The sequence below is a fragment of the Pseudomonas sp. LBUM1646 genome, from assembly GCF_059716165.1.
Genome location: NZ_CP166810.1, coordinates 6,925,004 through 6,971,998 on the forward strand (window position 1 = coordinate 6,925,004; position 46,995 = coordinate 6,971,998).

Below are 46,995 nucleotides of genomic sequence, written 5' to 3' on the forward strand. Positions count from 1 at the left end.
AATTGATTCAGGACCCTGCGCGTCTTCGCCGCGCAGATCAGCGTCGCGTTTGTGGCAGCCATGCCAAGCTTGCCCAGACCACAGGATGGACGCCTGAAATCACAACACAACAATCCCTGCGGGCGATCCTGTCCGACTGGGAGAAACGAGTAAAAGAACAATGACTAAAAGTGCACTGATCACAGGCATCACCGGCCAGGACGGCGCTTATCTGGCCAAACTGCTGCTCGACAAAGGCTACAAAGTCCACGGCCTGGTGGCCCGGCGCAGCAGTGATTCACGCTGGCGTCTGCGTGAGATGGGGGTCGAGGGCGACATCGTTTACCTGGACGGCGACATGGCCGATGCCTGCTCGGTGCAGCGCGCGGTGATCAAATCGGCGCCGGACGAGGTCTATAACCTGGCGGCACAAAGTTTCGTCGCGGCTTCCTGGGATCAACCGGTGACCACTGGCATCGTCGACGGCCTGGGGGTGACTCACCTGCTGGAAGCGATCCGCCAGTTCAGTCCGCACACGCGTTTCTATCAAGCGTCCACCAGCGAAATGTTCGGCCTGATCCAGGCCGAGCAGCAGGACGAGAACACGCCGTTCTACCCGCGCAGCCCTTACGGCGTGGCCAAGCTCTACGGCCACTGGATCACCGTGAACTACCGCGAAAGCTTCAACCTGCACGCCAGCAGCGGGATCCTGTTCAACCACGAGTCACCGCTGCGTGGTATCGAGTTCGTGACCCGCAAGGTCACCGACGCCGCCGCTCGCATCAAGCAAGGCAAACAGCACGAGCTGCGCCTGGGCAACATCGACACCAAGCGCGACTGGGGCTTTGCCGGCGACTACGTCGAAGCCATGTGGCTGATGCTGCAACAGGACAAGGCCGACGACTACGTGGTCGCCACCGGTGTGACCACCACCGTGCGCGAAATGTGCCGCATCGCCTTCGATCACATTGGCCTGAACTACCGCGACTACGTGAAGATCGACCCGGCGTTTTTCCGCCCGGCCGAAGTCGACGTGCTGCTCGGTAATCCAGCCAAGGCCCAGCGTGTACTGGGCTGGAAGCCAAAAACCGATCTGGATACCTTGATCCGCGCGATGATGGATGCGGACATGAAACGCGTCGCCAAGGAGTAGGCCATGCTGATTCCTGTGATCCTCTCCGGCGGTGCCGGGACCCGTTTGTGGCCGGTATCGCGCGAAGGGCATCCAAAGCCGTTCATGACCCTGCCCGACGGCCAGTCGCTGTTGGGCAAGACTTATCGGCGCGCGGCGGGCCTGCTCGATGGTTGGGGCGACATCGTCACGGTGACCAATCGCGAGTACTACTTCCAGAGCAAGGATCACTACCAGGACGCGCAGATGGCCCGCCATCGCGGGCACTTCCTGCTGGAGCCGACGGGCCGCAACACTGCCCCGGCTATCGCGGCGGCGGCGCTGTCGCTGCAAGCGCTGCACGGTGACGAAGCAATCATGGTGGTGATGCCGGCCGATCACCTGATCGTCAATGTGGAGGCTTTGCAGAGTGCGGTCGAACACGCCGTGACGCTGGCCAAGAGCGGCTACCTGGTGACGTTCGGCGTGGTGCCGACGGCGCCGGAAACCGGCTTCGGCTACATCGAGACCGGCGCACCGCTGGACGACAAAGGCGCGGCCAAGGTGCAGCGTTTTGTCGAAAAACCCGACCTGCAAACCGCGACGCATTACCTGGAAAGCGGCAACTTCCTGTGGAACTCAGGGATGTTCTGCTTCTCGGTGGCGACGTTGCTGGCCGAGTTGCAGGCTCACGCCCCCGAATTACTCGAACAGACCCGCGCCTGCATGGCCGTCAGTGCGCCGGTGGAAACCGGTGGCTGCCTGCAGCAAGAGTTGTCGCCCGCGCTGTTTGCCGAGATCACCGACATCTCCATCGACTACGCCTTGATGGAACACTCAGACAAAGTGGTCGTGGTGCCCGCCGGTTTCGACTGGAGCGACATCGGCTCCTGGAGTGCGCTGGCCGCGCTGATACCGCCTGATGCGCAAAACAACCGCGCGAGCGGTGATGCCGTGTTTGTCGACAGCCACAACAATTTTGTCCAGAGCGAAGGCCGGCTGGTGGCTGCCGTGGGTGTGGATAACCTGATCATCGTCGACACCGCCGACGCCGTGCTGGTGGCCCACGCCGACCGCGCCCAGGATGTTCGCCGGGTGGCCAAGCAGCTCAAGGACAAACAGCACGAAGCCTACCGCCTGCACCGCACCGTCAGCCGGCCATGGGGCACCTACACCGTGCTCGAGGAAGGCACGCGCTTCAAGATCAAGCGCATCGTGGTCAAGCCCGGCGGCAAGCTGTCACTGCAAATGCACCACCACCGCAATGAACATTGGGTCGTGGTCGAAGGCATGGCCAAAGTCACCAACAACGGCACCGGCACCCACCTGGTGGCCAAGAACGAATCGACCTTTATTGCTGCCGGGCACAAGCATCGCCTGGAAAACCCGGGGGTAATCGACCTGGTGATCATTGAAGTGCAAAGCGGCGAATACCTGGGAGAGGACGATATCGTCCGCTTCGAAGACCAATACGGCAGGACGGTTTAAATGCTGCTTTCCCTGTACCGCTCGCTGTGGGGTTATCGAGGGTTCATCCTCGGTAGCGTCCAGCGAGAGTTCCAAGCGCGTTATCGCAATTCGCTGTTCGGGGCCCTGTGGCCCGTGCTCAATCCGCTGTCGATGATCATCGTCTACACCGTGGTTTTTTCCCAGATCATGCGCGCGCGCCTGCCGGGGGTGGATGACGGCATGGCCTATAGCGTTTACCTGTGTGCCGGCCTGCTTGCCTGGGGACTGTTTACCGAAATCACCCTGCGCAGCCAGAACATGTTTCTGGAAAACGCTAACCTGCTGAAGAAAATCAGCTTCCCGCGGATCTGCCTGCCGGTGATTGTGTTGTTCAACGCCGGCATCAACTTCGCGATCATCATGGGCCTGTTCCTCGGCTTTCTGCTGATCACCGGACGCTGGCCGGGGACGGCGATGCTGGCGCTGATTCCGCTGATGGCGTTGCAAATGATGTTCTGCGCCGGGCTGGGGATGGTACTCGGCGTGCTGAATGTGTTCTTCCGTGATGTCGGGCAACTCTTCGGTATCTGCCTGCAATTCTGGTTCTGGCTCACGCCCATCGTGTACCCGATCAGCATCCTGCCGGACTGGGTTCAGCGCCTGCTGCAACTCAACCCCCTGACCAACCTGATCGCCAGTTATCAAAACATGTTCCTGTACGGGCAATGGCCGGTCTGGAGTTCGCTGCTGCCGATTTTCATCACCGGCGTGGTGTTCTGTCTGATCGGGCTGCGGCTGTTTCGCCAGCGGGTTGGCGAAATGGTGGATGAACTCTGATGGGGCATATACGCGTCACCGGCCTGGGCAAGGCCTACAAGCAGTACCCGACCCGCTGGAGCCGACTGGCCGAGTGGCTGATTCCGTTTTCCCCTTTGCGCCACCATCAGCACTGGGTGCTGCAAGACGTCGAGTTCGAGATTGCCCCCGGTGAAGCGGTGGGCATCGTCGGGGTCAACGGCGCCGGCAAAAGCACTTTGTTGAAGATGATCACCGGCACCACCCAGCCCACATGCGGCAAGATTGAAACCGAAGGCCGCGTGGCCGCGCTGCTGGAACTGGGCATGGGCTTTCACCCGGACTTTACCGGCCGGCAGAATGCATTCATGGCCGGGCAACTGCTGGGCATGCAGGTCGCCGAGATTGAAGCGCTGATGCCCGAGATCGAGCATTTCGCCGAAATTGGCGAAGCCATCGACCATCCGGTCCGCACCTATTCCAGCGGCATGCAGATGCGCCTGGCCTTCAGCGTCGCCACGGCGCGGCGCCCGGACATCCTGATCGTCGACGAAGCGCTGTCGGTGGGCGATGCCTACTTCCAGCACAAGAGCTTCGAGCGCATCCGCAGCTTCCGCAAGGCTGGCACTACGTTGCTGATCGTGTCCCACGACCGCTCGGCGATTCAATCGATCTGCGATTCGGCGATCCTGCTCAAGGACGGCCGCATGGCCATGCATGGCAAACCCGAAGCGGTCCTGGACTATTACAACGCCCTGATGGCCGAGCGCGAAGGCCAGGTCGTACGCCAGGAAATGCTCGCCGGCGGAGAAGTACAAACCGTTTCAGGCACCGGCGAAGCCGGCATCCTCAGCGTGCGTCTGCTGGACGAAAACGACCGTTCCATCGACGCCGCCGAGGTTGGGCAAGCCGTGGTGCTGGAAGTGCAAGTCGAAGTCCGCCAGGACATCGAGCGCCTCGTACTCGGTTTCATCCTCAAGGACCGCCTGGGCCAGATGATGTATGGCATCAACACCCATCGCCAGGACAAGGCACTGACCGATCTGCACGCCGGCGAACGCTTCACCTATCGCTTTGCCTTCATCATGGGCCTGGGCAAGGGTAACTACTCAGTGTCCCTGAGCTTGTCGCGGCTGGATTCACACCTGGACCGCAACTACGAATGGCGCGATTACGGGCTGGTGTTCCACGTGATCAACAACCGGCATGAAGACTTCGTCGGCTGCTCGTGGCTGGCGGCGAAAACCACCATTGCCCGCACCGGCTCGATTGTCCCGGAACGTTCGCCATGACCCGTCTGCTGGTGGAGTGTACCCACGTGTTCCAGCACCCCAAGGTCAACTCGGGTATTCAACGGGTGGTGCGTAACGTCATCAATCAGCTGCCGCCAAGCGTCGACGGTGTGGAGTGCATCCCGGTCGTGATGCTCAAGGGCAAACTCTATCGCGTGCTCAAGCTCGGGGCCTTGAACATACCGTTTTTCGATCATTTGATGATCTTTGGCGGGCGGCTGGGGCGGCTGGCTCATCGTTTCTGGCAGTTGCACCAACGCCTGCACAACCGCAGCCATTCACGCGTGATCAAGCGTTTGCTGCACGTGGCGTACCGCGTCACGGCGATCACCTGTTTCAGCATCCCGTTGCGCCTGATCGACGGCCTCAACCGGTACCAACTGCCCAAGCGTTGCGCGCCGCTGCAACATCAACCGGGGGATCAACTGGTGTTGCTGGATTCCTCCTGGCATACCGACTTCTTCCCGTTTGCCGAACAGCTCAAACGCGACGGCGTGGGCATCGTGTCAGTGATCTACGACTTGATCCCCCTGACGCACCCGCAGTTCTACGACACGCGGCTGGTGCAGGTTTTCAACGAGTGGTTCGACTGGATCAGCAAGACCGCCGATGGCTATGTGGCGATTTCCGCCACCGTGCGCGATCAGGTGCGCGAGGAATTGCAGCGCCGGGTCGGGCCAGCCAAAGCCAATACGCTGTGGTTCGACTATTTCCACCTCGGCTCCGAGCTGGACCTGCACGAAGCCAATGCCGCCGTCGAGCCGCGCCTGAGGCGAATGTTCGACACCCCGGAACCGGTGTTCCTGATGGTCAGCACCATCGAACCGCGCAAGAACCACGACTACTTGCTGGACGCCTTTGAACTCGCCTGGGCGGCGGGTTCCAAAGCCCGGTTGTGCATTGCCGGGCGCATCGGCTGGAAGTGCGACGCCCTGCTCGCCCGGGTGCGCAATCATCCGCAGCTGAACAAACGGCTGTTCATGTTCAACGACCTGAGCGACACCAGCCTCGAACACGCCTACGCCCACGCCCGTTCTTTGGTGTTTCCGTCCTGGGTCGAAGGCTTTGGCCTGCCCCTGGTGGAAGCCATGCAGCGCGGGTTGCCGGCGATGGGCAGTGATATTGCGGTGTTCCGCGAAATCGGCGGCGAGTTCATGGCCTACTTTGACCTGGCCGAGCCGCAAAGCCTGGCCGATCTGGTGACCCGTTTCGAAAGCAGCGGCCAGTTTCCGGCTGCCCGCAACGTAGCGGACTGGCGCTGGATCGGCTGGCGTGAAGCCAGTGCGCAACTGGCCGAACGGACCCTGCGTAACCTTGAAGAAATATCGGCCGAGCCAGAGAGGCAACATGCAAATTGCCCTTAACGCCCGGATTCTCCAGGCCCCGCGCACCGGCATCGGCCACTATGTCGCCGAGCTGGTGAGTGCACTTGCCTGCGAGCCCGACGTCGAGTTGGCGCTGTTCCATGGTTGGGGCTGGAGCTCGACGCTACCCGATGCGGCCATGCCCGGCTATTCACGACTGACGCCGTTGCTGCGGCAAATTCCCGGGGCTTACCAGGCGCGACGCTGGCTGGCGCAAAAACGCTTCGATCAAGGTCGGCCGCCGTCGATCGACCTTTATCACGAACCCAGTTTGTGGCCGCTGTCGTTCGACGGCCCGACGGTTATGACCCTGCATGACCTGACGCACCTGCATTACCCCGAAACGCAACCGCCGGCACGCCTGCGCGAAATCGAGCGGCGACTGGCTGAAGGCGTGCAGCAGGCGCAGCTGATTCTGACCGACTCGCAGTTCATTGCCGACGAAGCCCAAGACTATTTCGCCCTGCCGGCCGAGCGTTTCATCGTCGCACCGCTGGGCGTTGCTGCGCGTTTCCATCCACGTGACGCTGCAGACATCGACACGATCCTCAAGGCTCATGGCGTCGAGGCGCGGGAATACTTCCTCTGCGTCGGCACCCTGGAACCGCGTAAAAACCTGACGTTGGCACTGCGTGCCCATGCTTTGCTCCCGGAGGCCCAGCGCCAGCAATTTCCGCTGTTGATCGTCGGCATGGCCGGCTGGCAGCGCGAGCAATTCAGCGAAGAGCTGCGTCAGGCGCTGGCTGCCGGTCATGTGTGTTTGCTGGGATATCTGCCGGACGAGCACGTGGCGCAACTGCTGGCCGGGGCACGGGCGCTGATTTTTCCGTCGATCTATGAAGGATTCGGCCTCCCCGTACTGGAAGCCATGGCCAGCGGCACGCCGGTGATTCTGGTTCGACATTCGGCAATGCCGGAGGTCGCCGGCGCTGCGGGCAACTATATTGAACCTGACGATCCGCAAGGCTTGCGCGATGCCATGAGCCGACTGATCGACGATAAAACGCATTGGCAGGTATGCCGAGAAGCGGGACTGCAACAAGCGAAGCTTTTTTCCTGGGAGCGTTGCGCGAAGATCACAGCCCGCGCCTACCGCCAGGCTTTGGGAGGTTGAATGCGAGTTCTTCATTTTTTCAAGACGTACCTGCCTGACTCCGTAGGTGGCATCGAACAAGTCATCTTCCAGCTCTGCGAAAGCGGCGCCCAGCACGGCATCGAGGGCCAGGTGCTGACGCTGAGCACCGACCCGACGCCGCCCGTAGTGAAACTCGGCCAGCATGAAGTGCATCGGGCCAAACTCGACATTCAATTCGCCTCCACCGGGTTTTCCTGGAGCGTGTTCAAACAGTTTCGCGAACTGGCGGCCGAAGCGGATGTGGTCAATTACCACTTCCCCTGGCCGTTCATGGACCTGGTGCATTTCGCCAGCGGCATGAACAAGCCCTGCGTGGTGACTTACCACTCGGACATCATTCGCCAGAAGCATCTGCTCAAACTCTATCGGCCCCTGATGAACCGCTTCCTCGCCAGCGCCGACCGCATTGTCGCCGCCTCGCCCAACTACTTGCACACCAGCGATGTGTTGCAGCAGTTCCAGGACAAGACCCGCGTCATTCCCTACGGCTTGAACAAGGCCGGTTATCCACAGCCGGATAGTGCGCGCATGGACCATTGGCGGCAGAAGCTTGGGGATAAGTTTTTCCTGTTCGTGGGCGTGATGCGTTATTACAAGGGCCTGCACATTCTGCTCGACGCCTTGAAAGACGTGGACTACCCGGTGGTGATCGTCGGCGCCGGACCACTGGAAGCAGAACTGCACGCCCAGGCTGCGGCCTTGGGTCTGCGCAATATTCACTTCCTCGGTCGGTTGGGAGATGAAGACAAAGTGGCGCTGCTGCAACTGAGCTACGCCATCGTGTTCCCGTCGCACCTACGCTCCGAGGCGTTCGGTATTTCACTGCTGGAAGGCGCGATGTATGGCAAACCGATGATCTCCAGCGAAATCGGTACCGGCACCAGCTACATCAACATCCACAACGAAACCGGGTTGGTGGTGCCACCGAGCAATCCACTGGCGTTCCGCGAGGCGATGCGAACCTTATGGGAAAACCCGGTTCGCGCGGCGCAGATGGGGGTGAAGGCGGAGGCGCGGTATCGGCAGTTGTTCACCGCCGATGAAATGGGCCGCAAGTGGACGGCGCTGTATCAGGAACTGCTGGAAGAGAAATCGCTGTCTTATGCGTAATTGCTTTTTTGTGGGAGCGCTGGTTAGAGGTCGAGCACCAACGGCTCCGACCCCTTGGCCGGAATCGCACAACAAATCAGCACCTGCCCCTCATCCGGCACCTCGGCCGGCGGCTGTGGATAATTCACCTGGCCGCTGATCAACCGGGTCTTGCAGGTCCCGCAGGAGCCACCACGGCAACTGAATTCCGGGCGCAAGCCACGGCTCTCCGCCAACTCCAGCAAACTGCCGCCGTCCGGTTGCCAGCGGGCCTCCTTGGCTGAGCGCTGGAACACCACCGGCACCGATGTGGTGGCCGCAGGCGGTTGTTCGATGACGATGGCATCCGGGTCTGGCCGCCGACGCAATGTCGAGGGGCCAAACGTTTCGGCATGAATCCTCGAATCGCGAATATCCAGTTCCCGCAGGCCGTCGTACAACCCTTGGGTAAAACTGCCCGGACCACACAGGACAAAATCCAGTTGGTCGTAGTCTTCTACTTCCAGGATCGTGTGCAGCAACGCGGTGTCGATGCGTCCGGTCAGGTCGAAGTCCTCGCCCTCCCGCGCTTCAGGTTCCGGTTGGCTGAGCAGGCGCAGCACGCGCACTGCATCGCCAGCGCCTTCCAGCAAACGGTCCAGCTCTGAACGAAACGGTTGGTCAGCCAAGGTCCGCGAACTCTGGAAGAACCAGGTCGGCCGAATGTGCCGCGTGCGCCAGCCCTGATAAACCACCTCGCGCACCATCGACAGCAACGGCGTAATGCCCACCCCGGCAGCTAACAACACCAACGGCCGACGCTCGTGCGGCGCCACGGTGAAATGCCCCTGAGGTGCCCGGGCTTCCAGCACATCGCCAACGCGGATCTGTTCATGCAGGTGCGAAGACACCAAGCCGTCGCGCTTCACGCTGATGCGGAAAAAGTCGTCGGACGGTGCACTAGACAAACTGTACGTGCGGATATGCACGTCGTCGCCAATCTTGAAGCGCAGCGGCAAATGCTGCCCGGCCTGGAACACCGGCAACCCGGCGCCATCGACGGGCTCCAGATAGATCGAGCGAATGTTCTGGCTTTCCGCTTCAATCCGCGCCACCCGCAGCGGCCGCCAGGCGTCACCCAAGGCTTGGGCTTGCAGCCGAGCGGCGGCCTGCTCCCAGGTGCCGGTCATCAAACTGTTGGGCGACATTCCATCGAAACGCCAGCGCAGGGCCAACGCCGCCGGCCGCCGCACGACGCGTTCAACTTCCAACGTCCACAACCGCTCGGCGCCTTGAAAGGCCTCGATCTGCGGGCCGTCGAGGATGACTTCGGTACGGCCGCTGAGTTGCAGCACGTCGCCCGTATTGAAGTCGATGAACAGCAAACCGGCCTGCGGGTTCACCAGCAGATTGCCCAAAGTATTGAAAAACAGATTGCCGGCAAAGTCCGGGATGGTCAGGCGATTGCCTTCGACACGGACGAAACCGGGCTGGCCACCGCGATGGGAAACATCCACCGAGCGTCGGCCATCGACGTCCACATAACTGGCGACAAACAAGGTATCGGCCTGGGTGATCATGGCTCTGGCCGCATCGTCCAGCGCGTTGAGGTGCTGGGCGACGCGGGTCGACGGATCTGCCAGCGGCACTGAGCGAAACTGCCGCAGTTGAATGTATTGCGGGCAGTTACCGAAGGACTGTTCCACCGTGACACCGAAGCCGCTCGCGGTCATGGCGCCGACTCGACCATTGAGACGGTTGCGCCGTCGGGTGTGCAGTTCGATGCCCAGCAGGCCAATGGCGGCCCCGGCCTGCAATTGCGCCGGATCATCGGCCGCCGGCAAGCGATCGAACTGCAACCCTGTAGGCGCAGGAGAATGCGCAAAGCCAGGTTTACCTTCGAGGATGCTCGCCCAAGGATGACCGTCCGCATCCACCGCCCCATACAACATGAACGGCAGTTGCTGATAGAACTGCCGATGCTGGTCCGGCATCTCGCTGCGAATCACCCTACGGCCCAAGGTGTCCATTCGCTCGGCAACACCGACGTGCTCCTGCAACTGTTTCTCGCCGGCGTGCCACGGTGAATGTTCCATAACAGCATCTCCCCAGCGCCCTAGGCGCAGCGTGAACAGCTCAAGAGGGTCAGGCGGTTTGTTGCAAACCGGCGACGGTGCGCGGCATGCCGACAAACCCGGGCAAGGCTTCGATCCGCGCCAGCCAGGCACGGACATTGGCGTAGTCCGCCAGGGACACGTTGCCTTCCGGTGCATGGGCGATGTAGCTGTAGGCCGCGACGTCGGCGATGGTCGGCTCGTTGCCCACCAGATACTCGCTATGGGCCAATTCCTCATCCATCACCTTGAGCAGGTCATGGGAACGGGCGATCACTTCTTCGGCGTTATAAGACGCACCAAACACGGTGATGAGCCGAGCCCTGGCTGGGCCAAAGGCAATCTGCCCGGCCGCCACCGACAACCAACGCTGGACCTTTGCAGCACCCACCGGATCCGTCGGCAGCCAGCGGCCATTGCCATACTTCTGCGCCAGGTACACCAGGATTGCGTTGGAGTCGGCCAGTATCACGCCTTGATCATCCAGCACCGGCACTTGGCCAAACGAGTTGAGCGCCAGGAACTCAGGTTGTTTATGCGCGCCTTTGGCCAGATCGACGAGGATCAGCTCGGTCGGCAGTTGCAGCAGTGACAGCATCAACTCGGCACGGTGAGCGTGGCCGGAACGGGGGAAGTTGTAGAGTTTGATGGCGTGCATGATCGGCTCCGCTGGGTGATTGCGCCGTTCAGACCTTGAACAGCAACGATGGCAGCCATCATCTACCCATCGCCAAAACAACAGAATCACCAGCAAATGCAATCCATTGTTTCAACCAGAGCAATAAACCATCAGCCCTGCAAGGCCGGATGTTCGCGCAGGGCCTTCACCGCAAAATCCACAAAACTGCGAATACGCGCTGGGGCCTTGCGCCCACCCTGGTACACGATGTGGATCGGTAAAGGCGGGAGTTCAAAGTCCGCCAAGACGATTTCCAGCGCCCCTACCGCGACTTTGCTCGCCACTTGATAGGACAGGACACGGGTAAACCCCAGACCGAGGCACGCCGCGGTGATTGCTGCTTGATTAGCCGTGACCACCAGCCGCGGTTCCGGGCGCACGCTGATCGGCAGCCCTTTATCGAGGAAGGGCCAGGTCCTGAGCTGCCCGATGGCCGACGTGGCGACGACCGGCACGCCGTTTAAATCCTGGGGATGACGAGGCCGGCCATGGGCATCCAGGTATGCCGGTGACGCACAGATCACCCGCCGTACCTCACCAACGCGAATCGCGTGCTGGTTGCTGTCGGGCAATTCACCAATGCGCACGGCGACATCGATGCCCTCCTCGACCATGCTGACGATGCGATCCACCAGCAACCCGTTGATCATGACTTCAGGGAACTGATCGAGATAATCCACCATCACCGGCGTGACAAACAACTCGCCGAACAACACCGGCGCCGTCACCGTCAATTGCCCACGAGGTTGTGCGTGGCTGCCCGCCGCCGAATCTTCGGCTTCCTGCACCTCGGCGAGAATTCTCCGACAATCCTCCAGGTAACGCTGACCCGCCTCGCTCAAATGCACGCTGCGGGTGGTGCGCGTCAGCAGCACCGTGCCGATGCGTTGTTCCAGCGCCGCCACCGCCCGGGTGACACTGGCCGCCGACATGCCCAAACGCCGTGCCGCCGCCGAGAAGCCTTGGTCCTGGGCGACGGCGGCGAAGACCTGCATTTCCTGGAAGCGGTCCATCGATGAACTCCTGAGCACTGAAAAACCCGAGGCCGAGTGTTCTCAATTGGCCCTGGATTCGCGGGAAGACGGGTTTTGCTGGCATTCTGATTATTGTGACGTATAACCCTGAACGTTCGCGCTTTCAATTATTGAGACCGTCTCCCGATGCCTTCCATTTACCAGCTCAAACCCGCCTTCCAGAATCTGTTGCGCCCGCTGGTGCAACGATTGTTCGATAACGGCACCACCGCCAATCAAATCACCGTGCTGGCTGCGGTCATTTCGGTGGTGGTGGGCGTGGCGATTGCCTGTTTCGCCCAGCACCTGTGGGTGTTTATGCTGATTCCCGTGTGGATGATCCTGCGCATGGCGCTGAACGCCATCGACGGTATGCTTGCCCGTGAGTTCGGCCAGCAGTCGCGCCTCGGTGCCTACCTCAATGAACTGTGCGATGTCGTCGCCGACTGCGCGCTGATCCTGCCGTTTGCGCTGATTCCCGACGTGAACCTGCTGGTTGTGCTGTTGGTCACGCTGCTGGCATTGTTCAGCGAGTACAGTGGCGTGCTCGGGCCGATGGTCGGCGCATCGCGGCGCTATGACGGGCCGATGGGTAAAAGCGATCGGGCATTTGTCCTGGGCGTATTGGCCACCGGCATCGCCATTGGCTGGATCAATGCGTTGTGGATTAACGTTGTGTTTGGGGTGGTCGCCGTCCTGCTGGCTTACACCTTGGTCAACCGGGTCCGTCAGGGCCTGAAAGAAGTGCAGGAAAACGTCCCCTCGGCGTAAGCCCTCTCAGCATAAGGAAGATGCAATGCGTGAACCCCAGCAGCAGACCTTCACCACCCACGACGGCGTCGAGCTGTTCTACCGCCACTGGCCGGCCACGGCGGCCAATCCCGGCGAGCCGCGCAAGGCCGTGCTGCTGTTTCATCGCGGCCATGAACACTCCGGGCGTATCGCCCACCTGGTGGATGAACTGGACCTGCCGGGTTTCGACTTCTTCGCCTGGGACGCCCGTGGCCATGGTCAGTCCCCCGGTGCGCGCGGCGACAGCCCGAGTTTCGCCACCAGCGTGCGCGACGTGCAGACCTTCTGCGATCACCTGAACACCGCCCACCAGATCGACGAACAGAACATGGCCGTGATCGCCCAGAGCGTCGGCGCCGTGATCGTCTCGACCTGGGTTCACGACTACGCGCCGCGCATCCGCTCGTTGGTGCTCGCCTCGCCCGCATTCAAAGTCAAACTCTACGTGCCCTTCGCCCGTTCAGGCCTGGGGCTGATGCGCAAGTTTCGCGGCAACTTTTTCGTCAACAGCTACGTCAAGGCCAAGTTCCTCAGCCACGACCCGGAGCGCGTGGCGTCCTACGACAGCGACCCCCTGATCACCAAGGCGATTTCGGTGAACGTGTTGCTCGGCTTGTACGAAGCCGCCGACCGCGTGGTGGCCGATGCCCAGGCGATTCAGGTGCCGACCCAGCTGCTGATTTCCGGCTCGGACTTTGTGGTCCACCGCAAACCCCAGGAGCAGTTCTTCGAACGCCTGGGCAGCCTGAAAAAAGAAAAACACATTCTTCCGGGCTTCTTCCACGACACCCTCGGGGAGCGTGATCGCGCCGTGGCCGTGGCCAGTGCCAAGCGTTTTATCCTGCAAAACTTCGACTATCCACTGGACCGAGCTTCGCTGCTCGATGCCGACAAGATCGGCCTGACCTGCGCCGAATCCGAATCCCTCGCCGCCCCGCTGCCGCCTAACTCGTTGCGTGACCTGTACTGGCGCATGACCCGCGCCAGCATGCGCCTGGGCAGCAAGTTGTCCAATGGCGTGAAGCTCGGTTTCGACACCGGTTTCGACTCCGGCAGCACCCTGGACTACGTGTACCGCAACCAGCCCACCGGCAAGGGTGGACTCGGGCGGATGATTGACCAGAACTACCTGAACTCGATCGGCTGGCGCGGCATTCGTCAGCGCAAACTCAACGTCGAAGAACTGCTGCGCCTGACCATGGCCAAATTGCGCGACGAAGGTCGCCCGGTGCGCATTGTCGACATCGCCGCCGGCCATGGCCGCTACATCCTCGAAGCCTTGCAGGGCGTCAGCCCGCTGCCGGAATCGATCCTGTTGCGCGATTACAGCGACATCAACGTGCGTGACGGTGGTGCACTGATTCGCGATAAAGGCCTGGGCGACATCGCGCAATTTGTGAAGGGCGACGCCTTTGACCGCGCCGACCTGGCTGCGCTGGAGCCCAAGCCAACATTGGCGGTGGTCTCCGGGTTGTACGAATTGTTTGCCGACAACAGGATGGTCGGCGGCTCGCTGGCAGGCCTGGCCGACGCCGTGGAACCCGGTGGTTATCTGGTCTATACCGGCCAACCGTGGCACCCGCAGCTGGAACTGATTGCCCGCGCCCTCACCAGTCACCGTCAAGGCCAGGCTTGGGTGATGCGTCGGCGCAGCCAGGCGGAAATGGATCAACTGGTGGAAGCGGCGGGTTTCCGCAAAATCACCCAGCGTGTGGATGAATGGGGGATCTTCACCGTGTCCCTCGCGCAACGGGTGCAATGATGGTGGCGGCCCCCCGAGAACCGGGTTTACTGAAACCAGCCGTGCTTTGGTTGCTGCTGCTGGCGCCGTTGTTTTTCGCCAGCTACGGCTTTGCCACGTGGTTCACGACCCAGCGCAGCGACGTCGGCACCTTCGTTTTCGAGTGGGAAAGCGCCATGCCCTTCTGGGCGTGGACCATCGTCCCCTACTGGACGATTGATCTGCTCTATGGCTTTTCGCTGCTGCTGCCCAACAGCCGCCATGAACTCAAGCGCCATGCCTTGCGCTTGCTCAGCGCTCAGGTGATTTCGGTCAGTTGTTTCCTGTTGTGGCCGCTGCGCTTCACCTTTGAACGGCCAGAGCTGGATGGGGTGTTCGGTTGGCTGTTCGCGGTGCTGGCGGGGTTCGACAAGCCGTTCAATCAGGCGCCGTCGCTGCATATCGCGCTGTTGGTGATTCTGTGGGTGATGTACCAACGGCACACTCAAGGCTTTTGGCGCTGGGTGGTGCACGGCTGGTTCGCGCTGATCGGGATTTCGGTGCTGACCACTTATCAACATCACTTTATCGACTTACCCACAGGTGCCCTCGCCGGTTGGCTGTGCGTGTGGCTGTGGCCGCTGGATCGGCCCAGCCCCTTGAACAGCCTGCGGTTGGCCAAGGATCCGAAACGCTGGCGCCTGGCGTTGAGTTATGGCCTCGGCGCCGCCGTGTTCGCCATTCCGGCCTTAGGCCTTGGCGGCGGATGGTTATGGCTGATCTGGCCGGCCGTTGCGTTGCTGTTGGTGGCGTTGAATTACGCAGTGCTCGACGCCGCCGGGTTTCAGAAACGCGCTGACGGCCGCCTCAGCCCCGCCGCCCGTTGGTTGTTTGCGCCTTACGTGGCGGCGGCGTGGGTCAATTCACGGCTGTGGACTTATAAGCATCCACAGCCCAATGAGGTTGTGGATAACGTTTGGCTCGGCAGGCTTCCCGGCGCTGATCAGTTGACGCCGTTCAAAGCCGTGGTCGATCTCTGCGCCGAGCTGCCGCTCAATCCCCGAGGTCGCGCTTATCAAAGCATTCCGGTCCTCGATCTGATTGCGCCCAACGCAGAGCAATGTCTCGCCGCCGCCCAGGCCATTGAACACCTGCGCCAACAAGGCCCGCTGCTGGTCTGCTGCGCGTTGGGTTATTCGCGCAGCGCCACCGCTGTCGCGGCCTGGTTGCTGCACAGCGGTCGAGCGAACAACGTCGATGCCGCCGTGGCGATGATCCGCGCCGCACGCCCGCACGTGGTGCTGCACCCGGCCCATCGCCAAGCATTGGAGAATGCCTATGCCGGTTGATATGGAACTGAAGGTGGTCGCCAGCCTGCTGCGCCGGGGCCGAGCGCTCGATCAGTTATCCACATGGCTGACGCTGCTGGGGGTGTTGTTCGGGCTGCTGCAACTGCTGCTGATCACCCCGGTCACGCTGGGCCTGAGCCTTAGTGCCTGGCTGATCGTCGTGGGTCTGTTGCAAAAATACTGGGCGTTTCGGGTGGCCTTCGACGCAGACCTGTTTGCCCTGGTCGCCCACGACGCTGACGCACTGCCGGACCGCACTCAAGCCCTCGACCAGGCCCTGCAAAGCCTCGGCCTGCAACCGGCTAACCGTGCCGGCCGACCTTGGGCCGAACGGCAGCGCGGGGCTTTGAAACTGCTGCGTAACCAGGCGGTCCTACTGGCCGCACAGGTGCTGCCGACATTGGCGGTCATCCTGGCCAGCCCTTGGCTGTCCTTCGCCGGATAAGGAAATCTTTTATGTTCGAACCTGTGGTTGCCACCCTCATCACCTCCATGGCCCGCACCGTCACCGGCGCCCGCAGCCTGTGGATGGGCTGCGCGCCGGAACCGGTGCAGCGGATTTATTTCGCCAACCACAGCAGCCACGGCGATTTCGTGCTGCTCTGGGCCTCGCTGCCTCCCGCCCTGCGTAAACTCACGCGCCCGGTGGCCGGCAGCGACTACTGGAACAAAAGCGCGATACGCCGCTACATCATCAACCGGGTATTCAACGGCGTGTTGATCGACCGCGAGCGCAAGGACCCTGTGGATAACCCTTTGCAGCCGATGCTCGACGCCCTGGCGACGGGGTATTCGCTGATTATCTTTCCCGAAGGCACGCGCAATCCGGAAGACGGACTGCTGCCGTTCAAAAGCGGCCTGTATCACTTGGCCAAAAGTTACCCACAGGCCCAAGTGATCCCGGTGTGGATCGCCAACCTTAATCGAGTCATGCCCAAGGGCCGGGTGTTGCCGTTGCCGCTGCTGTGTACCACCAGTTTCGGTACGCCGCTGCAATTGGAAGAAGACGAGAGCAAAGAGCACTTCCTGACACGCAGCCGCGACGCGCTGCTGGCCCTCGCCCCGGAGCATTCCTGACATGGATAGACAAACCCTGATGCTGTTCGGCGGGATCGGCCTGATTTTGGTGCTGGCCTCGTTGATCGGCCTGATTCTCAAGTTGCGCACTCGCGGCGCGCCGAATCCGGTTGTGGATAACCTCAACGCCCGCATCAATGCGTGGTGGGTGATGGTGGTGGTGATCGGCCTCGCCTTCTGGCTGGGCACCGGCGCGGTAATCCTGCTGTTTTACGCGGTGTCGTTCTATGCCCTGCGCGAATTCCTGACCCTGACGCCGACCCGGCGCAGTGATTACCCGGCACTGGTGGCGGCGTTTTACCTGGCGTTACCGCTGCAATACCTGCTGATCTATTTCGATTGGTACGGGCTGTTTTCGATCTTTATCCCGGTGTACGTGTTCTTGCTGCTGCCAATCCTCGCGTCGTTGGGCGGCGACAGCACGCACTTCCTCGAACGGGCGTCGAAAGTGCAGTGGGGCTTGATGATCGCGGTGTTCTGCGTGTCGTTCGTGCCCGCCCTGCTGACCCTGGACATCGCCGGTTATGAAGGCCGCAACTTGCTGCTGATCGCTTATCTGGTGATCGTGGTGCAGCTGTCGGACGTCTTGCAGTACGTGTGCGGCAAGTTGTTCGGCAAACACAAAATCGCGCCGAATCTGTCGCCGTCGAAAACCGTCGAAGGCTTTGTCGGCGGCGTGCTGTTGTCCTCGCTGATTGGCGCCGCGTTGTGGTGGACCACGCCGTTCAACCCGTGGCAGTCGTTCCTGATCGCACTGCTGATCAACCTGCTGGGTTTTGCCGGCGGTATTGTGATGTCGGCGATCAAGCGCGATCGCGGCGTGAAGGATTGGGGCCACATGATCGAAGGGCACGGCGGGATGCTGGATCGGCTGGATTCCGTGTGTTTTGCGGCGCCGATCTTCTTTCATCTGGTGCGCTATTGGTGGACTTGAAAGTCTTGATCTAAAAGCCACGAAACACTTTGCAGGTTCGCGTGTAGGATATGCGGCACTTTGCCAAGGATGCGCACCATGTTCGACACGTTCAAAAAAACCTGCCGCCGTTTTTTCGGTGTTTTTTTAACCGTGATGGGTGCGCTTTTCAGCCTCGTGGGCTGGCTGCTTAAATCAATCTTTGGCCAATGGCAGCCGCCGTCCTGGATGGCTGCCCTGGGCAAAAAACTGGTAGCGCTGGGGCACAAGGCCCGGCCCTATCCAAAGCAGATTGCCGCGGCTGTGCTGGGTGTAGCCCTGCTGGTGGCGGCCGGTTTGTATGGTTGGCATTGGTATTCCAACCTGCCGCAACCGCACACCGTGACCTACTCGGTGCAATCGCCGAGCCTGACGAACTACGCCGTAACGCCGCCCACCTTCAACAACGTGCGAGTGCGCTTCACTGAATCCGTGGCACCGTTGCAGGACATCGGTAAACCGGTCACCAAGGGCATCACCCTTAAACCCGCCGTCAAAGGCGTCTGGCGTTGGGAGGATGATCGCAACCTGGTGTTCGTGCCGGATCAGGATTGGCCGATCAACGCCGAATACAGCCTCGACCTCGCGAAGAAAAATCTGCTGGCCGACGGCGTACTGCTGAACCAATACACCGGCAAGATTGCCACCGATTCCTTCCGTGTCCGCCTGGTCCAGAACGAGCTGTATCAAGATCCGGTCAACCCGACACTGAAACAGCAAGTCGCGACCTTTGGCTTTACCCATCCGGTGGACGAAGAAAGCGTACGCAAACGCGTGACCGTCACCCTCGGAAAAGGCTTGGCCTACCGCGACGCCCAAGCGCCGAACAAGCCTGAAATCAGCTTCGACGAACACAAACTCAACGTCTACATCCGCTCCGCTGCCCTCGCCACACCGCTGGAAAGCGTGGCGGTGATGATCAAGCTCGATGAAGGCATCAAGGCTCGGGACGGCGGTAACGTCAACCCTGCACCGGTCATCACTGAAGTCATGGTGCCCGGTCGCTATCGCCTGACCTTCGGTAACGCTGAGGTTCAGTTTGTCGACAACGAGCGCGGTGAGCCTGAACCCGTGCTGATGTTCAGCAGCTCCAGCGCCGTGGCCGATGAAATGCTGGCCGGCAAGGTGCAAGCCTGGTTGCTGCCGGAAAAACTCGCCGACGACCATACGCCCTGGTACACCAAGGACATCGACGAAAAGCTGCTGGCCCGCAGCAGCAAAGTCGCACTGACCCACGTGCCGAGCATCGAGCCGCTCAACACCCAACACGCCTTCAAGTTCAAGGCGCCGGCGGGTCGTGCGTTGTACATCCGCGTCCCGGCCAACCTCGAAGCCATCGGCGGCTACCTGGCGAAGAATCCAACGGCTTCCTTGGTGAGTATGCCGACCTACCCGCGCACGTTGCAGTTCATGTCCGACGGCGCGTTGCTGAGCCTCAACGGCGAGAAACGCCTGGGCTTCATGTCCCGTGGTGTGCCCGGCGCCCATGTGGAAATCGCCCGTTTGCTGCCCAACCAGTTGCAACACCTGGTGGACCAGAGCAGCGGCAGCTTCGCCCGGCCCAATTTCAGCAATGACTATTTCGACCGGATGGTCGAGCGCATGTCCCTGGACATCCCGCTGAACGCCGCCGACCCGTCGAAAACCGTCTACGACAACGTCGACCTCAGCCGTTACCTGAGCGCCAATGGCGGGCGCCGGGGGATTTTCGTGCTCAAGTTGAGCTCGCAGGATGATCCGTCCGAGCGCACCTTCGACCGCTACTCAGAAAACACTACCAGCGACTTGCGCTTCATTGTGGTCACGGACCTGGGGATCATCGCCAAGCGCTCCAGCGACGGCAGCCATGATGTCTACGTGCAATCCATCGGCAATGGCTCGCCCGTGACCGAGGCCCAGGTCGACATCATCGGCCGCAACGGCTTGCCGGTAAGCAGCGGCAGAACCGACGCCGAGGGTCACGTGCACTTCGCCAAACTCGATGAGTTGCGCCGTGAGAAAACCCCGCTGATGTACGTGGTGACCCGTGGCAACGACCAATCCTTTCTGCCAATTGCCCGCCAGTCCCAGCAACTGGACCTGTCGCGCTTCGACATCGGCGGCCTGGAAGAAGACGGCGCCACCGAGCGTCTGAGCGCTTACCTGTTTACCGATCGCGGTCTCTATCGTCCCGGCGAAACGGCGCACGTGGGCATGATCGTCCGTAGCGGCAACTGGAAAGGCGCTTTGCAGGGCCTGCCGGTGGAACTGAAAATCCTCGACCCACGGGGCATGGAAGTCATTCGCCAGCCCCTCAAACTGTCGGCCTCAGGCTTTGAAAGCTTTGATTTCGCCAGCAGCGAAGTGGCGCCAGCCGGGGATTACACCGCGACCCTGCAGTTGATCGGCGAGAAACAGTCCCGCACCGACCTGGGCAGCGTCAGCTTCAAGGTTCGCGATTTCGAGCCGGACCGCATGAAGGTCAGCCTGACCCTGCACGACACACCAGTGGTTGGCTGGATCCCGCCCGACCAAGTGGTGGCCAAGGTCACCGCCCTGCACCTGTTCGGTGCCCCGGCGACGGGTCGGCGCGTGACGGCAAAAATGTCCCTGAACCCGACGGCGGCGGCGTTTGATCGTTACCCCGATTACCGATTCCACCTGCGCGATTCCCTGGAAGAAGCCAGTTCCGAGGACCTGGCGGAAGCCGAGGCCGACGACAACGGCCAGGCAGTGCTCGACCTCGACCTGCAACGCTTTGCCAACAGCACCTATCGCCTGCAAGTCATGACCCAGGTCTATGAGGCCGAAGGTGGCCGCAACGTCGCGGCACAAAGCAGTCTGCTGGTGTCCTCCGCGCCGTATCTGGTAGGCGTGACCAGCCAGGATGCCCTCGGTTACGTCGCCAAGGACGCCCCGCGCCAGGTGCAATGGCTGGCCATCGCGCCGGACCTCACGCCACGGGCCGTGGATGGCCTGAGCACCGAGCTGGTGGAGCACCGCTACGTTTCGGTCCTGATCAAGCAAGCCAACGGCACCTTCAAATACGAGTCGCGGGTCAAGAACATCAGCCAGCCTGCCGTGCCCCTGACCTTGGGCAAGGCCGGCGCCAAACAGACGCTGAACACTGCCACCCCAGGCGATTACACCCTGCAATTGAAAGACCCTAGCGGCAACGTCATCAACGCCATCGACTACAGCGTTGCCGGGCGCGCCAACACCTCACGTTCCCTGGAGCGCAACGCCGAACTGCAACTGCGCCTGGACAAGCGCAGCTACGCCACTGGCGATGAGATTGCCATCAGCATTCGCGCGCCGTACACCGGCGCCGGGCTGATCACCATCGAACGCGACAAGGTCTACACCCAGCAATGGTTCAAGGCCGACAGCACCAACAGCGTGCAGCACATCCGCGTGCCGGCCGGGATTGAAGGCAACGCCTATATCAACGTGCAGTTCGTGCGGGACATCGGTTCGTCCGAGGTCTACATGAGCCCGCTGTCCTACGGCGTGGTGCCGTTCAGCATCAACCTCGATGCGCGGCGCATGGCGCTGAAGGTCGAAGGCCCGGCGAAAATCGAGCCGGGGCAAGTGCTGGATATCAAGGTTACGGCGGACCGGCCTTCCCGTGCCGTGGTTTACGCGGTGGACGAAGGCATCCTGCAAGTCGCGCGCTACAAGGCGCCGGACCCGCTGAGCTTCTTCTTCCAAAAACGCGCATTGGAGGTCAACACCAGTCAGATCCTTGACCTGATCCTGCCGGAATTCAGCCGTTTGCTCAGCGGCGCGGCACCGGGCGGTGATACGGAGAACGCCCTGGCCTCGCACCTCAACCCGTTCAAGCGCAAACACCAGCCACCCGTGGCCTGGTGGTCGGGCCTGGTCGACCTGCCGGTCGGTGAAACCGTGCTGCATTACCAGGTACCGGACAGCTTCAACGGCAAGTTGCATCTGTTTGCCGTGGCCGTGGATGCAGACAGCGTTGGTGTCAGCGAGGCCGCCACCGAGGTGCGCGGGCCGCTGGTGATCACGCCGAACGTGCCGGCGTTTGTCGCACCGGGCGACGTGTTCAGCGTCAGCGCTGGCGTGTTCAGCAACCTCGACACGGCGGCCAAGGTTAAATTCGAGCTGCAAACCAGCACCGGCTTGAAAGTCGAAGGCGCTCAGGACAACACCCTGGAGTTGCAACCGCGCAAGGAAGGCGTGGCGGAGTTCCGCATCAAGGTCCTGGAAAACCTCGGCTCGGCGGACCTGCGCTTTGTCGCAGTGCTGCCGGATGGCAAACGTATCCAGGTCGCGGAAACCACCTCGATCCGCCCATTAAGCGAACACCGGGTGGCCCTCAGCCTCGGCCGTTTCGACAGCGCCAGCAAAGAGCTGAAGCTCACCCGCGATCTGTTTCCGCAACTGCGTAATGTGCAAGTAGGTGTCGCCGCCTCGCCGCTGGTCTGGGCCAATGGCCTCAAGCATTACCTGGATGACTACGGTTACGCCTGCACCGAACAATTGGTGTCCAAGGCCATGCCGGCGTTGATCTGGGGCGGTACGGCACCCGAGGCCGAACAAGCCTTTAGCGGCGCGGTACGGATGCTGCGTCAGCGGCAGAATCAGGCCGGTGGCTTTGGTCTGTGGGCCGCCAACCCGGACGTTGCGCCTTACGCCAGTCTGTATGCCACCGACTTCCTGATCGAAGCCAAGGAACGCGGCTTGGCAGTACCGGAAGACTTGCTTGTACGCGCTAACGCCTACCTCACCGACCTGGCCAACGGCCCGAGCGAAGGCTTGGCGGAGTTGCGCAACCGCGCCTACGCCAGCTACTTGCTGAGTCGTCAGGGGATTCTGGTCAGCGGCGCCGTGAGCGATATCCGCGAGCGTTACGAGACCTACTTTAAAGCCACTTGGACCAACGACTTGGGCGCCGCTTACCTCGCCGCCAGTTACAAATTGCTCAAGCAGGATCGTCAGGCCGATGCGCTGTTCCGCAAAATCCCGTGGCGCTCCGTCGCCGATACCTGGGACAGCGACGGTTTGTATTACGACCCGCTGGTGCATGACGCCGAGCACCTGCATTTGCTCAGCCGCCACTTCCCCGAGCTGTTGGACGATGTGCCGGTGGCCCTGCTGGATAAACTCGGCAAGCGCCTCAACGAGCAGCGTTACAACTCGCTGTCCGCCGCGCTGTTGTTACGTGGCCTGGACAACTACGGCCAGCGCGCGCAAAGCGACATGACCCTCAAGGCCTCGGCCTGGTTGGGCGAGAAGCAGCAACAACTGTTGGAGATGGCGGGTCAGCCACCGCGCGCCGCCGTACCGGTCGGCACCAAGAAACTGCTGATGGAAAAAACCGATGGCCCAGCCGCGTTCTACATGTTCAGTGAGGCCGGTTTTGATCGCGGTACCCTCAAGCCGATCAGCAATGGCCTGGAGATCATCCACGAATACCTCGATCTGGACGGCAAAGTAGTCAGCAAAGTGAGTGTCGGTGATGAGTTCCTGGTGCGCCTGCGACTGCGCGCCACCGATCGCGATCAGGTGCAGCAAGTGGCTGTCGTCGATTTGCTGCCGGGCGGGGTTGAGCCGGTGTATCGCCTGCCACCGGAGCCGAAAGCTGCCAGAGAGGAAGACGATGAATCGCAATACAGCGACGACAGCGAAGAACCCGAGGCCTGGCAACCTCCTGTCGGTGAAAGCGAATTGAGCGACTGGCAACCGAACTACATTGATGTGCGCGATGACCGCGTGGTGTTCTACGGTACGGCGCGGCGCGATGTCGGCACTTTCGTCTATCGGGTACGCGCCACCAATGCCGGGACGTTCAAGACGCCACCGGCCTACGCTGAAGGCATGTACGAAACCACCCTGCAGGGCCGTGGCAAAGTCGGTCAGCTGGAAATCGTCAAACCTTGAGGAAACCGGGGCGACGATTGAAACCGCTGCTGGCCGTTGGATTGGCGGTGGGGGTGGTGTTGCTGGGGCTGAGGCTGTGGCCCCATGCGCCGCTGAGCGAAACGACGTCATCGTCACGCCAGGTGTTGGCGGACGATGGCTCGCTGCTGCGCATGACCCTGGCCGCCGATGGCCAGTATCGGCTATGGCTGCCACTGGAGCGTATCTCGCCATCGTTGGTCGAAGCGCTGTTGCTCAAGGAAGACCGCAATTTCTTCTGGCATCCGGGGATCAATCCTCCAGCACTGTTGCGCGCGGCCACGGCCACTTACAGCGGTGGCCAGCGTCAGGGCGGCTCGACGCTGAGCATGCAACTGGCCCGGCGCCTGTGGGACCTCAACACCCGGCAGATCCCCGGCAAGCTGCAACAAATGGCCCTGGCCTTGTGGCTGGAGGCGCGCTACAGCAAACACGAGATTCTTGAGGCCTACCTCAATCTGGCCCCGATGGGCGGCAATATCGAAGGCGCCGAAGCGGCGAGCCGGATTTACTTCGGCAAACCGGCCTCGCAGTTGTCGTTGTCCGAAGCCCTGGCGCTGGCGGTGATTCCTCAGCAACCCGGACGCCGCGCCAGCTTCGGGCCCTCGCTGCAGAACGCGCGACTGCGCTTGATGGCGGATTGGCGCGACACCTACCCTGACGACTCACGGAACAGCAGTTTGCTGGAACTGCCGCTGGAAGCGCGCAACCGCCAGCAGATTCCGTTTCTGGCGCCGCATTTAAGCGAGCAGTTACTGGCCGCCCAGACCGGCAATGAACTCAACAGCACGTTGAATTTACCCTTGCAGCAGTTGCTGGAACGTCTGATCAGCGGTTTTATTGCCGAGCGCAAAAGCACCGGCATCGAAAACGCCACGGCGATCCTGATCGACAGCCGCGACCAGAGCGTCAAGGCGCTGGTCGGCTCGGCGGACTACTTATCCACAGCCCTGCACGGGCAGGTCAACGGCATTCTGGCGCGCCGCTCACCGGGCTCGACCCTCAAGCCGTTTCTTTATGGGCTGGCGTTGGACCAAGGGCTGATCCACCCCATGAGTATTCTCAAGGACATGCCGAGCAGCTTCGGTTACTTCCAGCCGGAAAATTTCGACGGCAGTTATGTCGGTCCGCTGACGGCCCGCGATGCCTTGATCCGCAGCCGCAATATTCCGGCGGTGTGGCTGGCCAGCCAGGTCAAATCGCCGTCGTTGTACGGCTTTTTGCAGCAGGCCGGGATCAAGGGAATGCGCGGCGAAAGCCATTACGGTTTGGCCCTGGCCCTGGGCGGTGGCGAGATGACGCCCGAAGAGTTGGCGCGGCTGTACTTGATGCTGGCCGGCGACGGCCATTTGCGGCCACTGCGTTATCTGAGCGAACAACCGCAGAGCAGCGGCGATGCGTTGCTGACGCCACAATCGACATTCATGGTCCGCGACATGCTCAGGCGTAACCCGCGCCCCGATGGCTTGCCCGCCGACAGCCGTGGCCGACATTGGCGTACCGCGTGGAAAACCGGTACGTCGTGGGGTTTCCACGATGCCTGGAGCGCCGGCATCGTCGGGCCCTACGTGTTGGTGGTGTGGGTCGGCAACTTTGACGGTCGCCCCAACCCGGCGTTCATCGGCGCGAAAACCGCGGCGCCGCTGTTCTTTCGCATCGCCGACGCCCTGCCCCTGGCCTTGCCGACGGTAGCGGATCGAGTCGACAAGCCGCCTGCCGGCCTCACGCGCATCGACATCTGCGCGGCTTCCGGCGAGTTGCCCAACCGCTGGTGCCCGTCGACCCGCAAAACCTGGTACATCCCCGGTGTCTCGCCGATCCGCGTGTCCAACCTGCACCGCCCGGTGGTGATCGACACCCGTACCGGCAAAGCCGCTTGCGTGCCGTTCGATCCGCAGTACACCCGCGAAGAAGTCTTCGAGTTCTGGCCCAGCGATGTACAACGCCTGTACCGCGCCGCCGGCCTGCCCCGACGCACACCGCCCAACGTGGTCAAAAACTGCCAGCCCAACCCCAGCAGCGATCAGAGCGAAGCGCCACAAATCAGGTCGCCACTCACCCAAGTCAGCTATCAGCTGCGTCTTTCCCAGCCACAGGACAGCATCTCCCTGAGCGCCAATGCGGCCAGTGATGCGTTGAATCTCTATTGGTTTGCCGACCAGACCCTGATCGGCCAAGGCCCGCCGCAGACCGCGCTGAATTGGCGGCCGGGCAAGTCCGGGGTGTATCAATTGCGCGTCAGTGATGATCAGGGACGCAGTGCGAACAGAGGGCTGCGGGTGGAGTTTGTGCCCTGAGCGGCTGTCTTGAACAGCCGCCCTATAAGTAAGGCACTCCGCAGCAACCTCTGTGGATAACTTATTCCACCGTCACCGACTTCGCCAAGTTACGCGGCTGGTCAACGTCCGTGCCTTTCAACACGGCCACGTAGTACGACAGCAACTGCAGCGGGATGGTGTAGAGGATCGGTGACAGGATGTCGTGGATGTGCGGCATCTGCACAACATGAGTGCCTTCGCCATTGGTCATGCCGGCTTTCTCGTCAGCGAAGACGATCAGTTCGCCGCCACGGGCGCGGACTTCCTGGAGGTTGGATTTCAACTTCTCCAGCAGTTCGTTGTTCGGCGCCACGGTGACCACTGGCATGTCGTTATCCACAAGCGCCAACGGACCGTGTTTCAGTTCACCGGCCGGGTAGGCTTCGGCGTGGATGTAAGAGATTTCCTTGAGCTTGAGCGCCCCCTCCATCGCCACCGGGTATTGCGCCCCGCGACCCAGGAACAGCGTGTGGTTTTTGTCGGCGAACAGCTCGGCGATTTTTTCCACCGTGCTGTCCATGGCCAGGGCTTCGCCCAGACGGGTCGGCAAGCGACGCAATTCTTCAACCAGCGTGGCTTCGACACCTTTGGCCAATGAGCCGCGTACCTGGCCGAGGGACAGGGTCAGCAGCAACAGACCGACTAGTTGAGTGGTGAAGGCTTTGGTCGAGGCCACACCGATCTCGCGGCCGGCCTGGGTCAGCAGGGTCAGGTCGGATTCACGCACCAGGGAGCTGATACCGACGTTGCAGATCGCCAGGCTGGCGAGGAAGCCCAGTTCCTTGGCGTTGCGCAGAGCGGCCAGGGTATCAGCGGTTTCGCCAGACTGGGAAATGGTGACGAACAGGGTGTCGGGTTGCACCACGACTTTGCGGTAGCGGAATTCGCTGGCGACTTCGACCTGGCACGGGATACCGGCCAGCTCTTCGAGCCAGTAACGGGCAACCATACCGGCGTGGTAGCTAGTGCCGCAGGCGACGATCTGTACGTTGCGAACCTTGGCGAACAGCTCGGGAGCCTCTGGACCGAAGGCTTGCACCAAGACTTGTTGCTGGCTCAAACGCCCTTCCAGCGTGCGTTGCACGACCGTAGGTTGCTCATGGATTTCCTTGAGCATGAAGTGGCGGTATTCGCCTTTTTCAGCGGACTCCGCATTGTCGCCGTACTGCACGGCTTCGCGCTCAACGACTTTGCCGTCAATGTCCCAGATCTGCACGCTGTCGCGGCGAATCTCGGCGATATCGCCTTCTTCCAGGTACATGAAGCGGTCGGTGACCTGACGCAGGGCCAATTGGTCGGAGGCGAGGAAGTTTTCCCCCAGGCCCAGACCAATCACCAGCGGGCTGCCACTGCGGGCGGCGACCAGGCGATCAGGCTGGTCGGCGCTGATAACCGCCAGACCATAAGCACCGTGCAACTCTTTAACGGTAGCCTTGAGGGCCACGGTCAGATCGTGCAGATCCTTGAGTTTATGCGCCAGCAGGTGGGCGATGACTTCGGTGTCAGTGTCCGAGGTGAACACGTATCCCTGGGCCTTCAACTGTTCACGCAGGGCTTCGTGGTTCTCGATGATGCCGTTATGCACAATGGCCAGGTTCTGCCCGGAGAACATTGGGTGGGCGTTGCGTTCGCAGGGGGCACCATGGGTTGCCCAACGGGTATGGGCGATGCCCAGACGACCGATCAGCGGTGCCTCGGTCAGGGCTTGATCCAGTTCGCTGACCTTGCCCGGACGGCGGACGCGATCGAGGATCCCGTCATTGGTGAAAACCGCCACGCCGGCGCTGTCGTAGCCACGGTATTCCAGGCGCTTCAGACCTTCGAGCAGGATGGCGGTGATGTTACGTTCTGCGACGGCGCCGACTATTCCACACATGCTATTTCTCCTGACTGACAGCCGCGAGGATCAAATTGATACCGCGAGCCTGAATCTGATCCCGTGCCTCAAGCGGCAGGCGATCATCGGTAATAAGGGTATGGACGCTGCTCCAGGGCAGTTCCAGGTTGGGAATCTTGCGGCCGATCTTGTCAGCCTCGACCATCACCACCACTTCCCGGGCGACTTCGGCCATGACGCGGCTCAAACCCAGCAATTCATTGAAGGTGGTGGTGCCACGCACCAGATCGATGCCATCAGCACCGATGAACAACTGGTCGAAGTCGTAAGAGCGTAGTACCTGCTCGGCGACCTGCCCCTGAAAGGACTCGGAATGCGGATCCCAGGTGCCGCCGGTCATCAACAGCACCGGTTCGTGCTCCAGTTCGCTCAGGGCGTTGGCCACATTCAGGGAGTTTGTCATCACCACCAGGCCGGGTTGCTGACCGAGTTCCGGGATCATGGCGGCGGTGGTGCTGCCGCTGTCGATGATGATCCGCGCATGCTCGCGAATCCGCAGTACCGCGGCGCGAGCGATGGCTTGCTTGTGCTTGGAAACCGGTTGGCCAAGGTCCGCGACCAGTTCCTGCGGCATGGTGATCGCGCCACCGTAACGGCGCAACAGCAGGCCATTGCTTTCAAGGGCAGCGAGATCCTTGCGAATCGTCACTTCCGAGGTCTCGAAGCGCTTGGCCAACTCGTCCACACTGACTTCCCCCTGCTCGTTGAGCAAGGCGAGGATGTTGTGGCGGCGTTGAGGTGTATTACGCTTTGACATGAGCTGGTAAGTTTCGATTCGAAAGATAACGAAAGCAATCAAAACCTATTGGCGAAACTTCGTCAAGCCGGGGCACGAAGAAAATGTGTGGATAACCCAAAAAAGATCGCAGCCTTCGGCAGCTCCTACACGGGATTTGCGTTCACCCTGTAGGAGCTGCCGAAGACTGCGATCTTTTGATCTGTGGATAACTCAACTCTTCTTGATTTTCTCCGGCCGCTTCCAGCCGTCGATGTTCTTCTGCCGCGCCCGGCCTACCGCCAACTGCGCGTTATCCACATTCTGGGTAATGGTCGAACCCGCCGCAGTGGTCGCACCGGAGGAGATATCCACAGGCGCCACCAACGAGTTGTTGGAACCGATGAACACATCTTCACCCAGCACGGTTTTCCACTTGTTGGCGCCGTCGTAGTTGCAGGTGATGGTGCCGGCACCGATGTTGGTCCGCGCGCCGATCTCGGCATCGCCCAGATAACTCAGGTGACCGGCCTTGGCGCCCTCGCCCATGTGAGCATTTTTCAGTTCGACAAAGTTACCCACATGGGCACGCGCCTCAAGCACGGTCCCCGGACGCAAACGGGCGAACGGGCCGGCATCGCTGCCCTCGCCCAGAATCGCGCCTTCGATATGACTGTTGGCCTTGATCACTACGCCTTTGCGCAGGGTGCTGTCCTTGATCACGCAGTTCGGGCCAATGACCACGTCGTCTTCGATCACCACGTTGCCTTCGAGGATCACGTTGATGTCGATCAGCACATCACGACCGACGGTCACTTCTCCGCGCACATCGAAGCGGGCCGGGTCACGCAGGGTCACGCCCTGGGCCATCAAGCGACGACCGACGCGCAACTGATAGTGACGCTCCAGTTCCGCGAGTTGCTTGCGGTCGTTGGCGCCCTGCACTTCCATGGCATCAACGGGCTGTTCGGTGGCCACCACCAAACCATCGCTGACCGCCATCGCAATCACGTCGGTCAGGTAGTACTCGCCTTGGGCATTGTTGTTGGAGAGCCGGCTCATCCAGTCGCCCAGGCGCTCAAACGGAACGGCGAGAATGCCGGTGTTGCCTTCGGTGATCGCGCGTTCGGCTTCGTTGGTGTCTTTCTGCTCGACGATGGCCGTGACCTTGCCGTCGGCATCACGCACGATACGGCCGTAACCGGTCGGATCATCCAGCTCGACGGTGAGCAAACCCAGTTGCTGCGGCGTCACCTGCTTGAGCAGGCGTTGCAGGGTTTCGACTTCGATCAGTGGCACGTCGCCGTAAAGGATCAGCACGGTGTCGGAGGTGATGAACGGTACGGCTTGGGCCACCGCATGGCCGGTGCCCAGTTGCTTGTCTTGCAGCACGAAATTCAGATCATCCGCTGCCAGGCGCTCACGCACCGCATCAGCGCCATGGCCGATCACCACATGAATGCGCTGCGGATCAAGTTGCCGGGCGCTGTGGATAACATGGCCCAGCATCGAGTTGCCGGCAATCGGGTGCAAGACCTTGGGCAACGCCGAGCGCATGCGAGTGCCTTGGCCGGCAGCGAGAATAACAATTTCGAGAGACATGACTGGCTACCAATCCTGGGTGGTCAGCAACTGCGACCAGGTTATATAAAGTCAGAAAAGAAAAAAGGGTAGCCGAGGCTACCCTTTTTAATCAATCGCACAACAAGTCGATGACGAATTAACCGCCGAACTTCTTGCGGATCTGCTGGACGGTGCGCAGCTGAGCTGTCGCCTCGGCCAGACGTGCGGCAGCAGAACCGTAATCGAATTCTGCGCCACGTTCATGCAAGGCCTTCTCGGCAGCCTTAACGGCTTCCTGAGCGGAGGCTTCATCCAGGTCGGCAGCACGTTGCACGGTGTCGGCAAGAACCTTGACCATGTTCGGCTGAACCTCGAGGAAACCACCGGAGATGTAAAACACCTCGGTTTCCCCGCCCTGCTTGATCAGGCGGATCGGGCCCGGCTTGAGATTAGTGATCAGCGGCGCGTGACCCAGGGCGATACCAAGATCACCCAGTGCACCGTGCGCAATCACCATCTCGACCAGGCCGGAAAAGATTTCCCCTTCCGCGCTGACGATATCGCAATGGACTGTCATAGCCATCTGATTGCCTCAACCTAAATTAGCGCCCGTTGCCGGGCGCCGGGATTACAGTTTCTTGGCTTTCTCGATCGCTTCTTCGATGCCGCCGACCATGTAGAACGCTTGTTCTGGCAGGTGGTCGTAGTCACCGTTGAGGATGCCTTTGAAGCCAGCAATAGTGTCTTTCAGGGAAACGTATTTACCCGAAGCACCGGTGAAGACTTCAGCCACGAAGAACGGTTGCGACAAGAAGCGCTGGATCTTACGAGCACGGTTTACCAACTGCTTGTCGGCTTCCGACAGCTCGTCCATACCCAGGATCGCAATGATGTCCTTCAGTTCTTTGTAACGCTGCAGAACATACTGAACGCCGCGAGCGGTGTCGTAGTGGTCCTGGCCGATCACGTTCGGATCCAGCTGGCGCGAAGTCGAGTCGAGTGGATCGACCGCTGGGTAGATACCCAGGGAAGCGATGTCACGGGACAGAACGACGGTGGCGTCCAAGTGGGCGAAAGTGGTCGCTGGCGACGGGTCAGTCAAGTCATCCGCAGGTACGTATACCGCTTGGATCGAGGTGATCGAACCGTTTTTGGTCGAAGTGATGCGCTCTTGCAGAGTACCCATCTCTTCGGCCAGGGTCGGCTGGTAACCTACTGCGGAAGGCATACGGCCCAGCAGTGCGGATACTTCAGTACCGGCCAAGGTGTAACGATAGATGTTGTCGACGAACAGCAGAACGTCGTTACCTTCGTCACGGAACTTCTCGGCCATGGTCAGGCCGGTCAGTGCTACGCGCAGACGGTTACCCGGCGGCTCGTTCATCTGACCGTAAACCAGTGCCACTTTGTCCAGAACGTTGGAATCCTTCATCTCGTGGTAGAAGTCGTTACCCTCACGAGTACGCTCACCCACACCGGCGAACACGGAATAACCGCTGTGCTCGATGGCGATGTTACGGATCAGTTCCATCATGTTTACGGTTTTGCCTACACCGGCACCACCGAACAGACCGACTTTACCACCCTTGGCGAACGGGCAAACCAGGTCGATAACCTTGATGCCGGTTTCCAGCAGGTCGTTGCCGCCCGCTTGTTCAGCGAAGGTTGGCGCAGGACGGTGAATGCCCCAGCGCTCTTCGGTTTCGATCGGGCCAGCTTCGTCGATCGGGTTACCGAGGACGTCCATGATCCGGCCCAGGGTCGCTTTACCGACCGGTACGGAGATGGCTGCGCCAGAGTCGGTGACTTCCAGACCGCGCTTCAAGCCCTCGGTGGAACCCATCGCAATGGTACGAACCACGCCGTCGCCCAGCTGCTGCTGAACTTCCAGAGTGGTGCCGGCATCGCTTTGTACTTTCAACGCGTTGTAGATGCTCGGTACGCTGTCGCGTGGGAATTCCACGTCGATAACGGCGCCGATGATTTGAACGATACGTCCGCTACTCATAGCTGGATCCTCTGAATATTTGAACCGTTAAACCGCGGCAGCGCCGCCGACGATTTCCGAGATCTCTTGGGTGATCGCAGCCTGACGCGCCTTGTTGTAGATCAGTTGCAAATCGCTGATCAAATCACCGGCGTTGTCAGTAGCGTTCTTCATCGCGATCATCCGCGCAGCTTGTTCAGCCGCGTTGTTCTCGACCACCGCCTGGTAGACCTGCGACTCCACGTAGCGAACCATCAAGCCGTCAAGCAGCTCTTTGGCGTCCGGTTCGTAGAGATAGTCCCAGTGGTGCTTGAGTTCTTGATCCGGGGTTGCCACCAGTGGAATCAACTGCTCCACGGTAGGCTGTTGCGTCATGGTGTTGATGAACTTGTTGGACACAACGCTCAGACGGTCGATACGGCCATCCAGGTAGGCATCCAGCATCACCTTGACGCTGCCAATCAGATCATTGATCGATGGCTCTTCACCCAGGTGGCTGATAGCTGCTACGACGTTACCGCCGAAGTTGCGGAAGAAAGCCGCACCCTTGCTACCAACAACACACAGATCGATCTCGACGCCGTTTTCACGGTTTTTCGCCATGTCCTTGACCAGGGCCTTGAACAGGTTGGTGTTCAAGCCACCACACAGACCACGGTCACTGCTCACCACGACATAACCGACGCGCTTGATTTCACGGTCGAGCATGAATGGGTGGCGATATTCCGGGTTAGCGTTGGCCAAATGACCAATAACCTGGCGGATGCGCTCCGCGTAAGGACGGCTAGCAGCCATGCGCATTTGTGCCTTGCGCATTTTACTGACCGCCACTTTTTCCATGGCGCTGGTAATCTTTTGCGTGCTTTTGATGCTCGCAATCTTACTGCGAATCTCTTTTGCGCCTGCCATGTAACACCTATCAGGTTAGCAAGCGGGAGCCTTGCGGCTCCCGCTGCGGCTTACCAGGTTTGGGTGGCCTTGAACTTCTCGATACCGGCTTTCAAGCCAGCGTCGATTTCGTCATTGAAGTCACCCTTCACGTTGATCTTCGCCATCAAATCGGCGTGATCGCGGTTGAAGAAAGCAATCAGCGCTTGTTCGAAGCTGCCGATCTTGGCGATTTCAATGTCAGTCAGGAACCCACGCTCAGCGGCATACAGCGACAGCGCCATGTCAGCGATCGACATTGGTGCGTATTGCTTCTGCTTCATCAGCTCGGTAACGCGCTGACCATGCTCAAGTTGCTTACGGGTCGCTTCGTCCAGGTCAGAAGCGAACTGGGCGAATGCCGCCAGTTCACGGTACTGAGCCAGAGCGGTACGGATACCACCGGAGAGCTTCTTGATGATCTTGGTCTGAGCGGCACCACCCACACGGGATACCGAAACACCGGCGTTCACAGCAGGACGGATCCCGGAGTTGAACATGGCCGATTCCAGGAAGATCTGACCGTCGGTGATGGAAATCACGTTGGTCGGAACGAACGCGGAAACGTCGCCAGCCTGGGTTTCGATGATCGGCAGTGCGGTCAGGGAACCGGTTTTGCCGGTCACTGCGCCGTTGGTGAACTTCTCTACGTATTCTTCCGAAACGCGGGATGCGCGCTCCAGCAGACGGGAGTGGAGATAGAACACGTCGCCTGGGTAAGCTTCACGGCCTGGTGGACGGCGCAGCAGCAGGGAAATCTGGCGGTAAGCCACTGCTTGCTTGGACAGATCGTCATAAACGATCAGCGCGTCTTCACCGCGGTCGCGGAAGAATTCACCCATGGTGCAACCGGAGTACGGGGCCAGGAATTGCAGTGCTGCAGATTCCGAAGCGCTCGCTGCCACGACGATGGTGTTAGCCAGTGCGCCGTTTTCTTCCAGCTTGCGAACAACGTTGGCGATGGTCGATTGCTTCTGACCGATCGCTACGTAGACGCAGAAAATGCCGCTGTCTTTCTGGTTGATGATCGCGTCGATCGCCAGAGCGGTTTTACCGATCTGACGGTCACCGATGATCAGCTCACGCTGGCCACGGCCGACAGGAATCATGGCATCGACAGCCTTGTAGCCAGTCTGTACAGGCTGGTCTACCGACTTACGCCAGATCACGCCTGGAGCAACTTTCTCGACCGCATCGGTCTCGGTGTTGTTCAGCGGACCTTTGCCGTCAACTGGGTTACCCAGTGCGTCGACTACGCGACCCAGCAGTTCCTTACCAACCGGAACTTCGAGGATGCGGCCAGTGCACTTGGCGCTCATGCCTTCAGCCAGAGACTGGTAGGAGCCCAAAACAACGGCGCCTACAGAGTCTTGCTCAAGGTTGAGGGCCATACCGAAGACGCCGCCCGGAAACTCGATCATCTCGCCGTACATGACGTCGGCCAGACCGTGAATCCGCACGATGCCGTCAGATACGCTGACGACTGTGCCTTCGTTACGGGCTTGGGAGGTCACATCGAGTTTGTCGATGCGGCCCTTGATAATTTCACTTATTTCGGAAGGATTGAGTTGCTGCATTGCTCTGCTGCCCCTTCAAACTCAAGATTTCAATGCTTCGGCAAGGTTCGCGAGTTTGCCGCGAACCGAGCCATCGATAACCAGGTCGCCGGCGCGGATGACAATGCCCCCAATAAGGGATTTGTCTTCCTCGACTTGCAGGCGCACTTCCCGGTTGAGTCGTGCACTGAGAACCTTGGCGAGTTTGTCTTGCTGTTCTTGGTTCAATGCAAAAGCACTGGTCACTTCAACGTCTACCGACTTCTCTTGTTCGGCCTTGTACAGGTCAAACAGAGCGGATATCTCCGGCAAAAGCGGGAGACGGTCGTTTTCGGAAACGACGTTGATGAAGTTCTGTGCCTTGGCATCAAACTTGTCGCCGCACACGTCAATAAACGTGGCGGCCTTGTCTGCGCTCGTCAGTCGCGGGGCCTTGAGCACGCGCTGCATAGTGTCGTCTTGCGACACTGCTGCAGCCAGGCCGAGCATGGCTGACCAAGAGGCCAGTTGCTGGTGGGCCTGGGCGTGCTCGAAGGCTGCCTTAGCGTAAGGTCGGGCCAACGTGGTCAATTCTGCCATGATCGCCCTCGCTTAAATTTCAGCAGCCAGTTTGTTTACCAGCTCCGCGTGCGCGTTTTGATCGATTGTGGAACCCAGGATCTTCTCGGCGCCGGAGACTGCCAGGCTACCCAATTGGGCACGCAGCGCGTCTTTGACACTGTTCAGTTCCTGCTCGATCTCGGCCTGAGCCTGAACCTTCACACGGTCAGCGTCGATACGGGCCTTTTCAACGGCCTCTTCAACAATCTGGTTACCGCGTTTCTTGGCTTGCTCAATGATTTCGGCTGCCTGAGCTTTAGCTTCGCGCAGTTGTTGACCCGCTTTATCTTGGGCCAACTCCAGGTCGCGAGCTGCTCGGGCGGCAGCGTCCAGTCCATCCGCGATCTTCTTCTGACGTTCGTGCAAAGCCGCGATGACCGGAGGCCACACGAACTTCATGCAAAACAGTACAAAAATGAAGAACGCAACGGACTGGCCAATCAGGGTTGCATTAATGTTCACGCCAACACCTCGCTCGTTCGTTGCACATCAAACCAATCACTCGAAGGTTCGAGTGATTAGCCAGCGAGTTGACCAACGAATGGGTTCGCGAAGGTGAAGAACAGAGCGATACCAACACCGATCATGGTTACGGCGTCGAGCAGACCGGCAACGATGAACATTTTGACTTGCAGCATTGGAACCATTTCTGGCTGACGCGCTGCGCCTTCCAGGAACTTGCCGCCCAACAGGCCGAAACCAATTGCGGTACCCAGTGCGCCCAGGCCGATCAACAGTGCAACAGCGATAGCGGTTAGACCAACTACAGTTTCCATCTTTCCTCCCGACTTTTACGTCGTATGGTTTAGGTTTTTTAGATTTTAAAGCGGTAAAACAAATCGTTTCATAAGCCCTGTTCGGGCACCCACTCGTTTGACCGAGTGGGACATCAGACTAGTCGAGACTGGTCTTAATGGTTCTCTTCGTGCGCCATCGACAGGTAAACGATGGTCAGCATCATGAAGATAAACGCCTGCAGGGTGATGATCAGGATGTGGAACACAGCCCACGCCCACTGCAGAACTACGCCCAGGCCGCTAAGCCAGAGCAGACCGCTGCCGAACATCACAGCAATCAGAATGAAGACCAGCTCGCCGGCGTACATGTTGCCGAACAGACGCAGTGCCAAGGAGATTGGCTTGGCGATCAGGGTGACGAATTCCAGCAGGAAGTTCACCGGGATCAACAGCGCTTGCAGGAAAATGTTCTTGCTGCCAAACGGGTGCAGGGTCAGTTCGCCGATGAAGCCGCCGATGCCCTTGACCTTGATGCTGTAGAAAATGATCAACGCGAACACCGACAGGGCCATGCCCAGGGTAGCGTTCGGGTCAGTGGTCGATACGGCACGGAACGGAATGTGCGAATCGCCAGTGATCAGGATGGCCAAATGAGGAATCCAGTCGACCGGGATCAGGTCGACGGCGTTCATCAGAAAGACCCAGACGAAGATAGTCAGTGCCAACGGTGCAATCACCGGGCTACGACCATGGAAGCTGTCTTTCACGCTGCCATCGACGAATTCGACCAATACTTCAACGAAGTTCTGCAAAGCACCTGGTTGACCGGAAGTCGCCTTCTTTGCCGCCATGCGGAAAATCAGAACGAAGATCAGACCCAACGCGACAGACCAGCCGAGAGTATCGACGTGGAAAGCCCAGAAGCCCATTTCTTTGGCCTCTGCTGCGGTGTGGGCAAAGCCCCAGCCGCCGGTAGGATGCTGACCGAAGGTCAGGTTCTGCAAGTGGTGCTGGATATAGCCCGAAGCGGTTGTCTCTGCCATGGTTGCCTCAAACGCCCTAAGGTCTCGAAAGTCTTGTTCTCATCAGCAGGGGCGCGAACCAGCTGACCAGTTGGGTCAACACGAAGACGCCGAATACAGCTAGCGGCGCCAATGGCTTCACACCTGCAAACGTCAATGCAAAGAGCACTGCCGTCAAAATTAGTTTGCCCGCCTCGCCGGCATAAAAAGACCGGACGATGGCTTGAGCTGCTCGGGCGCCGGAAAACCGAAATGCCCTGTGAGCGAAATAAACATTGGGTAACAAGGCTATCAGGCCTCCGCAGAGTCCTGAGTACCCGGCAACGACTCCGTGCCATTGCCAGAGCGCCAAAGCGGCAATGAGCAAAACGACAAATTGAGCCATTAACACCGGAAAAACTGCCAGGCGATGGAACGGCAAGCGGTTTGGCGTGCGGGTTTCCATCACTTTTACTCCCCAATGGTCGGCTGCCAGAATTCAATAACTTGGCATAATTTGTGCCGACAAAATGCGCGCAGAGTATAGGGGCGGTTCGGCCCCTATTCAACTGTCAGGTAGTGATTTCCGACTGCGCGCTACATGAGGAAATGTTTCAGCGGATGTGCGCAAGCACGCCTTGAAGCTCGTCGAGTGAGTTGTAACCAATCACCAACTGTCCTTTGCCCTTCTTTCCGTGGCGGATCTGCACCGCAGAGCCTAGGCGCTCGGCCAGACGCTGCTCGAGTCGAGCGATATCCGGGTCGGGTTTTGCTGCTTCCACAGGCTCCGGTTTGCCACTCAACCACTGGCGAACCAGTGCCTCAGTCTGGCGCACGGTCAGTCCGCGTGCGACAACGTGTCGCGCCCCTTCAACCTGCTGATTCTCCGGCAAACCCAGTAAAGCACGTGCGTGGCCCATTTCAAGGTCGCCGTGGGACAGCATGGTCTTGATGACTTCCGGCAACGCAATCAGACGCAACAGGTTGGCCACGGTAACGCGGGACTTACCCACAGCCTCGGCAACTTGTTGCTGGGTCAGCTGGAATTCCTGCTGCAAACGCTGCAGGGCAACCGCTTCCTCGATCGGATTGAGGTCTTCACGCTGGATGTTCTCGATCAGCGCCATGGCGATGGCGGTTTCGTCCGGCACATCGCGAACCATCGCCGGGATGGTTTCCTGGCCAGCCTGTTGGCTGGCACGCCAGCGACGTTCGCCGGCGATGATTTCGAAGCGACCATTACCAATCGGACGAACCACGATCGGCTGCATTACGCCCTGGGCCTTGATCGACAACGCCAGTTCTTCGAGCGCCTGAGGATCCATGTCCCGACGCGGCTGATACTTGCCACGCTGGATCAGGTCCAGGGGCAGGTGTTGCAGCTCACGCTGATCGGCTTGTACCGCTTGCTCTTCGAGCGAGCTGACAGTCGGACCACTCAGCAGTGCATCCAGTCCACGTCCGAGACCTCGTTTCTTGACGGCCATGGGGATTCCTTAAGTTGCCTGGGCGGCGGCGGTGCGAGAGTTTTTGCGTTGACGGCGAACTACTTCGCCCGCCAATGCCAGGTAGGCGATGGCGCCACGCGATGATTTGTCGTACGCCAGCGCCGGCATGCCATAGCTTGGCGCTTCGGCCAGGCGGATGTTGCGCGGAATCACGGTGTCGTAGAGCTGCTCGCCGAAGTGTTCCTTGAGCTGGGCCGAGACATCGTTCATCAGGCTCAGGCGCGGGTCATACATGGTCCGCAACAGGCCTTCGACTTTCAGATTCGGGTTCAGCAGTTCGGCGATGCGCTTGATGTTATCCACAAGGTCGCTCAAACCTTCGAGCGCAAAGTACTCGCACTGCATGGGGATAATCACCCCATCGGCCGCCACCAACGCGTTCAGGGTCAGCATCGACAGCGACGGCGGGCAGTCGATCAAAATGTAATCGTAGTTTTCACGGATCGGCGCCAACGCACTGCGCAGACGACTTTCTTTCATCTGCATTTCCAGCAGAACCACTTCGGCCGCCGTCAAATCGCGGTTGGCCGGCAACAGCTGGTAACCACCGTGCTCGGAGAAGTGCATGGCTTGGGCCAGGTCGCACTCACCAATCAACAGGTCGTAGACCGAGTTTTCCAGGCCGTGTTTATCCACACCGCTACCCATGGTGGCGTTGCCCTGTGGATCGAGATCGATCAACAACACCCGACGCTTGGTAGCGACCAGGGAAGCTGCGAGGTTGATGCAGGTGGTGGTCTTGCCCACACCACCCTTTTGGTTCGCTATCGCGAATACCTTAGCCATTCTTGCTTGTGTTCCCAATCATGCCGTGCGGCGCAGTATCAGCAGATGGCGTTGGCCTTGGCAACCGGGTACGGCCAGGGCGTGTTCGCTATCGAGGTGGAAGTCTGCCGGCAATGCTACCAGCTCATCGGCGGGATGAACGCCCTTCATTGCCAGCCAACGCGTATCGCGGTCGCCGAGGTGGCGAGTCCAGTTGCTGAAGTTTTCCATGCTGCTGAACGCCCGGGAGATGATCCCGTTGAATGGCAGTTCTGGTCGGAATTCTTCGACGCGACTGTGGATAACTTGCAGGTTATCCAGTTTCAGTTCGAGTTTGACCTGGGTCAGGAAGCGGGTTTTCTTGCCGTTGCTGTCCAGGCAGGTCACTTGGGACTCTGGAAACAGGATGGCCAACGGAATACCCGGCATGCCGCCGCCGCTGCCAACGTCCAGCCAGCGACCGTTTTCCACATACGACATCACGCTCAAGCTATCGAGCAAATGACGGGACACCATTTCGTCCGGATCGCGTACGGCAGTGAGGTTGTAGGCCTTGTTCCATTTTATCAACAGGGCCAGATAACCCAGCAGCAACGCGTGCTGGGTTTCTGTCAGTGTGACACCGAGCTGGCGAGCACCTGTGGATAACTCTTCTGCATGTTGCGAGGTGACCAACGAACTCAAGCGCTTTGCTCCAACTGACGGCCCGCGCCGCGTTTTTTCAAATGAATCATCAACAGCGAAATCGCTGCCGGGGTCACGCCCGGGATACGCGACGCCTGGCCCAGGGTTTCTGGACGGGTCGCACCGAGCTTGCTCTGGATCTCTTTGGAGAGACCGGAGATGTTTGTGTAATCGATATCCACAGGCAGTTTGGTATCTTCGCTGGCCCGCAGACGAACGATTTCATCCTGCTGGCGATCGATGTAGCCGGCGTATTTGGTCTTGATTTCGACCTGCTCGGCGACCTGTGGATCTTCTGCACCACCGCCAGTGACGGCGATCAGACCAGCGTAGTCGATTTCCGGACGGCTCAAGAGGTTCAGCAAGTTGTATTCGTGGGTCAGTGGCGTGCCGAACTTTTCGGAAATCGCATCGCCCTGCTCGGTGCCCGGGCGAACCCAGGTACTTTTCAGGCGCTGCTCTTCGAGATCGATGCTTTCGCGTTTTTTGCAGAACGCAGCCCAACGCGCGTCATCCACCAAACCGAGTTCGCGACCTTTTTCGGTCAAGCGCAGGTCAGCGTTGTCTTCGCGCAGGATCAGCCGGTATTCGGCCCGGGACGTGAACATCCGGTACGGTTCCTGGGTACCCAGGGTAATCAGGTCATCGACCAACACCCCGATGTACGCCTCGTCGCGACGCGGACACCAGGCGTCTTTGCCCTGTGCGCGCAGTGCGGCGTTGGCCCCGGCCAGCAAACCCTGGGCGCCGGCTTCTTCGTAACCGGTGGTGCCGTTGATTTGCCCGGCGAAAAACAGACCGCCAATCACTTTGGTTTCCAGGCTGTACTTCAGGTCACGCGGATCGAAGTAGTCGTACTCGATGGCGTAGCCCGGGCGAACGATGTGCGCGTTTTCCATGCCGCGGATCGATTGGACGATCTGCAATTGCACGTCGAACGGCAGGGAAGTGGAAATCCCGTTCGGGTACAGCTCGTGGGTGGTCAAGCCTTCCGGTTCGATGAAGACCTGATGGCTTTCCTTGTCGGCAAATCGGTGGATCTTGTCTTCGATCGACGGGCAATAACGCGGGCCGATGCCTTCGATCAACCCTGCATCGGAATACATCGGCGAACGGTCGAGGTTCGCGGCAATGATTTCGTGGGTCCGGGCGTTAGTGTGGGTAATCCAGCAGCTGACCTGTTTCGGGTGCTGCTCTTTGGAACCCATGAACGACATCACCGGGATCGGCGTATCGCCTGCTTGCTCCGTCATCACCGAGAAATCCACAGAGCGACCATCGATACGCGGCGGTGTACCGGTTTTCAGGCGACCGACGCGCAGTGGCAACTCACGCAAACGGTGAGCCAGGGCAATCGAGGGCGGATCACCGGCGCGACCGCCAGAATAATTCTGCATGCCGATGTGGATAAGTCCACCGAGGAAGGTGCCAGTGGTCAACACCACGGAATCGGCGAGGAAACGCAGACCCATTTGGGTGACAACACCGCGCACTTGTTCCTGTTCGACGATCAGGTCATCGGCAGCTTGTTGAAATATCCACAGGTTCGGCTGGTTTTCCAGGGCTTCGCGGACAGCGGCCTTGTACAGAACCCGGTCGGCTTGAGCGCGAGTCGCTCGCACGGCCGGGCCTTTACGGCTGTTCAACACGCGAAACTGAATACCGCCTTTATCGGTCGCCATGGCCATCGCGCCGCCAAGGGCATCGATTTCTTTGACCAGATGGCTTTTGCCGATCCCGCCAATGGCAGGGTTGCAACTCATGGCACCGAGGGTTTCCACGTTATGCGTCAGCAACAGGGTTTTTGCCCCCATACGTGCTGACGCCAGTGCTGCCTCGGTACCGGCATGACCGCCGCCGATGACGATCACTTCAAAACGGGAAGGGAAATCCACCACGCACCTCGTGCCTGCTTCAGTTAGGTAATCCGGAATAGGTTGGTCTCAGGTTTTTGGACCTGGTCGGCAAGTATAGGGACTTCGCCCTTCCTAAAGAACCCTTTGCACAAAATTTAACCAGCTGTGGAGAAGTCGGGGTTATAGAAATTAAAAAGAGAGAAATTTATTAAATCTTTGTTTTTATGTTTATTTCTACTGAGCGCCATTTCTGTGGATAGATCTCTACAAGCCTTTATATTCAATATGTACAGAGATTCAAAACCCTGTGGTCATGTGCCAAGGAGGCCCTTGGATAACCGGTGTAAGCCTGTGGATGAAAGAGGTGGTTATCCACAGAGGGGTTTATCTTCAGTTTTCAGGCCCTGTTATCAACTGCCCTTAGTGGCAGTTATTCACAGGGCTTAATCCACAGAAAAGCCTTAAATGAGCGAATCTCGGGCACGGGAAATCCGCTCAAGCAGAAAGAATCTGCTCGGCACTGGAGGAAAGTTTCAGAAAAGGAGGGAACAGACAGGCACGAGCGGCCTGTCTGTGAACAACGGAGGGACTATTTACCGATGCAGAAGCTGGAAAAGATTCGTCCCAGCAGGTCATCGGAGCTGAAGGCGCCGGTTATTTCGCCTAAAGAGTGCTGCGCCTGACGCAGATCCTCAGCCAATAGCTCGCCGGCACCTGCCAAGGTCAGCTGCGCACGGCCGTGCTCGAGGGATGCACTGGCATGTCGCAGCGCCTCCAGGTGGCGCCGGCGTGCGCTGAAGCTGCTTTCCGAGGTCTGCTCGTAGCCCATGCAGGTCTTGAGGTGCTCACGCAGCAACTCAAGGCCTTCGCCCGCAGACTTGGCGCTCAAGCTGATGGTGACATGGCCATCGGCGCTGACTTCCAGGGCAATCGCTTCGCCCGTCAGGTCAGCCTTGTTACGGATCAGCGTGACTTTGGCCGGGTCAGGCCGGGTTTCCAGGAATTCTGGCCACAGCGCAAACGGATCAAGCGCTTCCGGTGCCGTAGCATCCACGACCAACAACACCCGATCCGCTTCACCGATGGCTTTTAGCGCCCGTTCAACGCCGATTTTTTCCACTTGGTCATCGGTATCACGCAGGCCTGCAGTGTCGACCACGTGCAACGGCATGCCGTCGATGTGGATATGTTCGCGAAGAATGTCCCGGGTAGTGCCGGCGATCTCGGTGACGATCGCCGCTTCACGACCGGCCAAGGCATTCAACAGGCTGGATTTACCGGCATTCGGCCGTCCGGCAATCACGACATTCATCCCGTCCCGCAACAAGGCACCCTGCCCGGCTTCGCGAAGGACTGTGGATAATTCATCACGTACTTTGTCGAGCATGCTCAGCACGTGGCCATCGGCAAGGAAGTCGATTTCTTCTTCCGGGAAGTCGATGGCGGCCTCCACATAGATGCGCAGGCCAATCAGCTGCTCAGTGAGGTTATGCACACGCTGGGAAAACGCACCTTGCAAGGAACGCAGGGCATTTCGCGCCGCTTGAGCAGAACTTGCCTCGATCAGATCGGCAATTGCCTCGGCCTGGGCCAGGTCGAGCTTGTCGTTGAGGAAGGCGCGTTCGCTGAATTCACCTGGCCGGGCCAAGCGGCAACCCAGTTCCAGGCAACGCTTGAGCAGCATATCCAGCACGATCGGGCCGCCGTGTCCCTGCAGTTCGAGCACGTCTTCGCCGGTGAATGAGTTCGGGCCGGGGAAATACAGGGCGATGCCTTCGTCCAGCACCTCTTCGTTTTCACTGAGGAACGGACCGTAATGGGCATACCGCGGTTTCAGTTCGCGGCCGCTGATGGCTTTGGCCGCCACACTCGCCAGCGGCCCGGAAATACGGACGATGCCCACACCGCCACGACCTTGAGCGGTGGCGACGGCAGCGATGGTTTCACGAGGAACGCTCATAAACCGGTATCCAGACAAAAGTGACAGATAGCAAAACGCCCCACTAGGGGGCGTTTTGAGTGGTTAACCACAGAGTAAGTTACGCAGCGGCGTTTTTGGTAGCAGCTTCGATCTTACGGGTGATGTACCACTGTTGGCTGATGGACAGGACGTTGTTGACGACCCAGTACAGCACCAGACCCGCCGGGAACCACAGGAAGAAGAAGGTGAAGATGATTGGCATCAGCTTCATCACCTTGGCCTGCATCGGATCCGGAGGCGTTGGGTTCAAGCGCTGCTGGATGAACATGGTTGCACCCATGATGATCGGCAGGATGAAGAACGGATCCTTGATCGACAGGTCAGTAATCCACAGCATGAACGGCGCCTGGCGCATTTCCACGCTTTCCAGCAGAACCCAGTACAGCGAAAGGAAAACCGGCATCTGCACCAGGATTGGCAAGCAGCCGCCCAGTGGATTGATCTTCTCTTTCTTGTACAGCTCCATCATGGCTTGGGACATTTTCTGCCGGTCGTCGCCATGTTGCTCTTTCAGCGCGGCCAGTTTCGGCGCCACTGCACGCATGCGCGCCATGGATTTGTAGCTGGCAGCCGACAACGGGAAGAAAAGCCCTTTGATCAGCATGGTCAGGAAGATGATCGACCAGCCCCAGTTACCGACAATGGCGTGGATGTGTTGCAGCAACCAGAAGATTGGCTGGGCAATGAACCACAGAATGCCGTAGTCGACGGTCAGTTCCAGACCTGGGGACAACTCTTTCAGCACAGCCTGGCTTTTCGGGCCGGCGTACAGAACGGCGCTGACTTCACCTTTTGCACCAGGTGCAACGGTCACTGCCGGAGCGGTGTAACCGATGATGTAGTTGCCTTTGCTGTCTTTACGGGTCTGGACGACATTGTTTTCGCCCTTCGCCGGAATCCACGCGGTCACGAAGTAGTGTTGCAACCAGGCAACCCAACCACCGTTAACGGTTTCTTTCAGCTGAGCCTTGTCCATGTCCTTCATCGACACTTTCTTGTACGGCTCGTTACTTGTCCACAGGGCGGCGCCCAGGTAAGTCGCGGTGCCGGTGGCAGTGCTGGAAGAAGGATCGGAGCTGGCGTCACGCTTCAGTTGGGCGAACATCGCACCCGACCAAGGCTTGGCGCTTTCGTTATCGATCAAGTAGGAAACGGTTACGTCATACAGGCCACGTTTCACAGTGAAACGCTTGATGTAGTTGACGCCGTCCTTGCTGAACTTCAGGTCCACGACCAATTGGTCCTGACCGTCAGCCAACTGGTAAATCTTCTTCTCCGAGGCGTAAACCGGACGACCGGTTGGACTTGCGTCCGGACCGTCGGTGCCGATCAAACCGCTCTGGGCCAGATAAGTCCGCTCGTTGCCGTTATCGAACAACTGGAATGGAATTTCCGGATGGTCCTGGCGACGTGGATACAGCGGCAACGTCAATTGTGCAACATCACCACCTTGTGGATCGATTGCCAGGTTGAGCACATCCGTTTTGATCTGGATGAGGTCTTTGCTTACAGCTACTGGTGTTTCAGCAGGTGCAGTGGCACTGGTATCGCTTGCGGCGCGGGGAATGTCGTCACTGACAGAAGCATTATTGCCAGTCGCCGTGTCCGGTAGGCCCGGTGCGGTAGTACTGGAAGCAACATTCTGAGTCGGCAGGGCAGCCTGGCCATAGTCCTGGTTCCATTTAAGAACCATAACGTAGGACACGATTGCCAGGGCGACGATCAGGATCGTGCGTTTGATATCCATGATTACTCGGCCATCGAAGAAGAACGGGAGGTAGGGATAGGCGGAACCGGGTCATAACCACCGGGATTCCACGGATGACAGCGACCTAAACGACGAAAGGCCAGCCAGCCACCGCGCAGAAGGCCATGATTTTCTATGGCTTCATACGCGTAGCAGGAACAACTGGGGTAGAAACGACAGTGACTGGCCATCAGGGGACTAATGGCATAGCGATAAAACTGGATCGGAACGAGTGCCAGTTTACGCATCGGTACTGTCTACCCCTACAGTTTCGGTTTTGACTGCTGGTACCGGCGTGCTGCGTGCCAGACGCTTCCAGAGTTTGCCGAAATGCTGAATCAATTCGGGGTTTTCTACGTCCCCCAAACCTTTGCGCGCGACGATAACAATGTCCCAACCGACCAGTGAATCCTGGTTCAGGCGAAACGATTCGCGCATCAGACGTTTGAGGCGATTGCGCTCGACGGAGAGCTTTACGCTCTTTTTCCCGATAACCAGCCCGAGACGGGGGTGATCAAGATCGTTGTTGCGCGCAAGGAGCAGGAGATTTTTCCCCGGAACCTTGCCGGTAGGGGAGTCAAAGACTGCTTTGAAATGCCGGGGCGTTAGCAAACGCTTGTCCCGACTGAAGTCCTGACTCACCTCCAGTGCCGGATTATCAAACTGCCAGACGCGCACGACCTTTGGCGCGACGACGCGACAGGACGGCACGACCGTTTTTGGTAGCCATGCGAGCACGGAAACCGTGAGTACGAGCGCGTTTGATAGTGCTTGGTTGGAAAGTACGTTTCATTGTCGTGTTACCTGGTTCGTCCACAACGGGCCGGAATGGCCCCCGTTTTAAGAGACCGGGGATTCTAGAGAAAGCAAGCCTCTAGGTCAATTTCCAACCAGCGTTTCCTTATAAATAGATCTCCGGAGGTTTTCTCGCTCGACGCCTCTTCGCTAGATATAGAAATAAAGAAGGGAATTATTTAAAGCTTTTCTGTAAAGCTTATAAAAGCTAGGGACGCCATTCTCTGTGGATAACTGCCTTAAGCCCATATAAGCCGTGATGTACAGAGAATGACAACTACAGTGGAAAACGGTGGTCAGCCTGTGCTGCGCTGTCGGATAAGCTGTGTGTGGAATGGTCAGTTATCCACAGGCCAGTTATCCACCGAGTTTACCCCCCACTTGTCCAGTGCCCTCATGGGCGGTTATCCACAGAGCTTATGCACATACCGCTGGTCGCCTTTTCAACAGTTAACGCATTGATAATTCATGGCCTGTGCGCAACCTGCATGTGGATAAGTGGGCGTCTGGCCGCTACAATGGCCGCTTGTTTTTGCCTCACCGGCTTTCAACTTAGGGGATATCC

General features: G+C 59.5%; 40 protein-coding genes (1 of these 40 running past the window's edge). 16 read left to right on the forward strand and 24 right to left on the reverse strand.

What is annotated here, in order from left to right:
- The 8 genes in view from ACA071_RS31670 to ACA071_RS31705 are tightly spaced (at most 3 nt apart) and all read left to right on the forward strand, a layout consistent with a single transcriptional unit that may run on beyond the window.
- Positions 1-164, forward strand: the 3' portion of a protein-coding gene (locus ACA071_RS31670; RefSeq protein ID WP_497642579.1) for a GDP-mannose 4,6-dehydratase. It extends 751 nt beyond the left edge of the window; only the last 164 of its 915 coding nucleotides appear in the window; the start codon falls outside the window, past its left edge; it ends in the stop codon at positions 162-164.
- Positions 161-1,132 carry a GDP-mannose 4,6-dehydratase gene (gene gmd / locus ACA071_RS31675; protein ID WP_169372367.1) on the forward strand — a complete coding sequence of 324 codons (972 nt, stop codon included), beginning with the start codon at positions 161-163 and terminating at the stop codon, positions 1,130-1,132. Before ACA071_RS31670 ends, gmd begins: the two co-directional genes overlap by 4 nt.
- Positions 1,133-1,135: 3 nt before the next feature.
- Positions 1,136-2,578: a mannose-1-phosphate guanylyltransferase/mannose-6-phosphate isomerase gene (locus ACA071_RS31680; RefSeq protein ID WP_497642580.1), complete on the forward strand. Its 1,443-nt coding sequence runs from the start codon at positions 1,136-1,138 to the stop codon at positions 2,576-2,578.
- The gene (locus ACA071_RS31685; protein ID WP_497642581.1) at positions 2,579-3,376 is read left to right on the forward strand and encodes an ABC transporter permease; all 798 of its coding nucleotides are present in this window, start codon (positions 2,579-2,581) and stop codon (positions 3,374-3,376) included. It abuts the gene before it with no gap.
- Complete coding sequence (locus tag ACA071_RS31690) at positions 3,376-4,626, forward strand: ABC transporter ATP-binding protein (RefSeq protein ID WP_497642582.1); 1,251 nt, start codon at positions 3,376-3,378, stop codon at positions 4,624-4,626. The genes ACA071_RS31685 and ACA071_RS31690 overlap by 1 nt, the downstream gene beginning before the upstream one ends.
- Complete coding sequence (locus tag ACA071_RS31695) at positions 4,623-5,990, forward strand: glycosyltransferase family 4 protein (RefSeq protein WP_497642583.1); 1,368 nt, start codon at positions 4,623-4,625, stop codon at positions 5,988-5,990. The genes ACA071_RS31690 and ACA071_RS31695 overlap by 4 nt, the downstream gene beginning before the upstream one ends.
- The gene (locus tag ACA071_RS31700) at positions 5,974-7,104 is read left to right on the forward strand and encodes a glycosyltransferase family 4 protein (protein ID WP_497642584.1); all 1,131 of its coding nucleotides are present in this window, start codon (positions 5,974-5,976) and stop codon (positions 7,102-7,104) included. The genes ACA071_RS31695 and ACA071_RS31700 overlap by 17 nt, the downstream gene beginning before the upstream one ends.
- Entirely contained in the window at positions 7,105-8,235 is a 1,131-nt protein-coding gene (locus ACA071_RS31705) for a glycosyltransferase family 4 protein (protein ID WP_497642585.1), read from the forward strand.
- A 23-nt stretch (positions 8,236-8,258) separates the two neighbouring features.
- Here the strand turns inward: ACA071_RS31705 and ACA071_RS31710 are convergent, their stop codons facing one another.
- The 3 genes from ACA071_RS31710 to ACA071_RS31720 all read right to left on the reverse strand — a co-directional run bounded on the left by ACA071_RS31710 (position 8,259) and on the right by ACA071_RS31720 (position 11,999).
- Complete coding sequence (locus ACA071_RS31710; RefSeq protein ID WP_497642586.1) at positions 8,259-10,289, reverse strand: 2Fe-2S iron-sulfur cluster-binding protein; 2,031 nt, start codon at positions 10,287-10,289, stop codon at positions 8,259-8,261.
- Between the two features lie 49 nt (positions 10,290-10,338).
- Positions 10,339-10,965: a glutathione S-transferase family protein gene (locus ACA071_RS31715; protein WP_497642587.1), complete on the reverse strand. Its 627-nt coding sequence runs from the start codon at positions 10,963-10,965 to the stop codon at positions 10,339-10,341.
- Positions 10,966-11,096: 131 nt separating this feature from the next.
- On the reverse strand, positions 11,097-11,999 hold the full coding sequence (locus ACA071_RS31720) for a LysR family transcriptional regulator (protein ID WP_497642588.1): 903 nt from the start codon (positions 11,997-11,999) through the stop codon (positions 11,097-11,099).
- Between the two features lie 147 nt (positions 12,000-12,146).
- On the opposite strand from ACA071_RS31720, the gene ACA071_RS31725 reads away from it, so the two are divergent.
- The 8 genes from ACA071_RS31725 (at position 12,147) to pbpC (ending at position 26,090) form a co-directional block, all read left to right on the forward strand.
- Positions 12,147-12,770 (forward strand): CDP-alcohol phosphatidyltransferase family protein, encoded by a 624-nt coding sequence (locus tag ACA071_RS31725; RefSeq protein ID WP_497642589.1) that lies wholly within the window; start codon positions 12,147-12,149, stop codon positions 12,768-12,770.
- A 25-nt stretch (positions 12,771-12,795) separates the two neighbouring features.
- Positions 12,796-14,553, forward strand: a complete 1,758-nt coding sequence (locus tag ACA071_RS31730) for a bifunctional alpha/beta hydrolase/class I SAM-dependent methyltransferase (RefSeq protein WP_497642590.1) — start codon at positions 12,796-12,798, stop codon at positions 14,551-14,553.
- Positions 14,550-15,860, forward strand: a complete 1,311-nt coding sequence (locus ACA071_RS31735; protein WP_497642591.1) for a phosphatase PAP2/dual specificity phosphatase family protein — start codon at positions 14,550-14,552, stop codon at positions 15,858-15,860. The genes ACA071_RS31730 and ACA071_RS31735 overlap by 4 nt, the downstream gene beginning before the upstream one ends.
- The gene (locus tag ACA071_RS31740; protein ID WP_497642592.1) at positions 15,850-16,305 is read left to right on the forward strand and encodes a hypothetical protein; all 456 of its coding nucleotides are present in this window, start codon (positions 15,850-15,852) and stop codon (positions 16,303-16,305) included. Before ACA071_RS31735 ends, ACA071_RS31740 begins: the two co-directional genes overlap by 11 nt.
- An 11-nt stretch (positions 16,306-16,316) precedes the next feature.
- Entirely contained in the window at positions 16,317-16,937 is a 621-nt protein-coding gene (locus tag ACA071_RS31745) for a lysophospholipid acyltransferase family protein (RefSeq protein WP_169372353.1), read from the forward strand.
- 1 nt (position 16,938) lies between these two features.
- On the forward strand, positions 16,939-17,871 hold the full coding sequence (locus ACA071_RS31750; RefSeq protein ID WP_497642593.1) for a phosphatidate cytidylyltransferase: 933 nt from the start codon (positions 16,939-16,941) through the stop codon (positions 17,869-17,871).
- 78 nt (positions 17,872-17,949) lie between these two features.
- On the forward strand, positions 17,950-23,775 hold the full coding sequence (locus tag ACA071_RS31755) for an alpha-2-macroglobulin family protein (protein ID WP_497642594.1): 5,826 nt from the start codon (positions 17,950-17,952) through the stop codon (positions 23,773-23,775).
- Positions 23,776-23,792: 17 nt separating this feature from the next.
- Positions 23,793-26,090 (forward strand): penicillin-binding protein 1C, encoded by a 2,298-nt coding sequence (gene pbpC / locus ACA071_RS31760; RefSeq protein ID WP_497642595.1) that lies wholly within the window; start codon positions 23,793-23,795, stop codon positions 26,088-26,090.
- Positions 26,091-26,151: 61 nt separating this feature from the next.
- On the opposite strand, the gene glmS is transcribed toward pbpC, so the two are convergent.
- The 21 genes from glmS to rpmH form a co-directional block, all read right to left on the reverse strand.
- Positions 26,152-27,987 (reverse strand): glutamine--fructose-6-phosphate transaminase (isomerizing), encoded by a 1,836-nt coding sequence (gene glmS, locus ACA071_RS31765; protein ID WP_497642596.1) that lies wholly within the window; start codon positions 27,985-27,987, stop codon positions 26,152-26,154.
- Between the two features lies 1 nt (position 27,988).
- On the reverse strand, positions 27,989-28,765 hold the full coding sequence (locus ACA071_RS31770) for a DeoR/GlpR family DNA-binding transcription regulator (protein WP_497642597.1): 777 nt from the start codon (positions 28,763-28,765) through the stop codon (positions 27,989-27,991).
- A gap of 192 nt (positions 28,766-28,957) precedes the next feature.
- A complete protein-coding gene (gene glmU / locus ACA071_RS31775) occupies positions 28,958-30,325 on the reverse strand; it encodes a bifunctional UDP-N-acetylglucosamine diphosphorylase/glucosamine-1-phosphate N-acetyltransferase GlmU (RefSeq protein ID WP_497642598.1) in 1,368 nt (455 codons plus the stop codon).
- 118 nt (positions 30,326-30,443) lie between these two features.
- A complete protein-coding gene (locus tag ACA071_RS31780; RefSeq protein ID WP_201115593.1) occupies positions 30,444-30,869 on the reverse strand; it encodes a F0F1 ATP synthase subunit epsilon in 426 nt (141 codons plus the stop codon).
- 45 nt (positions 30,870-30,914) lie between these two features.
- Positions 30,915-32,294 carry a F0F1 ATP synthase subunit beta gene (gene atpD / locus ACA071_RS31785; RefSeq protein WP_497642599.1) on the reverse strand — a complete coding sequence of 460 codons (1,380 nt, stop codon included), beginning with the start codon at positions 32,292-32,294 and terminating at the stop codon, positions 30,915-30,917.
- 27 nt (positions 32,295-32,321) lie between these two features.
- Entirely contained in the window at positions 32,322-33,182 is an 861-nt protein-coding gene (gene atpG / locus ACA071_RS31790) for a F0F1 ATP synthase subunit gamma (RefSeq protein WP_133835239.1), read from the reverse strand.
- Positions 33,183-33,232: 50 nt separating this feature from the next.
- Complete coding sequence (gene atpA / locus ACA071_RS31795) at positions 33,233-34,777, reverse strand: F0F1 ATP synthase subunit alpha (protein ID WP_213937709.1); 1,545 nt, start codon at positions 34,775-34,777, stop codon at positions 33,233-33,235.
- A 21-nt stretch (positions 34,778-34,798) separates the two neighbouring features.
- Complete coding sequence (locus tag ACA071_RS31800) at positions 34,799-35,335, reverse strand: F0F1 ATP synthase subunit delta (protein WP_497642600.1); 537 nt, start codon at positions 35,333-35,335, stop codon at positions 34,799-34,801.
- A 12-nt stretch (positions 35,336-35,347) separates the two neighbouring features.
- Entirely contained in the window at positions 35,348-35,818 is a 471-nt protein-coding gene (locus ACA071_RS31805; protein WP_007948090.1) for a F0F1 ATP synthase subunit B, read from the reverse strand.
- Positions 35,819-35,874: 56 nt separating this feature from the next.
- Positions 35,875-36,132 carry a F0F1 ATP synthase subunit C gene (gene atpE, locus ACA071_RS31810; protein WP_002555987.1) on the reverse strand — a complete coding sequence of 86 codons (258 nt, stop codon included), beginning with the start codon at positions 36,130-36,132 and terminating at the stop codon, positions 35,875-35,877.
- A 134-nt stretch (positions 36,133-36,266) separates the two neighbouring features.
- On the reverse strand, positions 36,267-37,136 hold the full coding sequence (atpB, locus tag ACA071_RS31815; RefSeq protein ID WP_123515495.1) for a F0F1 ATP synthase subunit A: 870 nt from the start codon (positions 37,134-37,136) through the stop codon (positions 36,267-36,269).
- A 16-nt stretch (positions 37,137-37,152) separates the two neighbouring features.
- Positions 37,153-37,560, reverse strand: a complete 408-nt coding sequence (locus tag ACA071_RS31820; RefSeq protein WP_008027539.1) for a F0F1 ATP synthase subunit I — start codon at positions 37,558-37,560, stop codon at positions 37,153-37,155.
- A gap of 148 nt (positions 37,561-37,708) precedes the next feature.
- Complete coding sequence (locus tag ACA071_RS31825) at positions 37,709-38,581, reverse strand: ParB/RepB/Spo0J family partition protein (protein ID WP_497642601.1); 873 nt, start codon at positions 38,579-38,581, stop codon at positions 37,709-37,711.
- 9 nt (positions 38,582-38,590) lie between these two features.
- Positions 38,591-39,388 carry a ParA family protein gene (locus tag ACA071_RS31830; protein ID WP_201196049.1) on the reverse strand — a complete coding sequence of 266 codons (798 nt, stop codon included), beginning with the start codon at positions 39,386-39,388 and terminating at the stop codon, positions 38,591-38,593.
- 18 nt (positions 39,389-39,406) lie between these two features.
- Positions 39,407-40,051, reverse strand: coding sequence for a 16S rRNA (guanine(527)-N(7))-methyltransferase RsmG (gene rsmG / locus ACA071_RS31835; protein WP_497642602.1), 645 nt, complete (start codon positions 40,049-40,051; stop codon positions 39,407-39,409).
- On the reverse strand, positions 40,048-41,946 hold the full coding sequence (mnmG, locus tag ACA071_RS31840) for a tRNA uridine-5-carboxymethylaminomethyl(34) synthesis enzyme MnmG (protein ID WP_497642603.1): 1,899 nt from the start codon (positions 41,944-41,946) through the stop codon (positions 40,048-40,050). The genes rsmG and mnmG overlap by 4 nt, the downstream gene beginning before the upstream one ends.
- A 550-nt stretch (positions 41,947-42,496) precedes the next feature.
- Positions 42,497-43,867: a tRNA uridine-5-carboxymethylaminomethyl(34) synthesis GTPase MnmE gene (gene mnmE / locus ACA071_RS31845; protein WP_497642604.1), complete on the reverse strand. Its 1,371-nt coding sequence runs from the start codon at positions 43,865-43,867 to the stop codon at positions 42,497-42,499.
- A 79-nt stretch (positions 43,868-43,946) separates the two neighbouring features.
- On the reverse strand, positions 43,947-45,635 hold the full coding sequence (gene yidC / locus ACA071_RS31850; protein ID WP_497642605.1) for a membrane protein insertase YidC: 1,689 nt from the start codon (positions 45,633-45,635) through the stop codon (positions 43,947-43,949).
- Between the two features lie 2 nt (positions 45,636-45,637).
- A complete protein-coding gene (yidD, locus tag ACA071_RS31855; protein ID WP_080761984.1) occupies positions 45,638-45,883 on the reverse strand; it encodes a membrane protein insertion efficiency factor YidD in 246 nt (81 codons plus the stop codon).
- On the reverse strand, positions 45,876-46,277 hold the full coding sequence (gene rnpA / locus ACA071_RS31860) for a ribonuclease P protein component (protein WP_054048735.1): 402 nt from the start codon (positions 46,275-46,277) through the stop codon (positions 45,876-45,878). The genes yidD and rnpA overlap by 8 nt, the downstream gene beginning before the upstream one ends.
- 16 nt (positions 46,278-46,293) lie before the next feature.
- The gene (gene rpmH, locus ACA071_RS31865) at positions 46,294-46,428 is read right to left on the reverse strand and encodes a 50S ribosomal protein L34 (RefSeq protein ID WP_003213577.1); all 135 of its coding nucleotides are present in this window, start codon (positions 46,426-46,428) and stop codon (positions 46,294-46,296) included.
- Positions 46,429-46,995 lie beyond the last annotated feature (567 nt).

Excerpts from the sequence above, each read along its gene's own strand:
- ACA071_RS31690 (WP_497642582.1), top strand. The coding sequence starts at position 3,376 with ATGGGGCATATACGCGTCACCGGCCTGGGCAAGGCCTACAAGCAGTAC.
- ACA071_RS31825 (WP_497642601.1), bottom strand. The coding sequence starts at position 38,581 with ATGGCCGTCAAGAAACGAGGTCTCGGACGTGGACTGGATGCACTGCTG.
- gmd (WP_169372367.1), top strand. The coding sequence starts at position 161 with ATGACTAAAAGTGCACTGATCACAGGCATCACCGGCCAGGACGGCGCT.
- rpmH (WP_003213577.1), bottom strand. The coding sequence starts at position 46,428 with ATGAAACGTACTTTCCAACCAAGCACTATCAAACGCGCTCGTACTCAC.
- glmU (WP_497642598.1), bottom strand. The coding sequence starts at position 30,325 with ATGTCTCTCGAAATTGTTATTCTCGCTGCCGGCCAAGGCACTCGCATG.
- ACA071_RS31695 (WP_497642583.1), top strand. The coding sequence starts at position 4,623 with ATGACCCGTCTGCTGGTGGAGTGTACCCACGTGTTCCAGCACCCCAAG.
- ACA071_RS31755 (WP_497642594.1), top strand. The coding sequence starts at position 17,950 with ATGTTCGACACGTTCAAAAAAACCTGCCGCCGTTTTTTCGGTGTTTTT.
- ACA071_RS31710 (WP_497642586.1), bottom strand. The coding sequence starts at position 10,289 with ATGGAACATTCACCGTGGCACGCCGGCGAGAAACAGTTGCAGGAGCAC.
- ACA071_RS31685 (WP_497642581.1), top strand. The coding sequence starts at position 2,579 with ATGCTGCTTTCCCTGTACCGCTCGCTGTGGGGTTATCGAGGGTTCATC.
- glmS (WP_497642596.1), bottom strand. The coding sequence starts at position 27,987 with ATGTGTGGAATAGTCGGCGCCGTCGCAGAACGTAACATCACCGCCATC.
- atpD (WP_497642599.1), bottom strand. The coding sequence starts at position 32,294 with ATGAGTAGCGGACGTATCGTTCAAATCATCGGCGCCGTTATCGACGTG.
- atpG (WP_133835239.1), bottom strand. The coding sequence starts at position 33,182 with ATGGCAGGCGCAAAAGAGATTCGCAGTAAGATTGCGAGCATCAAAAGC.
- ACA071_RS31735 (WP_497642591.1), top strand. The coding sequence starts at position 14,550 with ATGATGGTGGCGGCCCCCCGAGAACCGGGTTTACTGAAACCAGCCGTG.
- ACA071_RS31725 (WP_497642589.1), top strand. The coding sequence starts at position 12,147 with ATGCCTTCCATTTACCAGCTCAAACCCGCCTTCCAGAATCTGTTGCGC.
- mnmE (WP_497642604.1), bottom strand. The coding sequence starts at position 43,867 with ATGAGCGTTCCTCGTGAAACCATCGCTGCCGTCGCCACCGCTCAAGGT.
- atpE (WP_002555987.1), bottom strand. The coding sequence starts at position 36,132 with ATGGAAACTGTAGTTGGTCTAACCGCTATCGCTGTTGCACTGTTGATC.
- ACA071_RS31740 (WP_497642592.1), top strand. The coding sequence starts at position 15,850 with ATGCCGGTTGATATGGAACTGAAGGTGGTCGCCAGCCTGCTGCGCCGG.
- ACA071_RS31705 (WP_497642585.1), top strand. The coding sequence starts at position 7,105 with ATGCGAGTTCTTCATTTTTTCAAGACGTACCTGCCTGACTCCGTAGGT.
- yidD (WP_080761984.1), bottom strand. The coding sequence starts at position 45,883 with ATGCGTAAACTGGCACTCGTTCCGATCCAGTTTTATCGCTATGCCATT.
- ACA071_RS31700 (WP_497642584.1), top strand. The coding sequence starts at position 5,974 with ATGCAAATTGCCCTTAACGCCCGGATTCTCCAGGCCCCGCGCACCGGC.
- ACA071_RS31780 (WP_201115593.1), bottom strand. The coding sequence starts at position 30,869 with ATGGCTATGACAGTCCATTGCGATATCGTCAGCGCGGAAGGGGAAATC.
- yidC (WP_497642605.1), bottom strand. The coding sequence starts at position 45,635 with ATGGATATCAAACGCACGATCCTGATCGTCGCCCTGGCAATCGTGTCC.
- ACA071_RS31800 (WP_497642600.1), bottom strand. The coding sequence starts at position 35,335 with ATGGCAGAATTGACCACGTTGGCCCGACCTTACGCTAAGGCAGCCTTC.
- ACA071_RS31745 (WP_169372353.1), top strand. The coding sequence starts at position 16,317 with ATGTTCGAACCTGTGGTTGCCACCCTCATCACCTCCATGGCCCGCACC.
- ACA071_RS31715 (WP_497642587.1), bottom strand. The coding sequence starts at position 10,965 with ATGCACGCCATCAAACTCTACAACTTCCCCCGTTCCGGCCACGCTCAC.
- ACA071_RS31830 (WP_201196049.1), bottom strand. The coding sequence starts at position 39,388 with ATGGCTAAGGTATTCGCGATAGCGAACCAAAAGGGTGGTGTGGGCAAG.
- ACA071_RS31720 (WP_497642588.1), bottom strand. The coding sequence starts at position 11,999 with ATGGACCGCTTCCAGGAAATGCAGGTCTTCGCCGCCGTCGCCCAGGAC.
- ACA071_RS31730 (WP_497642590.1), top strand. The coding sequence starts at position 12,796 with ATGCGTGAACCCCAGCAGCAGACCTTCACCACCCACGACGGCGTCGAG.
- atpA (WP_213937709.1), bottom strand. The coding sequence starts at position 34,777 with ATGCAGCAACTCAATCCTTCCGAAATAAGTGAAATTATCAAGGGCCGC.
- ACA071_RS31770 (WP_497642597.1), bottom strand. The coding sequence starts at position 28,765 with ATGTCAAAGCGTAATACACCTCAACGCCGCCACAACATCCTCGCCTTG.
- ACA071_RS31680 (WP_497642580.1), top strand. The coding sequence starts at position 1,136 with ATGCTGATTCCTGTGATCCTCTCCGGCGGTGCCGGGACCCGTTTGTGG.
- ACA071_RS31820 (WP_008027539.1), bottom strand. The coding sequence starts at position 37,560 with ATGGAAACCCGCACGCCAAACCGCTTGCCGTTCCATCGCCTGGCAGTT.
- atpB (WP_123515495.1), bottom strand. The coding sequence starts at position 37,136 with ATGGCAGAGACAACCGCTTCGGGCTATATCCAGCACCACTTGCAGAAC.
- ACA071_RS31750 (WP_497642593.1), top strand. The coding sequence starts at position 16,939 with ATGGATAGACAAACCCTGATGCTGTTCGGCGGGATCGGCCTGATTTTG.